The 57671-nt window shown below is 58.2% G+C and carries 47 protein-coding genes, 1 other RNA gene and 3 pseudogenes (2 of these 51 only partly in view); 26 read left to right on the top strand and 25 right to left on the bottom strand.

Annotated features, from left to right (window positions below; all coding sequences use genetic code 11):
* On the top strand, nucleotides 1-437 hold the 3' portion of the coding sequence (locus M5C71_RS14875; protein ID WP_248768128.1) for an SIR2 family protein. Its footprint begins 2029 nt before the window's first position; the window shows 437 of its 2466 coding nt (coding positions 2030-2466); its start codon lies beyond the left edge, outside the window; the stop codon is at nucleotides 435-437.
* 734 nt (nucleotides 438-1171) lie between these two features.
* Nucleotides 1172-1669 (top strand): hypothetical protein, encoded by a 498-nt coding sequence (locus tag M5C71_RS14870; protein ID WP_248768127.1) that lies wholly within the window; start codon nucleotides 1172-1174, stop codon nucleotides 1667-1669.
* A 412-nt stretch (nucleotides 1670-2081) separates the two neighbouring features.
* On the opposite strand, the gene M5C71_RS14865 is transcribed toward M5C71_RS14870, so the two are convergent.
* The 4 genes from M5C71_RS14865 to M5C71_RS14850 form a co-directional block, all read right to left on the bottom strand.
* Nucleotides 2082-4031 (bottom strand): hypothetical protein, encoded by a 1950-nt coding sequence (locus M5C71_RS14865; protein ID WP_248768126.1) that lies wholly within the window; start codon nucleotides 4029-4031, stop codon nucleotides 2082-2084.
* 41 nt (nucleotides 4032-4072) lie between these two features.
* Nucleotides 4073-4432 (bottom strand): hypothetical protein, encoded by a 360-nt coding sequence (locus M5C71_RS14860; protein ID WP_248768125.1) that lies wholly within the window; start codon nucleotides 4430-4432, stop codon nucleotides 4073-4075.
* Between the two features lie 207 nt (nucleotides 4433-4639).
* Nucleotides 4640-4736, bottom strand: an RNA gene (ffs, locus tag M5C71_RS14855) — signal recognition particle sRNA small type.
* A 336-nt stretch (nucleotides 4737-5072) separates the two neighbouring features.
* Nucleotides 5073-5387 (bottom strand): hypothetical protein, encoded by a 315-nt coding sequence (locus M5C71_RS14850; RefSeq protein ID WP_248768124.1) that lies wholly within the window; start codon nucleotides 5385-5387, stop codon nucleotides 5073-5075.
* Between the two features lie 414 nt (nucleotides 5388-5801).
* Between M5C71_RS14850 and M5C71_RS14845 the strand changes: the two genes are divergently transcribed.
* On the top strand, nucleotides 5802-5984 hold the full coding sequence (locus M5C71_RS14845; protein WP_152737293.1) for a hypothetical protein: 183 nt from the start codon (nucleotides 5802-5804) through the stop codon (nucleotides 5982-5984).
* Nucleotides 5985-6062: 78 nt separating this feature from the next.
* Here M5C71_RS14845 and M5C71_RS14840 read toward each other — a convergent pair whose 3' ends face one another.
* The 5 genes from M5C71_RS14840 to M5C71_RS14820 all read right to left on the bottom strand — a co-directional run bounded on the left by M5C71_RS14840 (nucleotide 6063) and on the right by M5C71_RS14820 (nucleotide 15234).
* Entirely contained in the window at nucleotides 6063-7232 is a 1170-nt protein-coding gene (locus M5C71_RS14840) for a putative zinc-binding metallopeptidase (protein WP_248768123.1), read from the bottom strand.
* Between the two features lie 287 nt (nucleotides 7233-7519).
* The gene (gene ligA / locus M5C71_RS14835) at nucleotides 7520-9877 is read right to left on the bottom strand and encodes an NAD-dependent DNA ligase LigA (protein WP_248768122.1); all 2358 of its coding nucleotides are present in this window, start codon (nucleotides 9875-9877) and stop codon (nucleotides 7520-7522) included.
* Between the two features lie 98 nt (nucleotides 9878-9975).
* Nucleotides 9976-10821, bottom strand: coding sequence for a cell division protein ZipA (zipA, locus tag M5C71_RS14830; protein WP_248768121.1), 846 nt, complete (start codon nucleotides 10819-10821; stop codon nucleotides 9976-9978).
* Nucleotides 10822-11083: 262 nt separating this feature from the next.
* Nucleotides 11084-14572, bottom strand: a complete 3489-nt coding sequence (smc, locus tag M5C71_RS14825; protein ID WP_177102549.1) for a chromosome segregation protein SMC — start codon at nucleotides 14570-14572, stop codon at nucleotides 11084-11086.
* Nucleotides 14573-14574: 2 nt separating this feature from the next.
* A complete protein-coding gene (locus M5C71_RS14820; protein WP_103497392.1) occupies nucleotides 14575-15234 on the bottom strand; it encodes a GntR family transcriptional regulator in 660 nt (219 codons plus the stop codon).
* A 256-nt stretch (nucleotides 15235-15490) separates the two neighbouring features.
* On the opposite strand from M5C71_RS14820, the gene xdhA reads away from it, so the two are divergent.
* From xdhA to guaD, 4 genes are read left to right on the top strand one after another with little or no spacing between them, the layout of a single operon-like run.
* Nucleotides 15491-16945 carry a xanthine dehydrogenase small subunit gene (gene xdhA / locus M5C71_RS14815; RefSeq protein WP_103497391.1) on the top strand — a complete coding sequence of 485 codons (1455 nt, stop codon included), beginning with the start codon at nucleotides 15491-15493 and terminating at the stop codon, nucleotides 16943-16945.
* Complete coding sequence (gene xdhB, locus M5C71_RS14810; RefSeq protein ID WP_248768120.1) at nucleotides 16938-19340, top strand: xanthine dehydrogenase molybdopterin binding subunit; 2403 nt, start codon at nucleotides 16938-16940, stop codon at nucleotides 19338-19340. The genes xdhA and xdhB overlap by 8 nt, the downstream gene beginning before the upstream one ends.
* Nucleotides 19337-20179 carry a xanthine dehydrogenase accessory protein XdhC gene (gene xdhC, locus M5C71_RS14805; RefSeq protein WP_248768119.1) on the top strand — a complete coding sequence of 281 codons (843 nt, stop codon included), beginning with the start codon at nucleotides 19337-19339 and terminating at the stop codon, nucleotides 20177-20179. Before xdhB ends, xdhC begins: the two co-directional genes overlap by 4 nt.
* An 8-nt stretch (nucleotides 20180-20187) precedes the next feature.
* Complete coding sequence (guaD, locus tag M5C71_RS14800) at nucleotides 20188-21492, top strand: guanine deaminase (protein ID WP_248768118.1); 1305 nt, start codon at nucleotides 20188-20190, stop codon at nucleotides 21490-21492.
* Between the two features lie 155 nt (nucleotides 21493-21647).
* Here guaD and M5C71_RS14795 read toward each other — a convergent pair whose 3' ends face one another.
* Nucleotides 21648-22412 carry a GntR family transcriptional regulator gene (locus M5C71_RS14795; RefSeq protein WP_100939121.1) on the bottom strand — a complete coding sequence of 255 codons (765 nt, stop codon included), beginning with the start codon at nucleotides 22410-22412 and terminating at the stop codon, nucleotides 21648-21650.
* 226 nt (nucleotides 22413-22638) lie between these two features.
* Here M5C71_RS14795 and M5C71_RS14790 point away from each other — a divergent pair, with 226 nt between their 5' ends.
* Nucleotides 22639-23829 (top strand): benzoate/H(+) symporter BenE family transporter, encoded by a 1191-nt coding sequence (locus tag M5C71_RS14790; RefSeq protein ID WP_103497387.1) that lies wholly within the window; start codon nucleotides 22639-22641, stop codon nucleotides 23827-23829.
* 135 nt (nucleotides 23830-23964) lie between these two features.
* Here M5C71_RS14790 and M5C71_RS14785 read toward each other — a convergent pair whose 3' ends face one another.
* The 3 genes from M5C71_RS14785 to M5C71_RS14775 all read right to left on the bottom strand — a co-directional run bounded on the left by M5C71_RS14785 (nucleotide 23965) and on the right by M5C71_RS14775 (nucleotide 28485).
* A complete protein-coding gene (locus tag M5C71_RS14785) occupies nucleotides 23965-25932 on the bottom strand; it encodes a methyl-accepting chemotaxis protein (protein WP_152737283.1) in 1968 nt (655 codons plus the stop codon).
* Nucleotides 25933-26048: 116 nt separating this feature from the next.
* Nucleotides 26049-27473 (bottom strand): PLP-dependent aminotransferase family protein, encoded by a 1425-nt coding sequence (locus tag M5C71_RS14780; protein ID WP_248768117.1) that lies wholly within the window; start codon nucleotides 27471-27473, stop codon nucleotides 26049-26051.
* A gap of 250 nt (nucleotides 27474-27723) precedes the next feature.
* A complete protein-coding gene (locus M5C71_RS14775) occupies nucleotides 27724-28485 on the bottom strand; it encodes an SDR family oxidoreductase (RefSeq protein WP_103497384.1) in 762 nt (253 codons plus the stop codon).
* Between the two features lie 235 nt (nucleotides 28486-28720).
* On the opposite strand from M5C71_RS14775, the gene M5C71_RS14770 reads away from it, so the two are divergent.
* Entirely contained in the window at nucleotides 28721-29725 is a 1005-nt protein-coding gene (locus tag M5C71_RS14770; RefSeq protein WP_103497383.1) for an NADP-dependent oxidoreductase, read from the top strand.
* A 71-nt stretch (nucleotides 29726-29796) separates the two neighbouring features.
* Here the strand turns inward: M5C71_RS14770 and pyrF are convergent, their stop codons facing one another.
* A complete protein-coding gene (gene pyrF, locus M5C71_RS14765) occupies nucleotides 29797-30495 on the bottom strand; it encodes an orotidine-5'-phosphate decarboxylase (RefSeq protein ID WP_248768116.1) in 699 nt (232 codons plus the stop codon).
* Nucleotides 30496-30757: 262 nt separating this feature from the next.
* On the opposite strand from pyrF, the gene eat reads away from it, so the two are divergent.
* Together eat and M5C71_RS14755 are read left to right on the top strand one after the other, a co-directional pair.
* On the top strand, nucleotides 30758-32122 hold the full coding sequence (gene eat, locus M5C71_RS14760; RefSeq protein ID WP_248768115.1) for an ethanolamine permease: 1365 nt from the start codon (nucleotides 30758-30760) through the stop codon (nucleotides 32120-32122).
* Nucleotides 32123-32243: 121 nt separating this feature from the next.
* Entirely contained in the window at nucleotides 32244-32411 is a 168-nt protein-coding gene (locus M5C71_RS14755; protein ID WP_103495866.1) for a DUF2897 family protein, read from the top strand.
* 17 nt (nucleotides 32412-32428) lie between these two features.
* Here M5C71_RS14755 and M5C71_RS14750 read toward each other — a convergent pair whose 3' ends face one another.
* Nucleotides 32429-33280, bottom strand: coding sequence for a DUF1989 domain-containing protein (locus tag M5C71_RS14750; protein ID WP_152737279.1), 852 nt, complete (start codon nucleotides 33278-33280; stop codon nucleotides 32429-32431).
* A 15-nt stretch (nucleotides 33281-33295) separates the two neighbouring features.
* Complete coding sequence (locus M5C71_RS14745; RefSeq protein ID WP_100939111.1) at nucleotides 33296-33949, bottom strand: GntR family transcriptional regulator; 654 nt, start codon at nucleotides 33947-33949, stop codon at nucleotides 33296-33298.
* Between the two features lie 167 nt (nucleotides 33950-34116).
* Between M5C71_RS14745 and M5C71_RS14740 the strand changes: the two genes are divergently transcribed.
* The gene (locus M5C71_RS14740; RefSeq protein ID WP_248744772.1) at nucleotides 34117-34677 is read left to right on the top strand and encodes a TetR/AcrR family transcriptional regulator; all 561 of its coding nucleotides are present in this window, start codon (nucleotides 34117-34119) and stop codon (nucleotides 34675-34677) included.
* Nucleotides 34678-34743: 66 nt separating this feature from the next.
* Here M5C71_RS14740 and M5C71_RS14735 read toward each other — a convergent pair whose 3' ends face one another.
* The 5 genes from M5C71_RS14735 to M5C71_RS14715 all read right to left on the bottom strand — a co-directional run bounded on the left by M5C71_RS14735 (nucleotide 34744) and on the right by M5C71_RS14715 (nucleotide 40075).
* Nucleotides 34744-35082: a ComEA family DNA-binding protein gene (locus M5C71_RS14735; RefSeq protein WP_248768114.1), complete on the bottom strand. Its 339-nt coding sequence runs from the start codon at nucleotides 35080-35082 to the stop codon at nucleotides 34744-34746.
* A gap of 113 nt (nucleotides 35083-35195) precedes the next feature.
* Nucleotides 35196-37190 carry a nucleoside-diphosphate sugar epimerase/dehydratase gene (locus tag M5C71_RS14730; RefSeq protein ID WP_248768113.1) on the bottom strand — a complete coding sequence of 665 codons (1995 nt, stop codon included), beginning with the start codon at nucleotides 37188-37190 and terminating at the stop codon, nucleotides 35196-35198.
* A 78-nt stretch (nucleotides 37191-37268) separates the two neighbouring features.
* Nucleotides 37269-38288 carry a glycosyltransferase family 4 protein gene (locus M5C71_RS14725; protein ID WP_248744770.1) on the bottom strand — a complete coding sequence of 340 codons (1020 nt, stop codon included), beginning with the start codon at nucleotides 38286-38288 and terminating at the stop codon, nucleotides 37269-37271.
* 214 nt (nucleotides 38289-38502) lie between these two features.
* Nucleotides 38503-39348 (bottom strand): NAD(P)-dependent oxidoreductase, encoded by an 846-nt coding sequence (locus M5C71_RS14720; protein WP_248768112.1) that lies wholly within the window; start codon nucleotides 39346-39348, stop codon nucleotides 38503-38505.
* 1 nt (nucleotide 39349) lies between these two features.
* Nucleotides 39350-40075, bottom strand: a complete 726-nt coding sequence (locus tag M5C71_RS14715) for a glycosyltransferase family 2 protein (RefSeq protein WP_248768111.1) — start codon at nucleotides 40073-40075, stop codon at nucleotides 39350-39352.
* Nucleotides 40076-40604: 529 nt separating this feature from the next.
* Between M5C71_RS14715 and M5C71_RS14710 the strand changes: the two genes are divergently transcribed.
* The 6 genes from M5C71_RS14710 (at nucleotide 40605) to cysC (ending at nucleotide 46776) form a co-directional block, all read left to right on the top strand.
* Nucleotides 40605-41423 carry an ABC transporter permease gene (locus tag M5C71_RS14710; RefSeq protein ID WP_248768110.1) on the top strand — a complete coding sequence of 273 codons (819 nt, stop codon included), beginning with the start codon at nucleotides 40605-40607 and terminating at the stop codon, nucleotides 41421-41423.
* Nucleotides 41413-41820 (top strand): ATP-binding cassette domain-containing protein, encoded by a 408-nt coding sequence (locus tag M5C71_RS14705; RefSeq protein WP_248744766.1) that lies wholly within the window; start codon nucleotides 41413-41415, stop codon nucleotides 41818-41820. The genes M5C71_RS14710 and M5C71_RS14705 overlap by 11 nt, the downstream gene beginning before the upstream one ends.
* Before the next feature lie 94 nt (nucleotides 41821-41914).
* Nucleotides 41915-44002 carry a glycosyltransferase gene (locus M5C71_RS14700; protein ID WP_248768109.1) on the top strand — a complete coding sequence of 696 codons (2088 nt, stop codon included), beginning with the start codon at nucleotides 41915-41917 and terminating at the stop codon, nucleotides 44000-44002.
* A 29-nt stretch (nucleotides 44003-44031) separates the two neighbouring features.
* Entirely contained in the window at nucleotides 44032-44979 is a 948-nt protein-coding gene (gene wecB / locus M5C71_RS14695; RefSeq protein ID WP_248768108.1) for a UDP-N-acetylglucosamine 2-epimerase (non-hydrolyzing), read from the top strand.
* Entirely contained in the window at nucleotides 44970-46112 is a 1143-nt protein-coding gene (locus M5C71_RS14690; RefSeq protein WP_248768107.1) for a glycosyl transferase, read from the top strand. The genes wecB and M5C71_RS14690 overlap by 10 nt, the downstream gene beginning before the upstream one ends.
* Nucleotides 46113-46176: 64 nt before the next feature.
* Entirely contained in the window at nucleotides 46177-46776 is a 600-nt protein-coding gene (gene cysC / locus M5C71_RS14685) for an adenylyl-sulfate kinase (RefSeq protein WP_248744762.1), read from the top strand.
* Between the two features lie 185 nt (nucleotides 46777-46961).
* Here cysC and M5C71_RS14680 read toward each other — a convergent pair whose 3' ends face one another.
* The 4 genes and pseudogenes from M5C71_RS14680 to M5C71_RS14665 all read right to left on the bottom strand — a co-directional run.
* Nucleotides 46962-47309: a hypothetical protein gene (locus tag M5C71_RS14680; protein ID WP_248768106.1), complete on the bottom strand. Its 348-nt coding sequence runs from the start codon at nucleotides 47307-47309 to the stop codon at nucleotides 46962-46964.
* A 444-nt stretch (nucleotides 47310-47753) separates the two neighbouring features.
* Nucleotides 47754-48340 (bottom strand): annotated as a pseudogene (locus tag M5C71_RS14675) (ATP-binding protein); the annotation flags it as partial.
* 19 nt (nucleotides 48341-48359) lie between these two features.
* Nucleotides 48360-49679 (bottom strand): annotated as a pseudogene (locus M5C71_RS14670) (IS21 family transposase).
* 313 nt (nucleotides 49680-49992) lie between these two features.
* Nucleotides 49993-50181 (bottom strand): annotated as a pseudogene (locus M5C71_RS14665) (transposase); the annotation flags it as partial.
* A gap of 266 nt (nucleotides 50182-50447) precedes the next feature.
* Here M5C71_RS14665 and M5C71_RS14660 point away from each other — a divergent pair.
* The 8 genes in view from M5C71_RS14660 to M5C71_RS14625 are tightly spaced (each overlapping or abutting the next) and all read left to right on the top strand, a layout consistent with a single transcriptional unit that may run on beyond the window.
* The gene (locus tag M5C71_RS14660) at nucleotides 50448-52121 is read left to right on the top strand and encodes a sugar phosphate nucleotidyltransferase (protein ID WP_248744760.1); all 1674 of its coding nucleotides are present in this window, start codon (nucleotides 50448-50450) and stop codon (nucleotides 52119-52121) included.
* Complete coding sequence (locus tag M5C71_RS14655; RefSeq protein WP_248768105.1) at nucleotides 52118-52522, top strand: GtrA family protein; 405 nt, start codon at nucleotides 52118-52120, stop codon at nucleotides 52520-52522. The genes M5C71_RS14660 and M5C71_RS14655 overlap by 4 nt, the downstream gene beginning before the upstream one ends.
* The gene (locus M5C71_RS14650; protein WP_248744758.1) at nucleotides 52519-53217 is read left to right on the top strand and encodes a glycosyltransferase family 2 protein; all 699 of its coding nucleotides are present in this window, start codon (nucleotides 52519-52521) and stop codon (nucleotides 53215-53217) included. The genes M5C71_RS14655 and M5C71_RS14650 overlap by 4 nt, the downstream gene beginning before the upstream one ends.
* Nucleotides 53214-53819 carry a phosphatidylinositol-specific phospholipase C/glycerophosphodiester phosphodiesterase family protein gene (locus M5C71_RS14645; protein WP_248744757.1) on the top strand — a complete coding sequence of 202 codons (606 nt, stop codon included), beginning with the start codon at nucleotides 53214-53216 and terminating at the stop codon, nucleotides 53817-53819. Before M5C71_RS14650 ends, M5C71_RS14645 begins: the two co-directional genes overlap by 4 nt.
* Complete coding sequence (locus M5C71_RS14640) at nucleotides 53816-55870, top strand: hypothetical protein (RefSeq protein WP_248744756.1); 2055 nt, start codon at nucleotides 53816-53818, stop codon at nucleotides 55868-55870. The genes M5C71_RS14645 and M5C71_RS14640 overlap by 4 nt, the downstream gene beginning before the upstream one ends.
* Nucleotides 55870-56628 (top strand): HAD family hydrolase, encoded by a 759-nt coding sequence (locus M5C71_RS14635; RefSeq protein ID WP_248744755.1) that lies wholly within the window; start codon nucleotides 55870-55872, stop codon nucleotides 56626-56628. Before M5C71_RS14640 ends, M5C71_RS14635 begins: the two co-directional genes overlap by 1 nt.
* A complete protein-coding gene (locus M5C71_RS14630) occupies nucleotides 56615-57631 on the top strand; it encodes a class II aldolase/adducin family protein (RefSeq protein ID WP_248768104.1) in 1017 nt (338 codons plus the stop codon). Before M5C71_RS14635 ends, M5C71_RS14630 begins: the two co-directional genes overlap by 14 nt.
* On the top strand, nucleotides 57618-57671 hold the 5' end (the start) of the coding sequence (locus tag M5C71_RS14625; protein WP_248768103.1) for a hypothetical protein. The gene runs 1656 nt beyond the window's last position; 54 of the gene's 1710 nt are visible here — the first part of the coding sequence; it begins with the start codon at nucleotides 57618-57620; its stop codon lies beyond the right edge, outside the window. Before M5C71_RS14630 ends, M5C71_RS14625 begins: the two co-directional genes overlap by 14 nt.

The following is a 57671-nucleotide window of genomic DNA, read 5'->3' as shown; positions in this document are numbered from 1 at the left end:
TTCAATATGGCCTTTCTCTTCGGGATTTTCATGATCAAGATGAATCCTTGGAGAAACTTCGGATTGCTCGTCAAGCATACCCGATGGATCACACGCTACACGCACTCGCGCAACAATTGCTTATTGTAGCGGAACACACTTCGGACAAGCAGACTGCGTTAACGTATGCAGAAGAGTCCAAGACCATACTAAAAGAGCTTGACAGCATTCTCCAAAGCGATGATACGTTCCCTTTAGTGACTCTATCCGAAGGATATACTAAAGTAATGAGACGGCATGCAGGAGAAGCGATTGCTCGTCAACATGCCAGGGAGTTTTCTGAATCATTGAAGAGTAGAAGCGAAACACTCCCCAATGATAGCCGTCTTAGGGAGGCCTATGAACGTATGTTCAGGTATACCGTGACAGGTACTTGGACAGAGGCAGAAAGTGCGTAATTATGCGCACAACTACTTGCTGCACCTGTATAGGTGCAGCATTATAAACAATGAAAAGTAAAGCTACTTGCACGCGAGAATAAATTTAGGTTTTCTATACTAGTCGGCGATTTTTTTGGCACGCGCATCATCTCCAACAAAAATTATCAACTACGTGTCGCAACTTTGGGCGTGTCCTCTGTCGATCATGACTACGTAATGCACTGGTAAACCGATGAAATTGGCTTGTCAGATCGAATGTAAACGGTGGGTAAGTCTGTGCCAATACCCATCAGGAATCTAATCAAGGAGAGATCATGATAGGCCCAGAAGCGTTTAGGTATGTCCGTATCGCTTCATACTGATGAATCAGCTTGGACAGGGCTACGCGAAGGGGTGGCATAGGAGGGGACTGACTACGCGTCCTCAGAAAGGGCTAAAGGGGCTAAATGAGACCACTTTATAGGTATGGTCAAATCAAAAAATAACTGCCATATTTTTTGCCCCCAGAGGTTTCTGGTTGCGAAATTTTAGTACAACACCTACGCACAATACGGAAGCAAACCGGAAAACTTGATCTGCGGGGCTTTTCTATGTATGGCAGAGAGATAGTAGCTCACCATTCATCACCCTCACCTCCGTTAACCCCGTGGATACGGGGATTAAAGCTTCAACAGCAGTACAATCGAGCAGTACAATAGATTATATGACTCGCATTCTACCGTGGCACCTCCAACAAAACAGGGATCTAATGAATGTGTACTTCTCAAGTTACAACGATTGTAAGCGTAGTTGGTGCTGTGGTTGGCTTGGTAGCACTGACAGTAGCATGGACACAGATGAGGATCGCTAGCGCCAAGGTTAAACTCGATCTTTACAATAGAAGATTTGATGTTTATCTAGCGGCTCTTGATTATCACAATGCAATTTGGTTTGGTGACCATGAAAAAGTCAAAGAAATTGGTGTTAGATTCATAAAGTACTTCAGAGAGTCTAGATTTCTGTTTGAAGAGAAAAGCGGAGTCTCCGCCACACTCGAAAAAATGAAAGACAGCGGCCAAACAGTACGTGGGTTTATGGAGCAAGAATTACTGAGACTTAACGGTGCGTTTGATAATGCAGACCAGCTGGGTCCGCTCCGTGAAGCGAGTACAAAGGCACGAGACGGTTTTCATGACCTATTGAAGCAACTTGAGGATCAAATGGGGGGTTACATTGGTTTCAATAATGTCAGGGGTTGGACTCTGTTCTGATGCCTTAGTATACATAACGCCCTTCAAGCTCCTGTGAGCCTCTGTGGGGCATTTTTATCATGTCGGACATGGCTAAATGCACGTTACTCATCCATCATAAGTCTCTTGTCAATGATATCACTGGCCTGTCGTACAACGTGTACGAGATTCCAGTCTTGAGGATCCTCTCCTTGTGCGAGTCCTGTAACCCTCTCGTGCTCATCGGGGGGGGGGATTCTATCTCCCCAGACAACTTGCACTAACAATCCCCGCTTTCTAATACCCCGTGTTTTGATGAATCGCTCATCATCGGCTATTTCAATCGCCAACTTTTCAAAGTGTGTTGCGAGTTGAGCTGCTTCGGCAAGCTACGAGAATGGCTCTTTACCTCGACCCAGCGAGGTATGACATTTCACTACATTCAGCAAGGCCATCAGTGGATAAACCCTTCGCGGAATTTCTGAGCATCGTGATGCACAATCCAGTCAAGCACCTTATAAGGCACATAAAGCCTCTGCTTAGCTCGGGAAATGGCGATGTAGACGGCGCAGATCCGCTGATCGAATTCATAGGCGTCCTTGAATTTCAACGTGGTGAGCAACCCTGGGGTAAGGAGTACATAATCGAACTCCATGCCTCCAGCCTCTTCGGCCCTCATCAACATGCAGCTTCTGCTAGCCTGACCTACCAGAGTGCTCATTCGGGTAACGTCTGCCACCCTGAAACCTCTTTCCAGCTCGGCTTCCACCCAGAGGAAAGAATCGTCAAACTGATTTGCGGCTCGCACTTGCTGCCAATTCGTCCACTCGTTGAAATATGGATGTGCTGTTTCCTCGCTTTGTTGGTGAAAGCGCGGATTGAACAAACCGATGGCTGTGATCATAAAACGCCAAAGGTTCTTCTGTGCGTGGCTGGAATGGAAACTGAACGGGCACTCTAGGTCGCGTAACTGCATTACCCACTTCATGGTGTCCCACAAGGAAGATGTTAGGATGACGCAGCCCTCTGGCGGTACGAAGGCCTCCGGATATTCCTCAATGCCGACATCGGCATGGCGAGCACCTTCAAACGGTTCCTTGGTTTTCCTGGAATGCCGAGAAATCAACGGGTTGACCAGGTGCTCGATGTTGCGTCCCGAGCGTACGGAAAAGCCGATAGTGCTCTGCCGAACCGTTTGCGCACGGGTGGCGACGTCGTTGTCTCCGTGCTGGTATTCGTCCCCCAAGGTCACCAGCACTTGGCGCCCGCGCTCCAGAATCTGAAGTAATGAGGCAGGAACATCCTGGCTTTCATCGACCAGCACATGCGAATAACGAGGTGATACCACACAACCCTCCAGGCTCGCGTACTTGATCATCAGCAACACCTCGAAACCCGTGTGGCGCTCCCATTCCGGATTTGCCTGAACGTAAGTCCACAACCGACTCGAATACTCCAGCAGCACCATAGAGTCCACTTTGGACAATGGTTTGTGTAGAAGAGGTATGTGCTTGGCCGACAAGGTGTAGTCCCGTGAACGGCAATAGAGTTCCAGCATTTTCAAGCAGATATCCATCGTCGCCAGCGCATCGTGCGGTCCCAGCCCGATGATGTTCAGCTTTTGGGCAAGCATTTGCTTGCTCGACCCTACTCCTGCATTTTCCGGATGAGCAACTCGCCGAAGAAGCAGTACCCGTGCGAACTTTCGAAAAGTGCTACAGGTCAGTTCACGGCTGTTGTTTTTCATCCGCTTGCGAAGGATTGCAAGTTTTTCCTCACTGTGCGCAAGTACAAGCGTCTTCTCCGGTCGCAAGCATTCGACCAACGCTCCCATCAGGTGGCTTTTACCGATTCCGGCGTAGCCTTGTACATGCAGGTGCTCATCCAGGTTGGCTCTAAACGTCCTGACCAGATGATCCTGTGCGCCGCTCAGCCAGCGCTCGTCGTGGCCCAAGGTAACCATCTGCCTACGGAAAGGATGATGATGACGGGCGTGTCGATATTTGTATTCGACATCCCACCTACCGCTGGGCAACAGGTACTTCCGGGCTGCGACTTCATCGGCCAGTAGGAAGCGTAGCTTCGATTTCTTGATAGCTTCAATGCCAAAGTAAAGCTTGCTGTGGTCGAACAAACGCTTCGCTTCTGACAACAAATTTGCTGATGTCGGGCTAGTAGCGTCAACCGCCCAGTTCAACAACTTAGCAAGAATTCGCTCGACGGCCGCCGGGGTGAGATCTTTTTCCGTGACCTGTACAAGGTTCTGGATGACCAACAGCGCGGCCAGCTCCGGATCTGTCAGGCCATCGAGGGCCTCCGGGGAGGCGTCGAGCAAGCTTGTGCAGGTTTCTTCTGCGATGGGCAGGAACAATGGAGTGGAGAGATCAAAGTGTTCCGGTTGCATATAACCTCATTACCAACGCTGAAGACACATCGAAGTCAATCCTAGTCATAGGCTTCATCGATTTCGAAGTTATCCGTATCTGTGCCTCTTAGTGATTTATGCAGAAGCGAGTCAACAACGTGCTCAACACGACTCTTGGCAGGCAGAACACTCCGAACGTCGTTAAGCCACCCCAGTTCGATCAATCTGGAGCGAATCGCCTGAGTAGGTACCCCAAGGTCGACACTTAAGACAGCGAGAATCTGATGGAGCGTTTGGATATTGTAGTGTTCATGGTCGACATAAATTACGCCATGACCACGCCATTTAACATCGTAACGCTCAAGCAGCGGCACAAGATGAGCCGCAAGCGTTTCCTTTCGCATCCAGTGCGAAATTTCTGGGCCAGTCAAATCACTCATGGCTGTAATGCTCCCGCTCGTGCGCCCCTGGAGACGGCTACCGTTTTACACGAGAGCTAGTGTACTGGATTAGGTGGAATCGCTGTTGAGATAGGCGTTAGACTGCGGCTATGAATGCACCACTTAGGTGTACCTATACGCTGTCACACTTCGAGATTTTTGACTGAGAAATCCTTGAGAATTCAAGGACTTGCGTTATGGAGGCAACCCCACCAGCCACACCCCGGCACACAATGTTCCCGCTGTGGCTGCTTCCTTCCGGATCTGACCAGGTTCACGGGTAATCGTTGCGGGGGGACCGATGGGGTCACCATAACGACGCCCGCCTGACGGCGAGCTGCGCCATTGTACCTAGATAACGAGAAGTTACAACCGCTTGGTGTCGATAAAAATTCGATGAGGGTCAAGTACTTGTCGGTGTCTGGTGTGTGGCGGTCCTGGGCGTGGATCAAGACCTGTGGCCTGCCAGCGACGGCAGTGGTGGATTCACTGCCGTCATCGCCAGCAAGCCGGCTCCTACAGGTCGGTGTTCCAACGCAAATATCGCCGAGCACGGTCTTGTGGCGAACGGGCTTGCCCGTTCGCCACAAACCTCAGCCAGACTTGAGATTGCTCTTAACCTGACTGGCCCTGCTCAAGGTCAGGCAGGGTGCCCTTGCCTATCCAGCAGGTTATCCACCCGGCTCAAGGCCAAATCGACCAGATGCACCACACCCAAGGCCAGCTTGCGATTGGACCCCTGCAGGTTGTCCGCACACTCGTAGGCAGTGGCCGAAGCCGATTGGAGGATTTCGTCGATTTGAGCCAAAGCGTCTTCGGTAGTCAGCCGTTCGTGTCGGCGACGCGGGGTGTTGTCCGGTGGTAACTCGTAGTGAGCGAAAGCTCGTTCGATGGCCAACTGGCTGGCAAGAGACGACAGGTCTTCGGTTGGGGGATTGGGGGTGATCTTGAACATAGTGATGGTCCTAAGTTGCTGAGTGGGAGCCATCACCCGTTCGCTTGCACGCGAATTAGGGTGGCAGCTGTACGCAGGTGTGCAAGACCGGGGCAACATAGGAAACCCGGCAGATCCCGAAGATCTCCCGCGCACAGCCACCATAACGCCAGATTTCAGACACAGAGAATGACTGAAGGCGAGGAGCGACAGTGCGCCTGATGTTGCGAACCGGACTTGCACGTCCACATCACCGATTTTGCGGTGACGGAATGCAGACTAGCCGCCGGTTCGAACAGGCGCAACGGGCTGGGATTTTCTAGGAAATTTCAGGCAAGTGAAAGGGATCTTTCGACAACACCACACCGAGAATTGACTGGATGCTGACAAGTAAGACTCATGCAGAAACATTGAGCCAACCTGGAGAATCTAACCATGCTCGCAAACACAGTAGTTTTTACTCACACTGACAAGCCCATCAAAGATGAAACGCTACAGTTCAAATCGCCAGAGCTGAGCACCAGCACCTTGAAGGCAATGAAAGAAGCCAGACAAGGTAGCTTGAAATCGTTCGACTCCATAGAGGACTTGATGGCGGATCTGAACGCAGAAGGATGATTTATCGAAAACCGGATGACGCGACCTTGCACTTCATCCAACTCGGCTCAAACAGCGAACTGGGCTTGTAAAAAAACCTCAGGACGCGACCTGCAACACCTCATCCGCCCGGCCACCCTCCTCCTGGATCACCAGGTGGATGAAGTGCAGCTTGGCGATGGTCGCCGGCGGTAGCACAAAGGGGTAGAAATCCGGCTGTCCCATGCTGCGGGACAGTTCGTTGAGCATGCCCGCCAGCTCGATCCAGGCGTTGACGAACGACAGGAACGCCGGCCCCTCCGGATGTTGCGGGTCGTAGAGCGCGCTCAGGGGAAACGACGGGTAGTCGAAATCCGATTCCTTGGCACTCATGCCAAAGCCCAGCGCCGTGTCCACCGCATCCATCATGTGCAGGTAATGCGCCCAGGTCTCAGCCCAGTCTTCCCAGGGATGCATGGTCGCGTAGGCGCTGACGAAGTGTTGCGACCAGTCCTGCGGGGCACCCTGCTGGTAATGACGCTCCAGGGCGTCGGCATAGCTGGCGCGCTCGTCACCGAACAGGCCGCGAAACTGTTCCAGCCAGTGGCTGTTGGCAATCAGCCGATCCCAGTAGTAATGACCTACTTCATGGCGGAAATGGCCGAGCAAGGTGCGGTACGGCTCGCGCATCTGCACGCGGACTTTTTCCCGGTGTTCGTCGTCGGCCTCCTTGATGTCGAGGGTGATCAGGCCGTTGGCGTGGCCGGTCATGGGGGCCTTGCCCTCCAGGTCGACACCGACGAAGTCAAAGGCCAGGCCGCTTTCTTCGTCCCAGGTTTTCGGGATGACTCGCAGGCCCAAGGTGATCAGCTGGGCCACCAGGCGGCGCTTGGCGGTTTCGACCTTGCGCCAACGCTCGGGGTTTTCCGTGATGGACAGGTCGGGGATGGTCCGGTTGAGGGCGCACGCGGTGCACAGGGCGCTGCCGTGGGCGTAGGGAATCACCCAGTTGCAGGCGGCCGCGGTGTCGAGGTTGGCGCAGCGGCGGAACAGGCCTGCGTCGGGGTCGCTGTCCAGTTGCCAGCTCTCTGGGTAGGGGCCGGGTTGGAGGGATGACAGTACACTGCCCTGAGGCTCGTAGCCCAGGGCCGCGGAACAGGCCAGGCATTGGCTGTTGCGGAAGAATACCGATTGATCGCAACGGCAACGCCAGACCTTGCTGTTGCGCGAGGGTTCGCTGATGAAGGGCGCGGCGATGCGGGAACTGAGTTGTTCGAAGAACCGGTACATGGCGATCTCTCCAGGGGCCTGCCTAGACTAGATCATTGGGCATGGTGGTGGGTTCCCTGATGCAGGGAAGAAACATCGGCGGTCGGAACGTGGCTCGCCGCGGAAGATTTGGTGGCCTCAAGGGCCTCTTCGCGGGCAAGCCCTGCTCCTACAGTTTCGTGTCGGATGAAAGTTGTGTGTACGACCTAGGCCTGTAGGAGCATGGCTTGCCAGCGAAGCTTTTGGCGGTCTCCAGGACGCCATCGCCAGCAAGCCGACTCCTACAGGAGATTGCGGCACTTTCGGGCTTAGACCTCGATACCACGGCCCTTCAGGAACGCCACGAACGCCTCTTCATCCAGCACCTTGAGCCCCAGTTCGTTGGCCTTCGCCAGTTTCGAGCCGGCACCTGGGCCCGCCACCACGCAATGGGTCTTGGCCGAGACCGAACCCGCTACCTTGGCTCCCAGGCTTTCCAGCTTGTCCTTCGCCACATCGCGGCTCATCAGTTCCAGCGAGCCCGTCAGCACCCAGGTCTGCCCCGTCAGCGGCAAACCTTCCACAGCCTTTTTCTCGCTCTGCCAATGCATGCCGAAATCACGCAGTTGCGCTTCAATCGCCAAGGCTCGCCGGGCATTCTCCGGCTGGGCGAAGAACTCACGCACGGCATTGGCCGGCTTTTCACTCAAGGTCTGGCGCAGATCCAGCCAGTCCGCCGCGATAACACCTTCGACCGAACCGAACTTGGCCGCCAGCTTTTCCGCCGCCGTCGGCCCCACCGAGCTGATATCCAGCTTGGCGATCAGCCCGCCCAGGGTAGTGCTGGCGGCAAACTCGGCGCCCAGCTCCCCCTGGTCCTGCAATTCCAGCCCACGCTCCAGCAGTTCCTTGATAACCGTGCGATTGTGCTCGTCTTCAAAGAAGCTGTGGATCTCATGGGCCACTTCCATGCCGACATCCGGCAGGTAGGTCAGGACCGACGGCAGCGCCTGCATGACCCGCTCCAGCGAGCCAAGGCTACGCGCCAGAACCTTGGCCGTTTCCTCGCCCACATCGGGAATACCCAGGGCATAGATAAACCGCGCCAGGCTCGGCTTCTTGCTGTCGGCAATCGCCTCCAGCAGGTTGCGTGTCGAGAGTTCGGCAAAGCCTTCCAGGTCGACGATCTGCTCATACGCCAAGGTGTAGAGATCCGCTGGCGAGGCGATCAGCTTTTCATCCACCAACTGCTCGATAGTCTTGTCCCCCAGGCCTTCGATATCCATGGCCCGACGGGAGACAAAATGGATGATCGCCTGCTTGAGCTGCGCGCCACAGGCCAATCGGCCGACGCAGCGATACACCGCGCCTTCGCTGATCGTCTCGCGGCCCTTGCTGCGCTTGACCAGTTGCGTGCGCTCGACATGGGAGCCACACACCGGGCAGCTTTCCGGGATCTGCACTGCGCGGGCATTGTCCGGGCGCCGTTCGGTCACGACCTGCACCACTTGCGGAATCACGTCGCCGGCCCGGCGAATGATCACGGTGTCGCCAATCATCAGTCCCAGACGGGCCACTTCATCCATATTGTGCAAGGTGGCGTTGGACACGGTCACGCCCGCGACCTTGACCGGCTTCAGTCGGGCCACGGGGGTGACGGCACCGGTACGACCGACCTGGAATTCCACGTCGAGCAATTCGGTAAGTTCTTCCATGGCCGGAAACTTGTGAGCAATCGCCCAACGCGGCTCACGAGCACGGAAACCCAGTTCACGCTGGGACGCCAGGCTGTTGACCTTGAACACCACACCGTCGATTTCGTAGGGCAGCGCGTTACGCCGCTCACCGATATCGCGGTAATAATCCAGGCACTCGCCGATACCTTTCGCCAGCTTCAGTTCACGACTGACCGGCATGCCCCAGGCCTTGAGTTGCTGGAGGTTGCCGATATGGGTGTCGGCAATCTCGGCGGACACCTGGCCCAGGCCGTAGCAGCAGAACTCCAGCGGACGGCTGGCGGTGATCTTCGAGTCCAGCTGGCGCAGGCTGCCGGCTGCGGCATTGCGCGGGTTGGCAAAGGTCTTGCCGCCGGCTTCCAGCTGCGAGGCGTTCAGACGCTCGAAGCCGGCCTTGGACATAAAGACTTCACCACGTACCTCCAGGGTCGCCGGCCAGCCGCTGCCGTGAAGCTTGAGGGGGATGTTGCGCACGGTGCGCACGTTGACGCTGATATCTTCGCCGGTGGTGCCGTCGCCACGGGTGGCGCCACGGACCAGGGCGCCGTCCTGGTACAGCAGGCTGACCGCCAGGCCGTCGAGCTTGGGTTCACAACTGTATTCAACTTCGGCGCCGCCACCGAACAGGTCGCCGGTCGGCAGGTCGAGGCCTTCGCTGACCCGACGATCGAACTCACGCATATCGGTTTCTTCGAAGGCGTTGCCCAAGCTGAGCATGGGGATTTCATGCCGGACCTGGGTGAAGGCCGACAGTGCCGCGCTGCCGACGCGCTGGGTCGGTGAATCGGCGCTGACCAGTTCCGGATGCTCGGCCTCCAGGGCCTTGAGTTCGTGGAACAGGCGATCGTACTCGGCGTCCGGAATGCTCGGCTCGTCGAGGACGTGGTAACGGTAGTTGTGCTGATCCAGTTCAGCGCGCAGCTCTAGAATCCGGGTGTGGGCGGCGGTCATGGAGTTCTCTCAAAAGCAAAAAGAGCAGCCGAGGCTGCTCAATATGTTAGTGCGGTAGGAGCCGGTTCGCTGGCGATGAGCGCAAAGCGCTCAGCCATTCAACGCTTCTGGGTCAAGGCGCGACGTTCGAACTCAACGATGCGCTGACGGTAGTGCTCGATGGTCTGGGCGGTCAGCACACTACGCTGGTCATCCTTCAGTTCGCCATTGAGCTCTTGTGACAATTTGCGAGCGGCGGCGACCATCACGTCGAACGCCTGCTTCGGATGACGCGGGCCCGGCAGACCGAGGAAGAAGCTCACCGCCGGAGTGGTGAAGTGGTCGATATCGTCGAGATCGAAGACACCCGGCTTCACCGCGTTGGCCATGGAGAACAGCACTTCGCCGTTACCCGCCATGCTTTCGTGGCGATGGAAAATATCCATCTCGCCGAAACGCAGGCCGCTTTCCAGAATGTTCTGCAACAGCGCCGGGCCTTTGAAACCGTTGGTGTCGCGGCTGATCACGCTGATCACCAAGACTTCTTCCGCCGTTGGCTGTTCCTTTTCCTGACGCGCCGCTGGCTTGTTGCCTTCCTCGGGGAAGTCATCGTCTCGGCTGCTGAAGCTCGGGCCTTCATCCAGGTCCAGGTTCAAATCGCCCTGGCTCGGCTCGCCACCACGCTTGCCGCGCTTGGACGGCTTCTCGCGGCCTTCACGCGCCGGCATGCTCACGGACGGCAGGTCATGCTCGTCCAGCTGAGGTTCCTTGTGGGTGTCCAGCACCCGGGCCGGGCCCAGCAATTCGGCGCTGGTGTCCTCGTCCGGCAGGTTCGACAGGCTCCGGTCCAAACGGAACTTGAGCTTGCCCTTGCCACCGCGCATCCGGCGCCAGCCATCAAAAAGAATACCGGCAATGACTATGATGCCGATGACGATCAGCCACTCGCGCAGACCGATTTCCATGTAATCCCGTGCCTCTAAATAAATGGTTCTATGAAGAAAGGGCTGAAACCCCTTTAAAGCGTGGCGCCAACTCTATGTTCTGACAGGCATTTTTTCCCACGCACAAGAAAACTTGACATTAAATTAACACGACACAAGGAAACTTTACACCGTCTGTCGTACAGGCTTGCATTTATAAGTCCCCAAGGATCAGTGCTAGTTCCCACAATGCCCAAGGAAATCCCCTTACGCCTCGAATATCTTTGCCTCAACGGCGGACGATTCAGGCGTCCACCAGGGCCATGGCCTCCTCCACATCCACCGCCACCAGCCGTGAGCAACCCGGCTCGTGCATGGTCACGCCCATCAGTTGATCGGCCATTTCCATGGCGATCTTGTTGTGGGTGATATAGATGAACTGCACCGTTTGTGACATCTCTTTGACAAGTCGGGCATACCGTCCAACGTTAGCGTCATCCAACGGCGCGTCAACTTCGTCGAGCATACAAAACGGTGCCGGATTCAATTTGAAAATGGCAAACACCAGGGCCAGGGCTGTCAGGGCCTTTTCGCCGCCGGAGAGCAAATGGATGGTGCTGTTCTTCTTGCCCGGGGGCCGCGCCATGATGGTGACCCCGGTGTCGAGCAGATCATCACCGGTGAGCTCCAGGTAAGCGCTGCCGCCGCCGAACACTTTTGGAAACAAAGCTTGTATGCCGGCGTTGATCTGATCGAAGGTGTCCTTGAAGCGATTGCGGGTTTCCTTGTCGATCTTGCGAATCACGTTTTCCAGGGTATCGAGGGCTTCAACCAGGTCGGCGTTCTGGGCATCCAGGTAACGTTTACGCTCGGATTGTTGCTGGTATTCGTCGATGGCCGCGAGGTTGATCGCGCCCAACCGCTGGATGCGCGCGGCGATGCGTTCGAGTTCTTCCTCGGCTTCCTTCTCGCTGGCCTCGGCCGTCAGGGTGGCGAGCACGCCGTGCAGGTCGTAGCCGTCTTCCAGCAACTGATCCTGCAAGGTCTTGCGTCGTACGTTGAGGGCCTGCCATTCCATACGCTGCTGTTCGAGCTGGCCGCGAATCAGCTGTGACTGCTGTTCGGCCTGGCTGCGGCGTTTTTCGGCGTCACGCAACTCGCGGTCGGCGTCTTCCAGGGCGATCTGCGCGGTCTTGAGTTCGACGTCGACGCTCAGGCGCTTGTCGAGCAGTTCTTCGAGCTTGAGGCGCAGCTCTTCCAGCGGCGCCTCGCCCTCCTCCAGGTTCAGGCTCAGCTGCTCGCGTTTTTCGCTCAGGCGCTCGGATTGCAGTTCCAGGCGTTCCAGGGCCTGGCGGGTGGAATCATGCTGAGCCTTGAGGGAGCCGAGGCGTACCGCCAGTTGATGGGCATGGTCCTTGTGCTGGCGGGCTTCCTGGCGAACCCGATCGAGACGCTCGCGCAGGCTGTCGCGCTGGGCCAGCAGCAACTCGCGCTGCTCGGTGTCGACGGCCATGGTGTCGAGGGCCTCTTGCAGTTGCAGGCGGGCCTCACCGACTTCTTCGTGTTCCTGGGCACGCTGCTCGCCCAGTTCGCCCTGCTCTTCATCGAGACGGGTACGGCGCAATTGCAGTTGCTCGGCCTTGGCCTTGCTGGCCGACAGCTTGGCCTTCAGCTCACCCTGCTGGCGGGCTTCGTCCTGCAGCAGACGGCGCAGATGCTCACGTCCGGTTTCCTGCTGGCGCTGGGTGGCGCGCAGGGTTTGCAAACGGGTTTCGAGGCTGGCCAGGGTTTCTTCACGCTCTTCACGCTCCAGGCCCAGGCGCTGGATCTCCTGACCCCGGGCAAGAACGCCGCTCTCGGCCTCGCTGGCCCGACGCACCCGCAGGAAATGCCGCCCGACCCAGAAACCGTCGCGACTGATCAGGCTTTCCCCTGCCGCCAACTGGCCGCGCAGGGACAAGGCTTGCTCAAGGCTTTCAACCGGCTTGACCTGACCCAGCCAGGGCGACAGATCGATATCCGCCTCGACCTTCTCCAGCAGGCTGCCCGGCACCCGGGTGCCGTCCGGCGCCGGGCTGAGCAGACGCAGATCGCCCTGCTGGAAACCGCCGAGGTCGAGACCGGCGAAATCATCCACCAGCACGGCCTGCAAGTCGGCGCCGAGCACGGTTTCCACCGCCAGCTCCCAACCCGCCTCTACCTTCAAGCCTTCGGCCAGGCGCGGACGCTGCGCCAACTGCTGCTCACGCAGCCACTCGGCCGTGCCGGTGCCCGGATCGAGCGCCGCCTGCTGCAAGGCTTCGAGGGACGCCAGGCGGCCATTGAGGCGCTGCAAGTCGCCCTGGGCCTGTTGCTGATCCTGCATGGCCTGCTGCAAATCCTGGCGCAGTTGTTCCAGGCGCTCGACCTGGCCTTCTTCGCTGGCCTGCAAATCTTCCAGGGTCTGCTCGCTCTCGGCCAACTGCTCGCTGAGTTCAAGGATGGCCGCGTCTTCCGGGTCCGCCGAGAGCAAGGCGCGCTCTTCGGCCAGACGCCGCTGGCGCTCGGCCAGACGTTCCATGCTGGTTTCCAGCTGCTGGATCCGCGACTGCTGGACTTCGGCCTGGCGCCGCGGCTCGGCCGAGCTCAGGTTGAAGTTGTCCCACTGTTCCTGCCAGCCGTGCATGGTGGTTTCCGACTCTTCCAACGCGGCGGCGGCTTCTTCGGCAGCGGCGCTGGTCACCTCCTGCTCGGGTTCGAGCATGGCCAGCTCTTCACCGAGGGTCGCCAGCAAGGTGCGGTCGTGACCCAGGTGCGATTCGGTTTCCAGACGGGCGCGCTCGGCTTCACGCAGATCGTCCTGCAACTGGCGCAGACGCTGCTGGCCATGCTGGATGCTCTGCTCGACCCGGGCGATATCGCCACCGACCGAATAGAAGCGTCCCTGCACCAGATTGAAGCGTTCGGACAGCTCATGGTGCCCGTCCCGCAGGCGCTCGATGCTGGCGTCGGCGTTGCGCTGCTCGGCCACCAGGGCTTCGAAGCTGATTTCCTGGTTGCCGATAATCGCTTCGCGCTGGCCGACCTGTTCGTTCAGTGCCTGCCAGCGCAGGGCCGACAGTTGGGCCTTGAGCTGACGCTCCTCGCCCTTGTATTCCTGATACTTCTCGGCCGCCTGGGCCTGCCGGTGCAGGCGTTCGAGCTGGCGCTCCAGCTCTTCGCGCAGGTCGGTCAGGCGCGCCAGGTTTTCATGGGTGCGACGAATACGGTTTTCGGTCTCGCGACGGCGCTCCTTGTACTTGGAGATGCCCGCCGCTTCCTCGATGAAATTGCGCAGGTCCTCGGGCTTGGCTTCGATCAGCTTGGAGATCATCCCCTGCTCGATGATCGAGTAGCTGCGCGGACCCAGGCCGGTGCCGAGGAAGATATCGGTGATGTCCCGGCGCCGGCATTTGGTGCCGTTGAGGAAGTAGCTGTTCTGGCTGTCGCGGGTGACCTTGCGGCGAATGGAAATTTCCGCGTAGGCGGCGTATTCACCAATCAGGGTGCCGTCGGAGTTGTCGAACACCAGTTCGATGCTCGCCTGGCTCACCGGCTTGCGGCTGGTGGAGCCGTTGAAGATGACGTCGGTCATCGACTCGCCGCGCAGGTTCTTCGCCGAGCTCTCGCCCATCACCCAGCGGACGGCGTCGATGATGTTCGACTTGCCGCAACCGTTGGGACCGACCACCGCCGCCATGTTACTGGGGAAGTTCACCGTGGTCGGGTCGACGAAGGATTTGAACCCCGCCAACTTGATGCACTTGAGCCGCACGCTTAGTCGACCGCCAGGGCAGACAGGACGATGTCGCAGCTACGCTGGGCGTAATTGGCCAGGACCGTGCGGATCAGCGGCAGGTCGCGGGCCATGACGGCGGCCAGCAGTTGCGCGAACAGGGTCAGGTATTCGCTCATTTCCGCCTTGCGCCGCTCCAGCGCCAGGTAATAGGCGCGGCTCATGGCCGGCTGCAGGTTCTCGACGGTTTCCTGCAGGTACGGGTTGTCGGCGAACGGAAAGGCCGCGCGCATCACATTGAAGCTGTCTTCGACGAAGGTGCGGATATCCGCGTTCTCGAAGCTGGCGCTCAGGCGCTGCTGCAGTTGCAGAAACGGCGCGAGGTCGGCCTGCTCCTTCCAGCGTTGGGCGACGGCATTGCCCAGCAGGATGTACAACTCACTCATCAGGGTGCACAGGCTCTGCACCTTGTGGGCGGTGAGCTCGGTGACATGGGCACCGCGCCGGGGCAGGATGGCAATCAGATGGCGGCGTTCGAGAATCAGCAGCGCTTCGCGTACGGAGCCACGGCTGACATTGAGCGCCAGCGTAACCTTCTGTTCCTGGATGCGCTCCCCGGGTTTGAGGTCGCCGCGAATAATGCGTTCGGCGAGGTGGTGAGCAATTTGCTCGGCGAGGCTGTCCGGCGCCTTGAACGTCATGGTTTTCCTTCAAAATCTTCGATCAGTGCAAGCGGCGCAGTGTAGCGCACTTGATACCGGGTGGCGCAGGGCTCCTGAGGCGGAATTTGGCACGAATCCCGCAATTATTTCAGCAGCTAGACTGGGAGAAAGCGCTCCATGCTTTCAATCGCGAGATTTTCCTGACCCAAAGGTCAGATATTTGTTGACCGAAAAGTCAGATATCACTAGATTCTGCCCATCGGTCAACAACAATAATGAGTCTGCGAGGCCTTCCGTGATCCAGTTTTTACTCAACCAGGAACTCCGCCGCGAGCACGCCCTGGACCCGAATCTGACGGTGCTCGAGTATTTGCGCGAGCACCTGGGCAAATCCGGCACCAAGGAAGGCTGCGCCAGCGGCGATTGCGGTGCCTGCACCGTGGTGGTCGGCGAGTTGCATTGCGACGCTTCGGGCCAGGAGCAGATCCGCTATCGCAGCCTCAATTCCTGCCTGACCTTTGTCTCGTCGCTACACGGCAAGCAACTGATCAGCGTTGAAGACCTCAAGCATCAGGGCCAACTGCACAGCGTGCAACAAGCCATGGTCGACTGCCATGGCTCGCAGTGCGGCTTCTGCACGCCGGGCTTCGTGATGTCGCTGTTCGCCCTGCAAAAGAACAGCGATGCCCCGGACAGCCACAAGGCCCATGAAGCCCTGGCCGGCAACCTCTGCCGCTGCACCGGCTACCGGCCGATCCTGGCCGCCGCCGAGCGCGCCTGCTGCAACAAGCCGGCCGACCAGTTCGATGCCCGCGAAGCCGAAACCATCGCCCGTCTCAAGGCCATCGCGCCGACCGAAACCGCGGAACTGAACAGCGGCGACAAGCGCTGCCTGGTGCCCTTGACGGTCGCCGACCTGGCCGCGCTCTACGACTCTTATCCGCAAGCCCGACTGCTGGCCGGCGGTACCGACCTGGCGCTGGAAGTCACCCAGTTCCACCGCACCCTGCCGGTGATGATCTATGTCGGCAACGTGGCCGAACTCAAGCGCATCGAGACCTTTGAAGATCACCTGGAAATCGGCGCCGCGACCCCACTCTCCGATTGCTACGCCGCCCTCAAGGCCGAGTACCCGGACTTCGGCGAACTGCTGCAACGCTTCGCCTCCCTGCAGATCCGCAACCAGGGCACCCTGGGCGGTAATATCGGCAATGCCTCGCCGATTGGTGATTCACCACCGCTGTTGATCGCGCTGAACGCACAACTGCGGCTGCGCAAGGGCGACAGCACGCGCACCCTCGCGCTGGAAGACTATTTCATCGATTACCGGGTCACCGCGCGCCAGGACAGCGAGTTTATCGAAAGCATCATTGTGCCCCGGGCCGATGCCGCATGGCAGTTCCGTGCCTACAAGGTTTCCAAGCGCCTGGACGACGATATTTCAGCCGTCTGTGCGGCCTTCAATCTGCGCCTCGAAAACGGCGTCGTGGCCGAGGCGCGGATCGCTTTCGGCGGCATGGCGGCGATTCCCAAACGGGCCCGTGCCTGCGAACGCGCCCTGGTCGGCCAGCCCTGGAACCAGGACAACCTGGAACGTGCCTGCGCGGCGCTGGGGGAGGATTTCACTCCACTGTCGGACTTCCGCGCCAGCAAGGAATATCGCCTGCTCAGTGCTCGCAACCTGTTGCGCAAGTACTTTATCGAGCTGCAAACACCGCACATCGAGACTCGGGTGACCGCTTATGTCTAACCCTCACGCCGTGGAAAAAAACCAGGCCGAGATGGCCGAACTGTTCGCCCGGGACCTGAGCACCGGCGTCGGTCGCAGCGTCAAGCACGACAGCGCCGACAAGCATGTGGCCGGCGAGGCGGTGTATATCGACGACCGCCTGGAATTCCCCAACCAGTTGCACGTCTATGCGCGGATGTCTGATCGCGCCCATGCGCGCATTCTCAGCATCGATACCGCGCCGTGCTATGCCTTCGAGGGTGTGCGTATTGCCATTACCCATGAAGACATTCCCGGCCTCAAGGACATCGGCCCGCTGCTGCCGGGCGACCCGCTGCTGGCCATCGATATCGTCGAATTCGTCGGCCAACCGGTGCTCGCCGTCGCCGCCCGCGACCTGGATACCGCACGCCAGGCGGCCATGGCCGCGGTGATCGAGTACGAAGACCTGGAGCCGGTGCTGGATGTGGTCGAGGCCCTGCGCAAACGCCATTTCGTGCTCGACAGCCATACCCATAAACGCGGTGATTCGGCCGCCGCCCTGGCCACTGCCGAACAACGTATCCAGGGCAACCTGCATATCGGCGGGCAGGAACACTTCTACCTGGAAACCCAGATCTCCTCGGTCATGCCCACCGAAGACGGCGGGATGATTGTCTATTGCTCGACCCAGAACCCCACCGAAGTGCAGAAGCTGGTGGCCGAGGTGCTGGACGTGTCGATGAACAAGATCGTGGTCGATATGCGGCGCATGGGTGGCGGTTTCGGCGGCAAGGAAACCCAGGCCGCCAGCCCCGCCTGCCTCTGTGCGGTGGTGGCCCGCCTGACCGGGCAACCGACCAAGATGCGCCTGCCCCGGGTCGAAGACATGCTGATGACCGGCAAGCGCCACCCCTTCTATATCGAGTACGACGTCGGCTTCGACAGCAGCGGGCGCCTGCACGGGATCAACCTGGAACTGGCAGGCAACTGCGGTTGTTCGCCAGACCTGTCGGCATCGATTGTCGACCGGGCGATGTTCCATGCCGACAATGCCTATTACCTGGGCGACGTCACCGTCAACGGCCATCGCTGCAAGACCAACATCGCTTCCAACACCGCTTATCGCGGCTTCGGCGGTCCGCAAGGCATGGTCGCCATCGAAGAGGTGATGGACAGCATCGCCCGGCACCTGGGCCTCGATCCGCTGGCGGTGCGCAAGGCAAACTATTACGGCAAGACCGAACGCAACGTCACCCATTACTACCAGACCGTCGAGCACAATATGCTCGAGGAAATGACCGCCGAACTGGAAGCCAGCAGCCAGTACGCCGAACGGCAGGAAACCATTCGCCGCTACAACGCCCACAGCCCGGTGCTGAAAAAAGGCCTGGCGCTGACGCCGGTGAAATTCGGTATCTCGTTCACCGCCAGTTTCCTCAACCAGGCCGGGGCGCTGGTGCACGTCTACACCGACGGTAGCATCCACCTGAACCACGGTGGCACGGAGATGGGCCAGGGCTTGAACACCAAGGTCGCGCAGGTGGTGGCCGAGGTGTTCCAGGTGGAAATCGATCGGGTGCAGATCACCGCCACCAACACCGACAAGGTACCCAATACCTCGCCCACCGCCGCCTCCAGCGGCGCCGATCTGAATGGCAAGGCGGCGCAGAACGCCGCCGAGATCATCAAGCAGCGATTGGTGGAGTTTGCCGCGCGGCACTACAAGGTCAGCGAGGCGGACGTGGAATTCCGCAACGGCCACGTGCGGGTACGCGACCAGATCCTGACCTTCGAGACGTTGATCCAGCAGGCGTATTTCGCCCAGGTGTCGCTGTCGAGCACCGGCTTCTACAAGACGCCGAAGATCTACTACGACCGCAGCCAAGCCCGGGGCCGGCCGTTCTATTACTTCGCCTATGGCGCGGCCTGCGCCGAGGTCATCGTCGATACCCTGACCGGCGAGTACAAGATGCTGCGCACCGACATCCTGCATGATGTCGGCGCCTCGCTGAACCCGGCCATCGATATCGGCCAGGTGGAAGGCGGCTTTGTCCAGGGCATGGGCTGGCTGACCATGGAAGAACTGGTGTGGAACGCCAAGGGCAAGTTGATGACCAATGGCCCGGCCAGCTACAAGATCCCGGCGGTGGCCGATATGCCGCTGGACCTGCGGGTCAAGCTGGTGGAGAACCGCAAGAACCCGGAAGACACGGTGTTCCATTCCAAGGCCGTGGGCGAACCGCCCTTTATGCTGGGGATTGCGGTGTGGTGTGCACTCAAGGATGCGGTGGCGAGCCTGGCGGATTATCGGGTTCAACCGAAAATCGATGCCCCGGCGACGCCGGAGCGGGTGTTATGGGGCTGCGAGCAGATGCGTCAGGTCAAGGCGGAACAGGTCGCGGTTGTCGAACAGACGACAGAGAGGTGTCTATGAACTACTGGATCAGCGCCCTCGCCGACCTGCAGAACCAGGGCGAGCCCTGCGTGCTGGTGACCATCATCGAAGAGCTCGGTTCGACGCCGCGCAATGCCGGTTCGAAAATGGTCGTCAGTGCCGCCGGCACCTTCGACACCATCGGCGGTGGTCACCTGGAATACAAGGCCATGCAGATCGCCCGGGACATGCTCGCCAGCGGCCAGCAGAACACCCATCTCGAGCGTTTCAGCCTGGGCGCCAGCCTCGGCCAGTGCTGCGGCGGCGTCACCGTGCTGCTGTTCGAGCCCATGGGCCAGGTCCAGGCAGAAATCGCGGTGTTCGGCGCCGGGCATGTCGGCCGCGCCCTGGTGCCCTTGCTCGCCAGCCTGCCCTGCCGGGTACGCTGGATCGATTCCCGCGAGCAGGAGTTTCCGGCACAGCTTCCCAGCGGCGTACGCAAGATCGTCAGCGAGGAACCGGTGGATGAGATCGACAACCTGCCCGCGGGCAGCTACTGCATCGTCATGACCCATAATCACCCGCTCGATCTGGAACTCACCGCCGCCATCCTCAAGCGCAACGACTTCGCCTATTTCGGCCTGATCGGCTCGAAGACCAAACGGGTCAAGTTCGAACACCGCCTGCGCGAGCGCGGCTTCGACGCCAGCGTGCTGCAACGCATGCGCTGTCCGCTGGGATTGGCCGAAGTCAAAGGCAAGTTGCCGGTGGAAATCGCCATCTCCATCGCCGGCGAGATCATCGCCACCTATAACGCGAATTTCGGCCAGCACAGCGCGAGCGCCGAACCTATTGCCAAACTGCTGCCGGCTTCGCGCCGCAGCCAGGCCAAACACTGAGAAAGACCATGCCTTCGACCCGTACCGCCTACCGCGCCGCCCTCCTGCACAGCCTCGCCGATCCGGCCGAGGTCGGCATCGAGGCCTCCTATGAATATTTCGAAGACGGCCTGCTGGTGGTCGAGAACGGCCGCATCATCGCCCTCGGCGCCGCCAGCGAGCTGCTGCCGAGCCTGCCCGCCGATGTTGAAGTCATCCAGCACACCGACGCGCTGATCACCCCGGGCTTTATCGACACCCATATCCACCTGCCGCAAACCGGCATGGTCGGCGCCTATGGCGAGCAACTGCTGGACTGGCTGAACACCTACACCTTCCCCTGCGAAAGCCAGTTCGCCGACCGCGCCCATGCCGAGGAAGTCGCGGATATCTTCATCAAGGAATTGCTGCGCAACGGCACCACCACCGCCCTGGTCTTCGGCAGCGTGCACCCGCAATCGGTGGATGCTTTCTTCGAGGTCGCGGAGAAACTCGACCTGCGGATGATCGCCGGCAAGGTGATGATGGACCGCAACGCGCCGGACTACCTGACCGACACCGCCGAATCCAGCTACCTGGAGAGCAAGGCGCTGATCGAGCGCTGGCATGGCAAGGGTCGCCTGCACTACGCGGTGACACCACGTTTCGCGCCGACTTCAACGCCGGAGCAATTGACCCTGGCCGGCCAACTGCTGGGGGAATACCCGGACCTGTACATGCAGACCCACATCAGTGAGAACCTGCAGGAAGTGCAGTGGGTCAAGGAGCTGTTCCCGGAGCGCAAGGGTTATCTGGACGTCTACGACCACTACCAACTGCTCGGCGAGCGCTCGGTGTTCGCCCATGGTGTGCACCTGTGTGACGATGAGTGTGCACGCCTGGCGCAGACCGGCTCGGCGGTGGCGTTCTGTCCGACCTCGAACTTCTTCCTCGGCAGCGGCTTGTTCAACCTGCCGATGGCGGAGAAACACAAGTTGAATGTTGGCGTAGGCACGGACGTGGGCGGCGGCACCAGCTTCTCGATCCTGCACACGCTGAACGAGGCCTACAAGGTGATGCAGCTGCAAGGGGCACGGTTGAGTCCGTTCAAATCGCTGTACCTGGCGACCCTCGGCGGCGCCCGGGCGCTGCGCCTGGAGGACAGGATCGGCAGCCTGCAACCGGGCAGCGACGCCGACTTCCTGGTGCTGGATTATCACGCCACGCCACTGCTCAGTTATCGCCTGAAGCAGGCCAGGAATATTGCCGAGATATTGTTCGTCCTGATGACCCTGGGGGATGACCGGACGGTGAAGCAGACCTATGCGGCGGGGAACCTGGTGCATCAGCGCTGAGCGCACCCAGTCTCATCGACAACACATAACCTGTAGGAGCAGGGCTTGCCCGCGAAGCTTTTAGCAATCTCAAGGCCGCCTTCGCGGGCAAGCCCTGCTCCTACAAGGTCCGTATCGGTACACAGTATTGTGGCAAGGCAGAACCGGGCAATTGCCTACAGCTTTGCCCCGGACCGCCCCGGCTTCTTGGCCAGCAACAAGTGCGAGAACACCGCATGCAGGTCATCCGACGCACTCTCTTCATCGAGGTTGAGCTTGCTGTCAATATGGTCCATGTGGTGCATCATCAAGTCCACTGCCAGCACCGCATCCCGGGCCTCGATGGCATCGATCAACTGGGTGTGTTCATCGTAGGAACAGTGCGAACGATTGCCGCTTTCGTATTGGGCGATAATCAATGAAGTCTGCGACACCAGGCTGCGCTGGAAGCTGATCAGCGGGGCATTCTTCGCCGCTTCCGCCAGCTTGAGGTGGAACTCGCCGGAAAGGCGGATCCCCGCCCCACGATCGCCACGGGAAAAACTGTCGCGTTCATCGTTGACCATCTGCCGCAACAGCGCCAATTCCTCAGCCGTGGCGTGCAAGACCGCAAGCTCGGTAATCGCCTTCTCCACCATGCGCCGGGCCAGGAACACCTGGCGGGCTTCCTCGACACTGGGACTCGCCACCACCGCGCCACGGTTCGGGCGCAACAACACCACGCCTTCATGGGCCAGGCGCGACAAGGCACGGCGAATGATGGTGCGACTGACCCCGAAAATTTCCCCCAGCGCTTCTTCGCTCAACTTGGTCCCGGGCGCCAGCCGTTGTTCGAGAATGGCCTCGAAGATATGCGCGTAGACGATATCGTCCTGGGTCCCGGTGCGACCGGCCTTGCCGGCACGCGGTTGTTTCTTGAGGGGTTGCAACTGTTCGTTCATGGTCACTCGGATCGGAGACGGCGGCGAATGGACCCCGACTGGCGAACGGCACAGCGGGTCACTGACAAGTAGCGCGTAAAAGCATGGCACATTGTACACAAAGCCGGGTGCCAACACGACTGTACGGCTGTTTGCCGCGCCGGCTGTATTGCAATCAGCCCGCACCTTTACGTTTAGTCTACCCGGACTGTTACCGCTTGTTTCCCTGTACAAGGAATGCCGTCCCATGACCGACCTCACCCAGGCACGCCTGCGCCCCTTGGCCGACACCTCACCTTCCGCCGTGGTCGCCGGTTTTATCGCGATGATGACCGGCTACACCAGTTCCCTGGTGCTGATGTTCCAGGCCGGGCAAGCCGCGGGACTGACCACCGGACAGATCTCCTCGTGGATCTGGGCGCTGTCGATCGGCATGGCGATTTGCAGCATCGGCCTGTCCTTGCGTTATCGCACGCCGATCACCATCGCCTGGTCGACACCCGGCGCGGCCCTGCTGATCACCAGCCTGTCCGGGGTGACCTACGGCGAGGCGATCGGTGCCTATATCACCTGCGCGCTGCTGGTGACGATCTGCGGCCTGACCGGCAGTTTCGAGAAGCTGGTCAAGCGCCTGCCTTCGTCACTGGCGGCGGCGCTGCTGGCGGGCATCCTGTTCAAGATCGGCAGCGAGATCTTCGTCGCCGCGCAGCATCGCACCGGGCTGGTGCTGGGGATGTTCTTCAGCTACCTGATCATCAAGCGCCTGTCGCCACGCTATGCCGTGCTTGCCGCGTTGCTGGTCGGCACAGCCGTCTCGGGCCTGTTGGGCTTGCTGGACTTCAGCGGCTTCAACCTGGAGGTGGCGACGCCGGTGTGGACCACGCCCTCGTTCTCCCTCGCGGCGACCATCAGCATCGGCATTCCATTGTTCGTGGTGGCCATGACCTCGCAGAACATGCCCGGCATCGCCGTGCTGCGCGCCGACGGCTACAACGTGCCGGCCTCACCGTTGATCAGCGTGACCGGGATCGCCTCGCTGCTGCTGGCGCCTTTCGGCTCCCACGGGATCAACCTGGCGGCCATCAGCGCGGCCATCTGCACCGGGCCCCATGCCCATGAGGACAAGAACAAGCGCTACACGGCCGCCGTCTGGTGCGGGATTTTCTACGGGATTGCCGGGACCTTCGGGGCGACACTCGCGGCACTGTTCGCCGCGCTGCCCAAGGAGCTGGTGCTGTCGATCGCGGCGCTGGCGCTGTTCGGTTCGATCATGAATGGGTTGAGCCTGGCCATGAACGAGCCCAAGGAGCGGGAAGCCGCGCTGATCACCTTTATGGTGACGGCGTCGGGGTTCACGCTGTTTTCGGTGGGCTCGGCCTTCTGGGGGATCGTCGCGGGGGTGCTGACACTGCTGATCCTCAATTGGCGCAAGGCCTAGATCCCGAAGCCCCACAAAACCTGTAGGAGCCCGGCTTGCCGGCGATGAGGCCAGCAAGTCTTGCGTCGATCTTGCGGACGCCATCGCCGGCAAGCCGGGCTCCTACAGGGAACGCATTCAACCGGGCCTGAAGGATCAGATCCGGAAATGCCCGACCATCCCCTTCAATTCCATCCCCAGCTGTGCCAACTCGATGCTTGACGCCGCGTTGCCCTGCATCGCCAGCGCAGACTGATCGGCACTGGCGCGGATGCTGGTCACGCTGCGGTTGATTTCTTCGGCCACCGAGCTCTGCTCCTCGGCCGCCGCTGCAATCTGCTGGTTCATCTGCTGGATCAGCGACACCGCCGCGGCGATACTGCCCAGCGCGCTCTCGGTCTGCAAGGCATCGCTGACCGCCAGCTTGACCAGCTCGCCACTGCTCTGGATCTGATGCACCGAGGCCTGCGCGGCCGTGCGCAGGGCACTGACCAGGCGTTCGATCTCTTCGGTGGACTGTTGGGTACGCTTGGCCAGGGCCCGGACTTCATCGGCCACCACGGCAAAACCACGGCCCTGCTCGCCGGCCCGGGCCGCCTCGATGGCCGCGTTGAGGGCCAGCAGGTTGGTCTGCTCGGCCACGCTCTTGATCACCCCGAGCACCGTGCCGATATTCTGGATTTCCGCGCTGAGGCTTTCGATACTCTGGCTCGCCGAACTGGCCGAATCCGCCAGTTGCTCGATCCGCTGCATGCTCTGGCGCACCACCTGCTGGCCGCTGTCGACCTTGTCGTCGGCGGTCTGCGCCGCCTGGGCGGCCTCTTCGGCATTGCGTGCGACATCGTGCACCGTGGCCGTCATCTGGTTCATCGCGGTGGCGACCTGCTCGGTTTCTTCCTTCTGGCTACTGACTTCCAGATTGGTCTGCTCGGTAACCGCCGACAATGAATGCGCCGAGGTCGCCAGTTGCTCGATCCCGGCCTGCAGGCCGCTGACGATGCCGCTCAAGCCCGCGCCCATCTGCTGCATGGCCTGCATCAGTTGACCGATTTCGTCGCGACGCCTGACCTCCACCTTACCGGTCAGGTCACCGGCGGCAATCTGCTGAGCTACCAGGATCACACTGCGCAACGGTGCAACGATCAGACGGGTAATCACCAGCGCCGCCACCAGCCCGACCAGCAAGGCCAGGGCCGACGAGCCGATGATCAGCAGCGAGTTTTTCTTCAGTTCGGCCTGCATCGACTGGTCTTCGGCGGCATAGGCCTGGTTGACCCGCTCCACCACCTGGGCCGCGCGCTCATGCAACTGTTGGTAAACCTTTTTTTCCTGCTCCAGCAGGCCGGTGTATTCGGTGAGCTTGTCACTGAAGCTGGCGATATGACCACTGACCTCGGTCAGCACCGTCTGATAGCCCGGGTCCTTGACCGAGGTCTTGAGTTCCTCCACTTGGGCCAGGGCCTGGTCGGCCTGCTCGATCTTGCCCTTGCTCTGGTTCTCTTCATTGCCTTTGCGGCTCTGGTCGAGGCGCACCCGGGCCTCGTTCATCGCCTGCAACATCAACTGCGAGACATGGCTGACCTGGCCGGCCTGCTCGACAAAATCCTTGCCGTCCTTGCCCTGGGAATCCTTGAGGGCATAGGTACCGTCATCGGACAAACCGGCCTGGAGCACATCCAGGTTGTTGGCCACGCTGGACACCGACCAACTGGCCATTTCCAGCGCCAGGTCCTTGGTCTGGGTCAGTTCGACGAATTCGTCGAACGCCTTGCGGTAGGCACCCAGGGCCTGCTCGACGTCGGTCATGACCGGCACGTTGGCCGCTGATTGCGCCTTGAGGACCTGCGCCTGCGCCAACAGGCCGTCAACGCCCTGATGCAGGGCATCGACGGTCTTGGGATCCGAACGCAGCGCATATTCCTGCTCCAGCAAACGCACCCGGAGCAATTGGCTGTTGAGCGAAGACATCTGCTTGAGCCCATCGAAGCGCAAGCTGATGGTTTGCAAGGACCAGACACCGATCGCCGCCACCAGACCGGTCAGCAGCAATACCAAGGCAAACCCGATACCCAATTTCTTGGCCATACCGAGATTGGCGAAACGTCCTTGCACGGCAGAAATCATGGCGCTTAATCCCCGATTAGAATGCTGAAGGTGCACACGCCCATTCAAGATTCATGCAGATTCGCAATCGGGACGGGTAAAGCACAAGCCTTTGGCGCCGGAATAATGGCCAAAAGCTACATCCGCGTCGCTTTCAGGATGGTCGAGGTCGATTCGGCGCCGCCCAACAGACGGAAGAACTTCTGCGCGCGCAGATCCGAAGCATAGGCCACATTTATCCTCAGCCAGTCACTGTTTTTACCTTGCGGCATAAAGGCGTCGCCCGGAGCCAGCAGCACCCCCAGCTTGCGTGCCCGGGCCAGGACTTGCGCCAAAGGGTAGCCCGGACTGCGGGCCCAGATGAACATGCCGCCAGCGGGTTCGGTGAACACTTCCCAGCCCGCCCTCTCCAAGGTGTCCAGGGTGGTGACCCGCTCCACGCTCAGGCGCTGGCGTAGCCGTTGCACCAGCTTGCGATAGGTGCCATTGGCCAGCAGCATGGCAACCACACACTCGGCAAAACGCGAGGCGCCGAGGCTGGTGATCATCTTCACTTGCGCCAGGCGCTGGATCAGTTCGCTTCGGGCACGGACGAATCCGACCCGCAATGAACTGCTCAGGGTTTTTGAAAAACCGCCCACGTAGATCACCCGCTGGGCACTGTCCAACGCCGCCAGTTGTACGCCGGGCCCGCTTTGCAGATCGCTGTAGATAGCGTCTTCGACAATCAGGAAGTCATGGGCCTGGGCCAACTGCAACAACTGCGTGGCCACCGCCAGGGTCAGGCTGGTACCCGTCGGGTTGTGATAGAGGCTGTTGATAAACAGGCAACGCGGTCGGTACTGCTGCAACAGCCTGGATAACTGCTCCATGTCCGGACCGGACTGCGTACGCTCCACCTCCAGCAACTTGACGCCTTGCAGCGCCAGCAGTTTGTACAGATTGGCGTAGCCTGGTGTTTCCACCAGGACGCAATCACCCGGCTTGAGCAAGTGACGCACCAGCAGGTCCAGCGCCTGGGTGACGCCATGGGTTGTCAGTATCTGCTCGGGTGCGCAGGCGATGCCCTTTTGCGTCAGGCGCTTCTGGATCTGTTGACGCAACGCCAGCAGCCCCTGGGGCGTGCTGTAGCTGAACATCCCGTGCATCTGCGTACGACTGACCTGGCGAATGGCATAGGCGATATCATCGCTCTCGCGCCAGCTTTCGGGCACCCAACCGCAGCCCAGCTTCAACTCGCCCAGAGGGTGCTCGCTGAAGCCCCCCCACTCTGCCTCCAAGCCTTCGTACCACTGCCGCTCGCCGTTGTCGCCGGCATCACCGTGGGCATCCGAGACAATAAAGGCCGAGCCGTTGCGCGGTGTCAGCACGCCCTGCGCCACCAGGCGCTGGCAAGCTTCGAGGACATTCGCCTGGCTGAGGGAGTTGTCCTTGGCCAACTGCCGAACCGATGGCAGGCGAGTCCCGGGGCCCGCGCGCTGGCAGCGGATCCACTCGATCACGGCGTTGACGATTTGCTGCACGACGGGGACCAGCGCCTGCCGATCAATTTCCAAATCCATTCTGTTTGACGCTCCAACCCATTGTTATTTCTCGTTAAACAGTTAAACACAAAAGCCCGGGGGTCTTGCTTGCACAAAAAGCCTCTTCCCCCCGCCCTGGAAGGCCCGCCCGCCGGGCCCTGAAGACACCGACTGACGCGCGAGGGCGAATGTACCGACCGGATTTCCAACACCGGCGGACATAAAAAAACCCGCCATTAGACGGGTTCCTTGCAAAGGGGCTACGAACCGGGGCGAAGCGTGCGACAACTCAAATCGCGGTGGCTCCGCCGTCCACGGCCAGGGCGTGACCGGTGGTAAAGGCGGCACCGTCGCTGCACAGATAAAGCACCGCGCTGGCTATCTCCTCGACCTTGCCGATGCGCCCGACCGGATGCATGGCCGCGGCGAACTCGGCTTTCTTCGGATCGGCCTCATAGGCACGACGGAACATATCGGTATCGATCACTGCCGGGCAGACGGCATTGACGCGGATTTTCTTCTTCGCGTACTCGATGGCCGCCGACTTGGTCAGGCCGATGACGGCGTGCTTGGAGGCCGCGTAGATGCTCATCTTCGGTGCCGCGCCCAGGCCCGCCACCGAGGCGGTGTTGACGATCGCGCCACCACCCTGGGCCAGCATCAGCGGCAACTGGTACTTCATGCACAACCAGACGCCTTTGACATTGACGCCCATGATCGCGTCGAACTCATCCAGGGTGCCGTCGGCCAGCTTGCCTTTCTCGATCTCGATACCGGCATTATTGAAGGCGTAGTCAACCCGCCCATAGGCGTTCACCGCTTGGGCCATGAGGTTTTGCACATCGGCTTCCTGGGTGACATTGCAACGCACGAACACGGCATCGCCGCCCGCGGCGCGGATCAGCTCGACCGTGCCCTCACCGCCGGTAACGTCGAGGTCGGCAACGACCACCTTCAGGCCTTCGGCGGCAAACGCCTGGGCGGTCGCACGGCCAATGCCGGCCGCTGCGCCGGTCACCAGGGCTACCTGGCCGGAAAACGTCATGCTCATGGTTATGTCCTCAATGCAATACGAATGGGCTGCTGTGCTCTCAGTCTAGCCAGCGCGGCAACCGTCGCGGCAGCACTATCAGAAGCCCGGTTAATGGCTTATGCATTGCGGTGATAAGGTTATGGGGCCTTTCATCATTGAAGTGGATCACGCCCTATTCGCCTTGCCTGCAAAACTTGCTGTCTGCGCGATGAGGGTCTATCAACAAGACTTCATTGATCTTCGAGTGCCTGCCATGACCACCCAGAACAATCGCCAATTCCTGCTGGCCAAGCGCCCGGTCGGCCCTGCGACCCGCGAGACCTTCACCTACCAGCAAGTGCCGGTGGGCGAGCCGGGAGCGGGCCAGATCCTGGTCAAGAACGAATACCTGTCCCTGGACCCGGCCATGCGCGGCTGGATGAACGAGGGCAAGTCCTACATCCCGCCGGTGGGTATCGGCGAGGTGATGCGCGCCCTGGGTGTCGGCAAAGTCGTGGCGTCCAACCATCCGGGCTTTGCCGTCGGCGACCATGTCAACGGCGCCCTGGGGGTGCAGGATTATTTCCTCGGTGAGCCGAAGGGCTTCTACAAGGTCGACCCGACACTGGCGCCGCTGCCGCGCTACCTGTCCGCCCTGGGCATGACCGGTATGACCGCCTATTTCGCCCTCCTGGATGTCGGCGCGCCGAAAGACGGCGAAACCGTGGTGATCTCCGGTGCGGCCGGCGCGGTCGGCAGCATTGCCGGGCAGATTGCCAAGCTCAAGGGTTGCCGGGTGGTGGGGATTGCCGGCGGCGCCGAGAAGTGCCGGTTCCTGATCGACGAACTGGGCTTCGACGGGGCCATCGACTACAAGAGCGAGGATGTGGGCGCCGGCCTGAAACGTGAATGTCCGAAAGGCGTGGACGTGTATTTCGACAACGTCGGCGGCGATATTCTCGACACAGTGCTCACTCGCCTGAACTTCAAGGCGCGCGTGGTGATCTGCGGCGCCATCAGCCAGTACAACAACAAGGAAGCGGTGAAAGGCCCGGCCAATTATCTGGCGCTGCTGGTCAATCGCGCCCGCATGGAAGGCTTCGTGGTGATGGACTACGCCAGTCGTTTCGCCGCGGCCGGACAGGAAATGGCCGGCTGGATCGCCAAGGGCCAGCTCAAGAGCAAGGAAGATATCGTCGAAGGCCTGGAGACCTTTCCGGAAACGCTGATGAAGCTGTTCAGCGGGGAGAATTTCGGCAAGCTGGTGTTGAAGGTTTAAAGCCGGGCCGTCTCAGGTAGAACGCATCGCGAGCAATCGGGCATGCGCCGGTTGCTCGCGATAAGACCTTATCAGGCCAGTTCGGCCACTACCGCCGCCAACGCCTGGGCCGGATCGGCCGCCTGGCTGATCGGGCGACCGATCACCAGATAATCGGAACCGGCATCCAGGGCCTGACGTGGGGTCAGGATACGACGCTGATCGTCCTGGGCGCTGCCCGCAGGACGAATCCCCGGAGTCACCAGTTGCAAGCCCGGATGGGCACTCTTGAGCGCCGCGGCTTCCAGGGCCGAGCACACCAGGCCATCCATCCCGGCCTTTTCCGCCAACGCCGCCAGACGCAACACCTGCACCTGCGGATCGACATCCAGGCCGATACCGGCCAGGTCCTCGCGCTCCATGCTCGTCAGCACGGTCACGCCGATCAGCAACGGCTGCGGGCCGCTGCGCTGGTCCAGCACCTCACGGCACGCCGCCATCATGCGCAGGCCGCCGGAGCAATGCACATTGACCATCCACACGCCCATCTCCGCCGCCGCCTTGACCGCCATGGCCGTGGTGTTGGGGATATCGTGGAATTTCAGGTCGAGGAACACCTCGAAGCCCTTGTCACGCAGGGTGCCGACAATTTCCGCCGCGCAACTGGTGAACAGCTCCTTGCCGACCTTGACCCGGCACAGTTTCGGGTCCAGTTGATCGGCCAGCTTCAGGGCGGCGTCACGGGAGGGGAAATCCAGGGCGACGATAATAGGCGTCTGGCAGGCGGACATGGGCGGGCTCTCTGGCAAGTCGAAATCGGCGCGCATTGTAGCGGAACCCGGGGCGGACCGGGACCCGGTGATCGGTAAATCTAGTCCCGATGCGCCATAAATGCCCGAGCTCGCACCAAAGCAAGTCGTAACCTTGGCGAACATCGGCGAAACGTCCTCGATACGACAGCTTTTCGCGGATAACGACGCGATCCTGGCGACTGGCACGCCCACTGCACTTACCCGCCCCGAGCAGTATCCAAACCGTTCAGGGAGAAAACGTATGAACACACAACTCAAGCCCACGCTGGGCACACTGCACCTGTGGGGCATCGCGGTCGGACTGGTGATCTCCGGGGAGTATTTTGGCTGGAGCTATGGTTGGGGGACCGCCGGCACCCTGGGCTTTCTCATCACCACCTTGCTGGTGGCGACCATGTACACCTGCTTCATCTTCAGCTTCACCGAACTGACCACCGCGATTCCCCATGCCGGCGGGCCTTTTGCCTACAGCCGCCGGGCCTTCGGTGAACGTGGTGGACTGATCGCCGGGATCGCCACCCTGATCGAATTCGTCTTCGCCCCGCCGGCCATTGCCATGGCCATCGGCGCCTACCTCAACGTCCAGTACCCGGACCTCGACCCACGTCTCGCCGCCGTCGGCGCTTATGTGGTGTTCATGGGCCTGAATATCCTCGGCGTCAGCATCGCCGCCACCTTCGAACTGGTGGTGACGGTGCTCGCGGTGGCCGAGTTGCTGGTGTTCATGGGCGTGGTCGCGCCGGGCTTCAGCTTCAGCAATTTCGTGCTCAACGGCTGGTCCGGCTCGAGCAGTTTCAGCATCGACTCGATCCCCGGCATCTTCGCCGCGATCCCCTTTGCGATCTGGTTCTTCCTCGCCATCGAAGGCGCGGCCATGGCCGCCGAAGAAGCCAAGGACCCCAAGCGCACCATTCCCAAAGCCTACGTCGGCGGTATCCTGACCCTGGTGTTCCTGGCCCTCGGCGTGATGGTGATGGCCGGCGGCGTCGGCGACTGGCGCCAGTTGTCGAACATCAACGACCCGTTGCCCCAGGCGATGAAAGCGGTGGTGGGCAGTAACTCCAGCTGGATGCACATGCTGGTGTGGATCGGCCTGTTCGGCCTGGTGGCGAGCTTCCACGGGATCATCCTCGGCTACTCGCGGCAGTTCTTTGCCCTGGCCCGGGCCGGTTACCTGCCCGCCTACCTGGCCAAGCTGTCACGCTTCCAGACCCCGCACCGGGCCATCATTGCCGGCGGCCTGATCGGCATCGCGGCGATCTACAGCGACGGCCTGATCAACCTGCAGGGCATGAGTCTGACGGCCGCGATGATCACCATGTCGGTATTCGGCGCCATCGTGATGTACATCATCAGCATGCTCAGTCTGTTCAAACTGCGTAAAACCGAACCCAATCTGGAACGCAGCTTCCGCGCACCGGGTTATCCGATCGTCCCGGGGATCGCACTGGTCCTGGCGGTGGTGTGCCTGATCGCGATGGCCTGGTTCAACACCCTGATCGGCCTGATTTTCCTCGGTTTCATGGCCGCGGGCTTCCTCTACTTCCTGTTGACCGGGCAATCGCGTGCCGCGGCGCCGGCCGATGCGATGCTGACCGGGCTTTAAGGGCTATTCGGACCGATCGGGCTTACAATGGAACCACCGAGAAATCTTTTGACTCGAAGTGGTAAGGGCCGACCTTGCGGATGAAATGCTCATCCGCAAACGGCCCATCTAGGAGAACCTTATGCCTTGGTATGCCTGGCTGATCATCGTCGTCGCCATCGGCTCCATCGTCGGTGGACTGATGATGTTGCGCGACACCGCAAACAAAGTGGAACTGACTGACGAACAGCGTCGGCGCGTCCAGGAACGAAACGCAGAGATGGACGCCCAGGACGCCAAGGATCGCTGATCGTCCATTCCCTCTGGTTATTTCTCCCAGTCCGCCTTGGCGATATGCAAGCCATGCAGGCCTTTATAGGCGGCTCGCTCAGGCGAACTCCAACCTTCGAGCAGTGACGGCTCCAACCGATAGACCTCCACCCCCAACGGGCGACAGACGCTGAGCGGGTCCTGGGCTTCAGGGCCCCACATCGGCAGCGAAAGATCACCGCCCGGGCAGGTGGACAGCGCACACAGCAGATCGATTTCAGCGAAAAACTCCAGGTAATCGCCCTTCTGCGCCGGGCAGGCCTTCATGAAATACATGTCGTCGTGATTGAGCCCCGTGCACTGGAAGATATTCAGTACATCGTGGACATCGAATTCGGTCAGGCCATACGGCAGGACGGCGCGGGTCAGGTTCGAGTGACAGTGATGATGGAAGTCTTCCCCTGTCAGCATCTTGTTCACATAAGGATCACAGCGCGTCCCCAGAAGATCATGCAGACGTCCGCCATGCTCGTCGATCCCGTAGCCGGCCAAGCTATCGTCGGTAATGGTAACCAGCGGACGGAGGAACGGCAGGTTCGACCAGAGCCGGTCATGGGTGCTGACATGGGCGCCTTGCAACTGACGGGTGCGGGCCGCCCAGAGACGCTCACGCGGGTCGTTGGCATTCCAGACGTTGAAGTCACCGACCTGTGGGCCAACCGGCGTGGTCACCCGGAACACGTGGCCGGCCGGTACCTTCCAGGCCCGCCCGGTACGAATTGGCACCTCGAACTGCTCGATCAGCGTACGAGCGCTCTTTTCCTCGCGAATGCGCTGGTAAAACGCGGTATCCACCTGCAAGGCCGAGCCTTTGCTGACCTGATAGGCGGCGGGATAGTCTTTGTACATGCTCAAGATCCTCGATCAGTGATGGGAAGGACGGCTTAAAAAGTCGAGCAGCATCTGCTCGGAATCGTCGAGGTACAGGCTCATCGCCTCCCCGGCGGCGTGCTTGTCACCTTCGGCAAGCAGGTCGTGGATATAACGGTCACGCGCCAGCCAGGGCGCTTGGAAACGCTGCTCATCGGGCGCCGAACAAAACACCAGGCGCAACTGCGCAACGATATTGGTAAAGAACTCGTCGAACAGCGGACTGCGCATCAAGCCGACGATATGTTGATGAAACGCCAGGCTGTGGGTGCCCAGGGCCCGCCAATCCTCGCGCTCGCGAGCCAACTCGGCGGCCTCGATGGACTCGAGCATGCGATCGGACTGGTATTCGCGCAGGGGTTTGCTCAGGGCGATGGCCTGCAGCTCCAGGGTGCGGCGCACCTGGAACAGATCGCGCACCTCCTCGACGCCGAGGCGGCGCACCATCACGCCCTTGTTCCGGACGTAACGTGCCAGGCCTTCCTGGCCGAGCCGATGGAGCGCCTCGCGAATCGTGTTGCGCGAGGCGTTGTAGGTATTGACCAGATCGTTCTCGACCAGCGGCATACCCGGTAGCAGGCGACCGCCGATGATGTCGGCGCGCAGCTCCAGGGTAATCTGGTCCGCCAGGGACAGTTGTGTACTCATGATCATCGCCTTGGATTGTTCAACAATCGTAGAGCAATGGGTAATCACTATTCATGCCAGATCCTTGGTTTCGACTTTTCCCCATTAGCGGTATGCGCCCTTGAAAAAACATGACAAATCGCCTACATGTCACGGTTATCATGGCTTAACGATTCGGAGAGCCCGCCATGCGGTATTCACAAGACCACAAAGCCCAGACCCACGAACGCATCATCCGGGAGGCCGCCGCACGCTTCCGACGTGACGGTATTGGCGCGACCGGCCTGCAACCCCTGATGAAAGCGCTGGGGCTGACCCATGGTGGCTTCTACGCGCATTTCAAATCCAAGGATGAGTTGGTGGAAAAGGCACTGCAGGAAGCCGCGGCCGAACTGGATGTGCATTGCGATACGCTGTTCAGCCAGGACAAACCGTTGCAGGCCTTTATCGACAGCTATCTGTCCGAGTGGCACCTGACCACCCCCGATCACGGCTGCCCGCTGCCGACCATGTGCCTGGAGTTGGGGCAGCGAGGGGAGCCGAGCCCGACGACGGATACAGTGATCGAGTCGCGGCTCAAGCAGGTCGAAGACGCACTGGGGTCAGGGCCGGACGCGCAGGATCAGAGCATTGTCATGCTGGCGACGCTGGTGGGAGCCCTGGTGTTATCCCGAAGTGCCGAGGACGAGACCCTGGCGCAAAAAATACTGGCGGTGACGAAAGCGCACTTGAAGGATCAGGTGGAGTAAAACGCCGCTTTACGCCCTGAGAAGAGGCCGATCACTGAAAAGGCCTCTTCTCCCGCCGGAGCGTATTCAGTTGATATCGAGCTTGTCGCGATTTTTGTCGAGCAGCGACTTGCCGATGCCTTTGACTTCGAGCAACTCATCCACCGACGAGAATGGGCCATTCGCCTCACGATAGGCGACAATGGCCTGGGCCTTGGCCTCGCCTATGCCGGAGAGTTCGTGCTGGATGGTTTGGGCATCGGCGGTGTTGAGGTTGAGCTTGCCGGACGTGGCGCTTGCCGTCGCCGGGCTTGAGGCGGGAACAGACGAATCGGTCTTGGCGGGCGCGGTCGGCGCCGCATTGACCACGCCGGTGATACCCAGCAGCAGGGTGAACGCGAGGGAAGAGAGAAAGCTTGTACGCATAAGTGACACTCCATGACATCGTAAGAGGAAAGCAGCTTTTCCGAAGCTGCTTTCCAAACCTAGATGATGGGTCTCTCCTGTCAAAAATCACGTCATTACCAAGTGTGTAACGATCAGGGATCCATACGGCGCTGCTGGTAAATCCAGTCGACAATCTCACCGTCGGGGGCGTAACCGCTTACGGTATCGCGCAACACTTGCCGTACACGAACGTAATCATCGCCCTCAACGGCGGCCATCAATTCATACAGCCTGGACTTGAGTGCATCCCATGAAAGCATATCTTCATGGGCACTCATGATCATCGGATGCTCGGTCGCAGCGACGTTGTCACCGATCAGCAACTCCTCGTAAAGCTTTTCACCAGGCCGCAACCCGGTGAACTCTATCGCGATATCACCATGAGGACTCTTGTCCGTGCGCACACTCAAGCCGGAGAGATGGATCATCTTTTCAGCCAGTTCGACAATCCTCACAGGCTCGCCCATATCCAGAACAAAGACGTCGCCGCCCTGCCCCATGGAGCCGGCCTGAATAACCAACTGGGCCGCCTCTGGAATAGTCATGAAGTAACGCGTGATCTTCGGGTGGGTAACGGTCAGCGGCCCGCCTGCTTTTATTTGCTTGTGGAACAGGGGAATGACAGAGCCCGATGAGCCGAGCACGTTGCCGAAACGGACCATGGTGAAGCGGGTCTTGTTCACTCGCGATACATTGGCCTGATCGCCAAACAACACCGGAGCGAGCTCACGACTGAGGGCCTGAAGCGTCATTTCAGCCAGGCGCTTGGTACTGCCCATCACATTGGTTGGACGCACCGCTTTGTCGGTGGAAATCAGCACGAAGTTGGCAACACCCGACTGCAAGGCGGCTTGTGCGGTGTTCAAGGTACCGATCACGTTGTTCAGTACGCCTTCGGCGATATTGTGCTCAACCATCGGAACGTGCTTGTAGGCCGCCGCATGGTAGACCGTCTCGACATGCCAGGTTTTCATGACCGACAGGAGCTTGTCCTGGTTACGCACGGAACCCAGGATCGGTAGCAAACGCACCGACAACGACTCTCGAACAACCCGCTGCTCAAGCTCGGAGAGGATGCTGTAGAGATTGAACTCGCTGTGCTCGTAAAGCAGAAGCGTGGTAGGACGAAGCGTCAGAATCTGTCGACAAAGCTCGGAACCGATTGAACCGCCAGCCCCCGTCACCAACACCGAACGCCCACTGATGCAGCGCTCGAGCAAGTCTTCCTGAGCGGGAACCGTATCGCGCCCGAGCAAATCCGCGATATCGACTTCCTGGATATCGTCGACCTTGACCCGCCCACTGGCAAGATCCATGAAACCCGGCACGCTTCGCACATGAAGCGGATAACCCTCCAACAGCGCCAGTATTTCACGACGACGGCCACGCGAAGACGATGGGATCGCCAGGAGTATTTCCTGCGCCCCCGTGGCATCAATCATCTGCTGGATATGCTTGGGCTTGTAGACCTGCAAACCGGCGATATTGCGATCGGCAATACCGCTGTCGTCGTCGATAAAAGCAACAGGCCGCATGGCACGGCCCATGCGCAACGCGGCAACCAGTTGATTGCCCGCCGAGCCGGCGCCATAAATGGCGACCTTGGGCAAGCCATCATCACGATTAGTGAACGGCATATGCTGCGCGGTACCAAACCAGTCACCCAGGAAGTACTGGCGCATCGCAAGCCGCAGCCCCCCCACCATGACCAGACTCAGCCACCAATAGTTGAAGATGATCGAACGCGGAACAACCACCTGGTGGTTACTGTAGATGTAGACGACCACCCCCAGAATCAATGACGAAAGGCTCACAGCCTTGACAATGGTGATCAACGCGTCATTGCCGAAATAACGCATCACCGCCCGATAAAGGCCGAATCGAATGAAAAGAGGAATGGCGACAAGCGGAGCGGCAATAAATAGCCAGCGGTGCTGGGCAAATGGATTGATCAGGTCACCCACCCCCAAACGCACGACAAACGCCATCCACAGCGCTGCCCAGACCATGACGATATCGGTGAGCACCTGCAGAACGCGCTTCTTTCGACGCGGAAGACCTACCAAATAGGCTCGTATCTTATCCATAACCCCTCTATAGCTTGCCTGCAAAATACCATCGTATTGGATCGACAATTACCCAACCCGGTTCCAGACCACAACAGATTAACCAACCTTCTCCAGCTCACCTGCATGAAATCTGACCGCGATAAACACCAAAGGAGCATAAGCCAACAACACACCGGTGAGACCGTCCACCACAGACAAGCCGACACACAAGCCGATGGGCAACAACCAGACGATATTGATCCCGAGTACAGCCAGGGTCACGGGTAAATGACGCCCGACCTGACGCGAGGCAAATTGATAGGCGTGACTGCGATGGGCCTCATACACCTTGTCTCCACGGAGCAGTCGACGTCCCAGCGTAAACGTCGCATCGACGATAAATACGCCCAGCAAAATCAACCATACCCACAGCAAATGAGGCGAATGCCAAGCGGCCTGGAGAGAAAGCCCTCCCAGCATGATGCCTAGAAAACCGCTGCCTGCATCGCCCATGAAAATACGTGCGGGTGGAAAGTTCCAATAAAGAAAACCGGCCACGGCCAGTGCCAGGCACAGAGGAGCCCAGACCAGGCCCTCATACCCGCCCAATTCATAGACAAGACAAGCACCGAGGCAAACAAAAATAGCCTCGACACTGGCAATCCCGTCAATGCCGTCCATGAAATTATAGAGATTAAGCATCCACACCAGGTAAAAGGCCGCGAGAATGTGCCCCAACCAGCCCAAATTGAACACTGCCCCGAACAGATTGAAGGCCGGCGCCCCCCCCAGACAAAGCAGGATCCAAAAAGAGGCGCCAAAATGAGCCAATAGGCGCCAACGAGCAGCTATATGCCCATGATCATCGAGAAATCCCACTATGGCGACAACGGCGCCGGCCGCAAAAAGTGCCAAGAATATCGCCACTGGCATCATGCCCATCCAGGCTAGAGCCGACAATGCGATCAGGAAACCGAGCACGATCGCCACACCACCACCCCGCGGCGTGGCAACAGAATGGGAACTACGCCCATTGGGAACATCCATCAAACTGCGAGCCAACGCATATCGGCGTAACGCACCGGTCAACAATAATGAGGAGACCAATACGAACGCGCACAGCAGCAAAATCATCATCTAGTTCAAAATTCCTGAAACATTGGCCACAAACAAGCCAAGGCAAAGAGCGAAGCTCGCGAATTCAATCCACCATTCTACGCAACATCGTAATCGCACGTCAGGCTCTGCCTACCGGCAAAAGACATCGGAAGCTCGCGGATGGTGTCGATTCGTCAGAACAGCCAGATGATGGGGCCAGAAAGCGATCGGTCGTGAGGGGTGGTACAGAGCCTCAAGGCAAGTCTGTATCGCTCAGCTCAAAGGGACGGGGTATGAAACCGAATTGGTATTGAGCCTCGGAATGATCAAACACCAGATCCTCGATCATTCGTGAAACCATGGCGGGGGACAGATGCCGATAACGAGGCAGACAACGCGCCATTGAAATGGCCAAGTGCAGAAAAACCACCGGGATGCTGATAATACGCACAGGCAATCGCTGCGCCTCGAATATACGGATCACCATCTCCCGATAGGAAAGCACTTCACCTCCGGAGAGGTTGTAGCCTCCTGCCACCACCGCGGGCGCGGTCAAGGCCCGCAGACAGACCTGAATCAGGTCGTCGGCATGAATGGGTTGACGCAACCCCGTACCACCGCCCGCCAACGGAAAAAAACCAAATCGCAGGATGAATCGGGCGACTTCAGAGACATTTTTATCCCGGCCCAGGCCATAGATCAGGGTGGGACGCAACACCACCCATTCGACCCCATGATCCCCGGCCCAACGTTCCAGGAGCGACTCGCTCGTCGCCAGACGATCAGCCAGCGCCCGCTCGGCAAGGTCCGACGACTCGCGCTTGGTATATCGACTGGTTGAGGAAAGCGCAACGATACGCCTGACCTTGCTTAAGGCAAGGCGCTCCAGATACTCGGGAAGGGCCCAGATCGGCGCCAGGCAGACACAGGCGCCGAACTCCAGGCGTGGCCAATCGTCAACGTGCTGCCACGCCACAGTGGAGGAAGGCAGCCGGGCGCGATCACGCGTAAAGGAGATCACCTCAAAACCGGACTGCCGCAACACCGGGACCAGCCGCTCTCCGAGAAAGCTCGCTCCACCCAGGATCGCAACACGCATCTTATGCACCTTTTTTCTGTTTAAAAAATGCGAGCAACCCCATGAGCAGATGGCGAGCAACAACCAAGCTGAAGCGTAGCCAGACGCCAATCACCACACTCACCCACAAAACCCCGGGGTATTGGCGCCGGAAGAACTTCTGGTAAAACCGCAACATTCCACGGTGCTTGTGCCACTCCACGAAATAGGGGCGACCACGACTACAGACCCCAAACTGATGACTTACTTTGGCACCCGGCACATACAAGACATCCCAACCCGCCTGACGAAAACGCATGCACCAATCCAGATCCTCGCAGTGGAGAAAATAACCCTCATCCCACAGCCCAACCGACTCAATGGCTTCACGCCGGACAAGCATGCAGGCACCGGAAATGGCTTCCACAACCATGGGCTCACGTGGCAACGGTTGTTCGTGCAACAAGAAGTCGGAGAATGAAGCCGGCAGGAACTTCGAAAACCGAGAGAGCCCGAATGCCCGCAACAAAGCCCTCTTGGGCGTCGGAAAAACGCGCCGGCCACCGGGCTGCTCCGTACCATCAGGGTTGCAGAGGAAGCCCCCTACCATCCCTGAACGCGGATAACTCACCAACGCCTGAATCATGCCATTCAACGCATCGGCAGCCAGCACACAATCCGGGTTGAGAAATAACACATAAGGGGCTGATGTATGGTGGGTACCGATATTGCAAGCGGCAGAAAACCCGAGATTGGAAGCATTGTGCACAACGTGTAACGCCCCCCCCCTGCGCCGGCATCAAGCTGTCTAGACTGCCATCCTTTGAGGCGTTGTCCACCACAATCACGCGGGAAGCGCCTGCCCGCCATGCGGACAAGACACTTTCAGAGAGAAACTCGCCTGCATTGTAGTTGACAATAATGACATCGCAACTATTATCTAACAGTGCAGGCGACATTTCTGAAGAGCCCGACTCAAATGAAGCCAGCTCACGGCGGGTCAATAGAAAGTTCAAAACAGTTCAAATCCATATTCCACAAAGTAACAATTCTGATACCCACCTGTTACCTACTGCTAAAATCGTCGGCGCGACGGTCAATGCGAATACTTCCCTGCAACCATAGTCCAATATATAGTAGCCGCAGGCTTTTAAAATAGCTAATGGTCGATAGATAAAGCGTACCAATACTAAAATGACGCCATCAAAATGGCACCACAGAAAAAATAATCATTTCAACATCGACCCATAAACACATCACTCATGAGTCGACGCTTGATCACGCGAGGCACCAGTCTGATGCAGTCGTTCAACTCATCCCCCCTCTCAATGCTGCGCAGCATTTTGAACAACAAGAGTCTGATACGAGCGCTCATTTTCCGAGAGGTCACAGGGCGCTATAAAGGTTCAATATTCGGCCTTTTCTGGCCTTTCGCCACCCCATTATTCATGTTATTGATTTATACATTTTTTTTCAGTGTGGTGTTCAAGACCCGCTGGTCAGGCGGAAGCGACTCGAAGAGCGAGTTTGCCTTGGTACTGTTTGCCGGATTGTTGATCTTCAATCTGTTCTCCGAGTGTGTAAACCGTGCACCCGGCCTGATTCTGAGCAACTCCAATTACGTCAAGAAAATTGTCTTCCCCCTGGAAATCCTCCCGATCGTATCGCTCGGCGCCGCGTTGTTTCACAGCGCTATCAGTCTTCTGGTCTGGCTGCTTTTTTATGTTGTGCTGTTTGGCGCTCCACCGGTGACCGCCCTTTCACTACCGTTGATCGTTCTCCCGCTGACTTTATTGATACTTGGGGTCAGTTGGTTTCTCGCGGCCCTGAGCGTCTACCTGCGTGACCTCAGTCAGTTGATCGGTATTCTGACCACCGCCCTGTTGTTTATGTCACCTGTTTTTTATCCTGTATCAGCACTCCCTGAAAGTTATCGTGTTTTTCTCAAGTCCAATCCTCTGACCCTTCCGATAGAAATGGCCCGCAATGCTCTATTCTGGGGATCCTGGCCACACTGGGAGGGGCTGACTATCTATTATGCCTTCACTTTCCTGGTGGCCTGGCTTGGCTTCATCTGGTTTCAAAAAACACGCAAGGGCTTCGCTGATGTCATCTGAAATGGCGATCCATATTGAGAAGCTGTCAAAGCACTATCATCACTATGAAAAGCACTTTCAGCACTTGCTTAAAATGCTTACCGATCGACGCAAGCAGTATTTCAACGCTCACCCTGTCCTGAAAGATATTAACTTTCAAATAAAAAATAGCGAAACCGTCGACATCATCGGCCGTAGCGGAAGTGGCAGGCCCACCTCGTTGCAACTCATTTGCGGCCTGCTCAATCCCAGCGGCGACAGCATCAAACCCCATGGCCGCATCGATGATTGTCTGTCAACGCACGCGCCCGAGTTGGGGCGGTTGACTGGGCAAATGGAGCACAGCCAACAACCAGATACAAGCAGTATCGCAGAAACCCAGGGAAGCAGAGAAACGGCTTCAAGCACAAAAATCTGAAGTCCAGGCACTGTCAGAGCAAGTCGCCAGCCCGCATCACCAGCTTGCGTCAAAACAAACCGAACTACTGAGTCTCTCAGACTAGGCAATCACCATGGACCGTACACCGCTGCGCCATCTACTACACAAAATTCTGTTCAACTCGGCTCGCTATGTGTACATCCACCTCCCCCTTGCCCCCAGCAAGAAGAGCAAATGGGCCCATAGGGTTCGTCTCTGGCTGAAAGGCAGTGCCGCGTCCATAACGCAAAACCAGCCGTTTTCAACGCTGATGAAGATACCCCAGAAGGGTCCCGAAGCAGCAGCGCCTTACGAAAAGCAGACGGCCGCCTTTATCTTTGGGGTCATTGACTGGCATTTTCGTATCCAGCGTCCACAGAACCTGGCCAAAGAGCTGGCACGAACCGGCCAGGTGACGTTCTACATTTCCAACCACTTCATTGATAACGACCGCCCCGGGTTTGAAGTTGAACCCCTTGAGAGCATAAGTGGTTTATTCCAGATCAGACTGAACGTACTCGGCGCACCAGCCATCTATCACGCCCCTCCCAGCAGCGCCGCGACCAAACAACTGCGCCTGAGCCTGGCGGAGTTGATGCAATGGGCAAAGATCGGAAAGGTGAACTGCATTGTCCAGCACGCCTATTGGTTTCCACTCGCCAGATGCGTTCCCAACTCCACCCTGATCTATGACTGCATGGACCATCACGAGGGGTTTGGCAATGTCGCCCGGGAACTGCTGGACCTGGAAAAAGCATTGATGCGTCGAGCAGACCTGCTGGTTGCCACCTCAACCTGGATCGAACAGCATGGCAAACGTGAAAACCAGAACGTCAGCGTGATACGCAATGCCGCGGAATACAGCGCGTTCTGCCAGGCACCACAGCAAGTCTATCGGGATACCCAAAACAGAAAAATCATCGGTTACTACGGCGCGATCGCGGAGTGGTTCGACCTTCAACTCGTCAAGCAGCTTGCCCAGGCCTTTCCCCAGCATCTGGTATTACTCATAGGCAATGATACGGTCAATGCCAAAAAAACCTTCAAGGGCTGCCCGAACGTTGTCATGCATGGCGAGGTTCCCTACGCTTCCCTGCCGCACTATCTCCATGCAATGGACGTGTGCCTGCTGCCGTTCAAGGTCATTCCCCTGACACTGGCGACCAACCCGGTGAAAGTGTATGAGTACCTGAGCGCCGGCAAACCCGTAGTATCGGTCAAGCTGCCTGAACTGGATCAATTCGGTCACCTGGTCAATACCGCTGAAAACCCAACGGAGTTTATCGCCGCCGTTCAAAACATCCTGGAACAGCTCCCCGAACCCTACTCGGCACGCCTGGATCGCCAGCAGTTCGCGCAAACCCAGACCTGGGAACATCGAGCCATTGCCCTGCGCCAGGCGATCGACAGCTTGCCGTCGCCAAGAGTCAGCGTCGTGGTGCTGACCTATAACAACCTGGAATTGACCCAGGCCTGCCTCAATAGCCTGGTCAACAAAAGCCACTACGAAAACCTTGAGATTATCGTCGTTGACAACCATTCCACTGACGATACACCGGCGTTTCTGACCGAGTGGGCCAAGGCCGACCCAGACCGCATCATCATTCTCAACCAGGACAATAAAGGCTTCGCGGCCGGCAACAACCAGGGATTGGCAGCCGCTAGCGGCGACTACCTGGTCATACTGAACAATGACACGATTGTCACGGCCGGCTGGATCAAGGGCCTGATGCGTCATCTGATAGACAATAATGACATCGGCATTATCGGTCCTGTCACCAACAATATTGGCAATGAGGCGCGTATCACCACGCGCTATACCCATCTGAGCGAAATGCACGCCGAGTCCGCGCGCATCACCCGTCAGCACATGGGGCAGTGGTTCGAGATCAATACACTGGCGTTTTTCTGCGTGATGCTGCCACGCTCATCCTATGAACAGATCGGCGGCTTATGCGAAGACTATGGATTGGGCTTTTTCGAAGACGATGACTACTGCCGTCGTATTCAACATCAGGGGATGCGCGCTGCCTGTGCCGAAGATGTGTTTGTACACCATCACTTGTCAGCATCCTTCAACAAGCTCGACACAGAAAAAAAGCAGGCGCTTTTTGAAAAAAACAAAGCCATTTATGAAAGCAAGTGGGGGGCCTGGACTCCCCATCGATACCGTGACGCATGAAACATGCAGATAACAGGATCTATAAAGGAATGACCCAGAAGGTACTCTGCATTATACGTCCCAACCAGTCCCTGGCGACCTTGACCGCACGCCTGTTGGAAGGGCTCGATGAGGTACTGCTTGCCGAAAAACCTGATGTCGTCCTGGTTCAAGGCGATACCACGACGGCCACGGCCGCAGCACTGGCTTGCTTTTACCAAGGCATTCCATTTGGACATATTGAGGCAGGACTGCGCACCGCGGACCTGTACAACCCGTTCCCGGAGGAGGCGAACCGGGTCATCGTCGGCAGGCTGGCACGCTGGCATTTTGCGCCAACCCAGGGCGCCATGGAAAACCTGTTACAGGAAGGTATTGCCACGACGGCGATCACCATGACCGGAAATACCGTCGTCGATGCACTCTTGATGGCGGCAGCCAGACCGCTTGCCCTTGATATGCAACTGGATGAGAGCAAACGCCTGGTGTTGGTGACCTCCCACCGTCGCGAGAACTTCGGCGCCCCCTTCCGCTCGATATGCCAGGCACTCAGGATGATCGCCGAAAGCAATGCCGATGTGCAGATACTCTATCCTGTACACCCCAACCCCAACGTCAAGGATGTCGCCCACGAAATACTGGGCCAGACGACCAACATCATGCTTTGCGCCCCCCTGGACTATCCACAGTTCGTCGCGGCCATGAAGCGCTCTTATTTGATCATCAGTGACTCCGGCGGTGTTCAGGAAGAAGCTCCGGCCCTTGGTAAACCCGTACTGGTGCTGAGGGAGGAAACCGAGCGCCCCGAAGCCGTCGAGCTTGGAGTGGTAAAGCTGGTCGGTGCGGATCAGGCCAGCATCATCGGACAAACTCAGCGATTGCTTGACGATCCCGCGGCCTATAAAGCCATGGCACGGGGCATCTCTCCTTATGGCGATGGCCTGGCAGCCGGGCGTATCGTCGAAGTTCTGGTACGGCATTTTCAAACATGCGAATGATCTATCTGTCCCCGGTCCCCTGGGCCAGCTTCAGCCAGCGCTCACATCATTTCGTGGCCTGGTATCACGAACAGACACAGGCGCAGGTGCTGTGGATAGATCCATACCCCACAAGACTGCCGAGACAATCCGATTTCAAGCGCAAAACCGCTGCTCCAGCTCCAGCCACCAAAGAGGAGTTGTCCCTTGAGTGGCTACAGGTGGTCAAGCCCAAGGTTTTGCCCATCGAGCCCATTCCGGGCTCGGGTCTGCTTCAAACCTTGCTCTGGCGCGAGATCATCAACAAAGCCCATGCTTTCGCCGCGGAACACCCCTGCATGATTTGCGTCGGTAAACCTTCGGAGCTTGCGCTGCAGCTAATTGAGCGCATGCCCGAAAGCTATGCGGTTTACGATGCCATGGACGATTTTCCGGCCTTCTACAAGGGGATTTCTCGTCGCTCCATGGCCACTCGCGAGCGCTTGCTCGTGGAGCGAGTATCGAAAATCCTGGTCTCCTCCACCGCCATCGGTAAAACGCTGGGCGCCATGGGAGACAAGGTGGAGTTGGCCCTGAATGCTTGCGACATCCAGAAACTGGCTCCCCTCGAATCGCTGGTGCTGGATACCAAGCAGCAGTTGCTGGGTTATGTGGGAACGATTGGTAGCTGGTTCGACTGGGAACTGGTCATTGCGCTGGCAAAGGCCAACCCCGAAAACCGGATTCAACTGATCGGCCCGATCTTTGCCCCCCCGCCCTGCCTGCTACCAGGGAATATCGAGCTATTACCCGAGCGCCCTCATGCCGAGGCCATTGCCGCCATGGCGACGTTCTCGGTTGGCCTGATCCCATTCAAGCTCAATCGTCTGACAGACTCCGTCGATCCGATCAAATACTATGAATACCGCTCGCTTGGCCTGCCGGTGATCTCCACTCGTTTTGGTGAGATGGCCTTGCGTGATGAAGAGGCCGCGGTATGGCTGATCGATGAAAACAGCGATCTACGCCTGACAAGCCGGCAGGCGCTTGACTATCGCTGCAATTTTTCAAGGGTCCAGGCGTTCCGCCAGGACAATCTGTGGGCAACACGCTTTTCAGCAACTCGCTTGCTCTCGGATGCCCGCGCAGGCGCGCCCTCTCGCCCTGGTCGCTGACGATTGCAGTCTCGCGCCGTCCGGCTGATATCAACTTTTATAACGTATTCAGGACCACCCCTCTATGACCGACGCACAACCTCCACTCGTGATGTGGCATGCCAGTCAGGTGACACCGGAAGACCGCCAGGGCTTGCTGAGTCAGAAACCGATCACCGTCTGGTTGACAGGTTTGAGCGCCTCCGGAAAGTCGACCCTGGCCTTTGCGCTGGAACGACGTCTGTTGGACAAGGGGCAACTGTCTTTCGTACTCGATGGCGATAATGTTCGCCATGGGCTCAATAGCAATCTGGGCTTCAGCACCGAGGATCGGGCGGAAAATATCCGCCGCGTGGCAGAAGTGGCGAAATTGATGAACGAGGCCGGGCTCATCGTCATCGCGGCCTTTATTTCCCCCTTCACCCAGGATCGCGCACTGGCCCGGACCATCATCGGAGCCGAGCACTTCCGCGAAGTTCATGTCAGTACCTCATTGGGGGTCTGTGAATCCCGTGATCCGAAAGGTATGTACAACAAAGCCAGATCGGGCAGCTTGCCGAATTTTACCGGAATTTCCTCCCCTTACGAAGCCCCCGAACAGCCCCACTTGAGGATCGACACGCAAAACGTGGGTCTGGACGCCGGGGTGGATCAATTACTCGCCCTGATCAACGGTCCTCATTAATCAGCTCTACCGCTACCTGAACAAGGACGTTTATGTAAACACTGTCGTTCGCGATCACTTTAGGAATCCAGAAGTGCTCGATGACTGCATTTTCGTTATTTTTGGTTGCAGGTGCAGGAGCACATACCCTACCTCTTTGATCATCTACTGGTTTCCTCGCCCAATTGAGGTGGGCTTTCATTTATTCATCGGACTAGGTATTCCGGCTGGACATGATCGACCCCACGGGTATCAGCCTCAGCGGGACAACCCTGCGAAGGGGGTTGCAACCTCAGGGCCTGGTGCTTTATAAAACCACGGCACAGAGCAATATGATGATCCTCATATTCATGACATTCATGATGTTCTGATCGCAGCCCCCCTTCCTCTACGCCGTGGGGACCGGCGCCAATAAACTTCTGCAGCTGAATGAAAATGTAAAGGAAATTCGTCTCTGAACACTCGCCGGTGAAAATAGCTTCAAACACCTCAACTACTTGGTACTCTGGAACCAACGTATCGTATTTTGTTTCTTTGGTGATTTCACCGATCATCGCCAGTATAAGGGCAAGACTAGCAAGCAGGCTTTATCCAGTATCTACTCAGCGGCAAACGTCGTATCAGCGGCCTCTCGCAAACACACAGACTGTTGGCCATGGGCGAGCACTTGTTACTGTGCCAAATCCGACACCAAAGAGTTACATGAATATGACAGCAGCGGCATGCTTTTGCGGAGGAAAATTCTGGGCTGTTACACCCGTGGCATTTTTGTAAAAAATGACAATATTTATATAGGTCCGAGCTGTTCGCGAAATATTGACTGCGGATTCCACAGCTATCCGCCCCCCCCCTTAAGGCAGGCAGCGACGCAGGATTAATTCACTACCATCGACCTCTTTTTTCGAAGCAGAGAGGCCGTCGTGGAGCGGTTATCCATGCGTAAGATTCGAGAAGTACTGCGTCTCAAATTTGAGGTCGGTCTATCTGCCCGCCAGTTTGTCCACCGGCATCTGGCTGGTTACCAGCGTCGAGCGATGCCCGTAGCGGTCGTCCAGCAGCTCCAGTATGTCGCGCCGTTGCGCGGCGGTAAACGGCGCCAGGCCCCAGTCGTCCAGGATCAGCAGGTCGGTCTTGGCGTAGCCGGCCATCATTAGTTTGGCGAAGCGTCCATCGCCATGGGCCAGGCCCAGCCCCTCCATCAAGCGCGGCAGGCGCAGGTAACGGACGCTGTAGCCGTCCCGGCACGCAAACGAGCCAGGTTTTGCCCACGCTGGTTGGGCCGCCGATGATCAGGTTCAGGCCGCCGCGCAACCATTGGCCGCTGCCCAGTTGCAGGATCAGGGATTTATCCAAGTCGCGCAGGCTGCGGTAATCGATATCTTCCAGACAAGCGTTGTGACGCAGTCGGGCGGCTTTGAGTCGAGTGGTCAGGCGGGCGTCTTCGCGCTCGGTCGACCATCAGGCCGAGTCGTTCATCAAAGCTTAGGTCGTTGATATCGGGCGTTGCGTGTTGCTCGCTCAGCGCTTTGATCATCCCGTGCAGTCGTAGGGTTTGCAGCTTGTCGAGTGTCGGATTGGGCAGCATGTTCGTGCTCCTTTTTCAGTCAGTGGTAGTAGCCGGGGCCACGCAGGTTGATGTGCTCGTCGGGCAGCAGCGGCAGGTTTTGCTGGGCCAGTGGCAGTCGTTCCAGCCCTTGGCGCAGGATCGATTCGAGGCTTTTGTAACTCACGCTGGCAAGCGGCTTCCAGCCGCTCTTCGCCGTGCTGTTTGCTCAGGCGCAGGATGCCCAGACAGGCACGGAAGCCGTGCTGCGGATGGATTCGTCGTTCAAGGATGTAGGCGATGACACCAGCTGTGTTGGGCCCCGAATGCTCGGCCCAGCGGATCAGCCGTTGCGGTGTCCATTCGGCATGTTCGCGGTGGCTCTTAGGCATGTGTCCGGTCGGTGTGGTGTGACGGCCTTTGTGTGGCGAGCGCAGGTGGCTGGCCACACGCTGGTTGGCGTGGAAGCACTCGACCGTCTTCGCGGTCAGGCGTACTTCGAGCTGGTGCTTCACCAACTGATACGGCACCGAGTAGTAATGGCCGTCGACTTCGACGTGGTAGTCGATGTGGACTCGTACTTTTTTCCATTCGGCATAGACGTACGGATGTTCCGGCAGCAGTTGCAGTGCTGGTTGATCGATGGCCTCGAAGGTCGAGCGGCGCGAGCCGGGCAACTTCTTGAAAGGCCTTTGGTTGATACGTTCGAGCAGCACGCTGATCGCTGTGTTGAGTTCGCCCAAGGAGAAAAACTGGCGGTTGCGCAGCGCCGCCAGGATCCAGCGTTCGGCCACCTGCACGCCGACTTCGACCTTGGCCTTGTCCCTGGGTTTACGCGAGCGAGCGGGCAGCACGGCAACCCCGTAGTGCTCGTGTAGCTGGAGGCGCCGAGCACGGCAACGAAAATCTGGGTCTGACGGATTTCCCCGGCCTGCCGGTCGATGACCGTTACGGTCTGGCCGGCGTAGTCGACGAACAGCTTCTCGCCGGCGCGATGTTCCTGGCGCGTGACCTCATCGACCTTGGCGTCCCAGAGCCGGTAGTGCTCGCAGAACCAACTGTACTGAAAGCCTTGTGGGTGGCTGAGTCGGTACTCCTGCCAGAGCAGGGCCAAGGTGACACCGGGGCGGCGCAGCTCGGCGTGAGCCCATGCCCAGTCAGGCATTGGGCGTTGCTCGCTGGGAACCGTCGGCGCTGGCGGGAACAGAGATCGTTCCAGTTCAACGTCCGACAATGCCGTGGGCCAAGTCAGCCCGTTGGCAGCAAAGCGATTGAGGTAATCACCGACAGTGGCTCGCTCGACTTGCAAGCTGACCGCAATCTGGCGGGCAGATAGACCGACCTCAAATTTGAGACACAGTACTTCTCGAATCTTACGCATGGATAACCGCTCCACGACGGCCTCTCTGCTTCGAAAAAAGAGGTCGATGGTAGTGAATTAATCCTGCGTCGCTGCCTGCCTTAAGGGGGACCGGATGGCTGTGGAATGGGTGACCGGATGGCCGTGGAATCCGCATCCAGAAGGCTGGCCGGTGTTTGCCGCTGGATATTCCAGCGGCGAGTTTGCTGGCGTATTCGTTTCAAAGCCTCGGTACTGTCAGCAGGCTAGAAGCTGGTGAACCGGCGTCCATTATTACCCTGTGCCTCTCGTGGCCGAAGGGTGAATCCTAGAAACGTGAACTGCGTACCCCCGGTGTCAGCGGCTTACCGATCCCGGCTTGCCCCAGTTGCTCCGATTCATACTGTTGGACCCAGCGTCGAACCGCCGAATCGACCAGATTGAGATCCCGGCAGACCTGTGAAACGGCCAACCCCTGGTCTGTGATCATTTTCACGACTTGCAGCTTGAAGCTGTCGTCGAATGTCCTGCGCTTGTCGGTCATGAAAAACTCCTCGATAGATGCATTTTCCACCTATCGGGGTGTCCGGGGAAATTAAACCACCACACCTAAACGGGGCAACATGACGGAAAGCTGGCCACCTTAATGCCCAAACCGCCCGGCTCATAAAAAATTGATTCATAAAGCCTATTAAAGAAAGATGACTCACTGGCAGTCTTCAGACTAAAATGCTTTTTTCTATTGGTCGCGCGGGTGGCATATGAATGTGCATAACCCTGACGTCAACATTGTAAGTAAACGAGTGTCTAGTGCAGATAATTATTCCAATGTCAGGTTTCGGCGAGCGCTTCCGCCGGGCGGGCTACACGGTCCCAAAACCCCTTATTGAAATTGACGGCAAACCAATCATCGCCCATGTCATCGACATGTTTCCAGGCGAAACGGATTTTATTTTTATTTGCAATCAGGATCATCTGGATGATCCTGATTACCGTATGGCGCCCATTCTGCAATGTTATTGTCCCACAGGTCAGATAATCGGTATCCCTGCGCACAAGCTCGGCCCGATCCATGCCGTTCGTCAGATTGAACACCTGATCGACGCCAATCGCCCAATTATCGTCAACTATTGCGATTTCAGCTGCTACTGGGATTGGCAGCACTTCAAGCATTTCGTCAAAGCCACCGCATGCGTAGGTGCGATCCCGGCTTACAAAGGTTTCCACCCGCATACCCTGGGCAGCACCAACTACGCCTATATTCGCGAGACACATGGCTGGGTCGACGACATTCAAGAGAAGCAGCCTTACACCGACAATCGCATGGAGGAGTTCGCCTCCAGCGGGACCTACTATTTCGACTCGGGCAAGACCATGAGCGAAGCGTTCCGCGACACCATGGACCAACAACTCAATGTAGGTGGCGAATACTACGTCAGCCTAGCCTACAAGCCGCTGCTGGCAAACAAGCAGCCTGTCGCGGTCTATTCCCTGCAGCACTTCATGCAGTGGGGCACTCCGGACGACGTGCGGGAGTACAATGGCTGGTCGGCGGCTTTCGAGACAATGAGTCGTCAGACACAAGGTGCCGAGACCAAACCCATCGGCGCCTTGGTAATCCCGATGGCAGGTATGGGACAACGATTCGTCAACGAAGGTTACACACTGACCAAACCACTGATCCCCGTGTCCGGCAAACCAATGGTTACTCAGGCCACAGAGGACTTGCCCAAGGCCGAGCACCATGCATTCGTTCTACGCAAGAACATGCCCGGCTATGCAGAGATTGCCAGGGAACTAGAGCAAGCATTCCCCCGCACCGTGATCGAAACCGTTGCGCAAGTCACTCAAGGCCAGGCCTGTACCGCACTACTCGGCCTGGAAGCTCTGGAACGTGCCATCGCCGATGTCCACGGCCCGATCACCTTCGGGGCTTGTGATAATGGTGCCCTTTATGACGAGAAGGCTTTCCAGACCCTCATCGAGACCCCAGATGTGGACATCATCATCTGGGGAGTACGAGGGCATGCGAATGCCATCCGTCATCCACAGATGTTCGGCTGGATCGATGCAACGAATGGCCGGATTCATAGGATCTCGGTGAAGACTCCGCTGGAGTCTCCAGCAACAGACCCAATCGTATTAGGCACCTTCACGTTCCGCCGCGCCGAAGATTTTCGCAAGGTAGTCTCACGATTGATTGAACGTGACGGCCGTATCAATGGCGAGTTTTATATTGACTCAACCATTAACGACGCTATCGAATTGGGCTTGCGCTGTGAACTGTTCGAAGTAGACAGTTTCTTGTCATGGGGTACTCCGAACGACCTGCGCACGTTCGAATATTGGCAGTCCTGCTTCCACAAATGGCCAGGGCACTCCTATCGCCTGCAGAACGATGGTCGGATACCCTCCGACGCCGTCGCCGAACTTGAAGCACGCTATCAAACGACCGTGCCAGCAATGCCAGGCGCCCAGGCATGATCAAGCGTGAGCTTGCCGTATTTCTGGTCGTAGGCTCATTGACCGTGCTGATCGACTTCCTGACCTATCGCGGCCTGGTCTGGAGCGCATGGATGGATGTCGACCTGGCAAAGGCCGCGGGCTTTCTGACGGGCACCCTGTTTGCGTACTTCGCAAACAGGCTGTGGACATTTGGCCAGCAGGCGCACGCCCCCGGCAGTGTCTGGCGATTCGCCTTGCTCTATGCGATAACACTGAGCGCCAACGTGCTGGTCAACGCCGGCTGTCTGTCGTTGTTCAGTTCAGTGTCCATTACAGTACAACTGGCGTTTCTGATTGCAACGGGTGTATCGGCCGTCCTCAACTTCCTGGGAATGAAGTTGTTTGTATTCAAGGCCAGCGCATCGACGGAGAAATCATGAAGTTTTCGCTCATTATCCCTTGCTACAACGAATCGGCAAACCTGCCTTTGCTGCTGGAGCGCTGCAAAGGCCTGGCCGAACGCCCTGGTGTGGAGGTCATTCTGGTCGACAATGGCTCCACTGATGACAGCCCACAGGTGCTGCAGCGTCTCCTGCCGGCCTATCCAGGCTGCAGAAGCGTGAGGGTAGAAGTCAATCAGGGCTATGGTTTCGGCATCCTTTCCGGCCTGCGTGCCGCCGAAGGCGAAATTCTCGGCTGGACTCATGCAGACCTGCAAACCGATCCCATGGACGCCTTGCGTGGTCTGGAGTTTTTTGATCACCATGGCCCGAATATCTTTGTTAAAGGTCGTCGCTTCGGCCGCCCCTTGGCCGACGTTGCGTTCACGTTCGGTATGAGCGTTTTCGAAACGGTACTGCTGGGCAAACCCATGTGGGACATCAACGCGCAGCCGACGATGTTCTCCAAGACTTTTTTTCAACGCTGGCAAGCCGCGCCATCCGATTTTGCGCTCGACCTGTATGCGTACTACCAGGCTCATGTACAGGGCCTTAAGATTTATCGATTTGCCGTGCGTTTTGGTGAGCGCGCCCATGGTGTTTCTCACTGGAACGTCAACTGGGCTGCCAAACGAAAATTCATCCGCAGAACTGTCGATTTCAGTTTGCAACTTAAGAAGAGTCTAAGGACATGAAGCTCATATCGCATCGGCGTAATACCCGCCAGGAACTCAATGCCACAGAGGGGAAATATGGCATTGAGGTCGACATTCGCAGCTACGGCAACGATCTGATCATTCACCATGACCCGTGTGTACAAGGTGAGTCGTTTGATGAGTGGATTGCCGACTATCGGCACGGGACCCTGATTCTGAACGTCAAGGAAGAAGGTCTGGAAGCACGCTTGATTACAGTGATGAAGGAAAAGGGCATCGAAGACTACTTCTTCCTCGATCAATCCTTTCCGTTCCTCATCAAATGGTCCAAAGCTGGCGAACGCCGTTGCGCCGTGCGGGTATCCGAGTTCGAGTCGATTGAAACCGCGATGACACTGGCAGGCAAGGTGGAGTGGGTGTGGGTCGACTGCTTCAACCAGTTCCCACTCACTCATGAAGATGCCAAGCGACTCCAGGAGGCAGGCTTCAAACTGTGTCTGGTCTCCCCCGAGCTTCAGGGCCGCGATGCCGAAACCGAAATCCCCCGGCTGGCGAAACTCTTGACTGATCGCAATATTGTCGCCGAAGCGGTTTGCACCAAACGACCTGACATCTGGGAAACGTTGGCTGCGTACGCATGAACATAAAGGTTTTCTACCAGCCGGCCTTTCTGGTCGGGCTGGTGCTTCGACTGGTACTTGTACTTTGGGTTGCTCCTGCCCCTGTCACTGAATGGTACCTTCCATTCCTTGATAGCAGCACCAGCACGCTGACACTTGATCCCTGGAGTACGTGGCTGAATCAGGGAGGCATCATTACCGCGTTCCCGTATGGCTACGTGATGTGGGTGGCCTTCCTGCCAGCGATCCTCCTGTGCAAAACACTCTCGCTGCCCTTGATACTCGGCTACGGCCTGACACTGTTATGCGCAGATTTCTTGCTACTGGTCGTGCTCAGAAAAATAGTGCCCAGTCGCGACCGTTTGCTGGTTTGGGTGTACTGGCTATCACCAATCGTGATCGTCGGCAGCTATGTACTCGGGTTCAACGATTTGATCCCGGTACTGCTACTAGCGTGGTCGCTGTATTTTTTCAAGCGTGTTCGCTTGATACTCACGGGCGCGGTCTTTGTCACAGCCATTTCGGCAAAGCTGAGCATGGTGCTGGCACTGCCCTTCTTTCTGATCTACCTGCAGCATAACCGGCCTCTGCGCCAACATCTGCCACGCCTTCTGATCGGACTTATCGTGGGCATGGTGGCAACTCTGGTGCCGTTTCTACTGTCCAGTGCCGGTGTCAGTATGCTGATCAACAACCCGGAAATTGACAAGATATACCGGTTGGCATTCAGTATCGGGGACAGCACTCATCTATATGTCGTACCGCTAGCCTACCTGCTAATGATCTATGCAGCCTGGCGGATAAAACGTCCAAACTTCGAGCTTTTCCATGCCATGCTCGGCATCGTGTTCTTGCTTGTCGTACTGATGACACCTGCCTCTCCGGGGTGGTTTATCTGGGCCATCCCCCCACTGGTAGCTTACCAGGCAGCCAGCAATCGTGTAGCCATTGCCATTACCGGGATTTTTTCGCTGCTCTATGTGGCGAGCGCGCTACTGATCACCCCGGATGCCAAGCTGCTTGTGGACCAGACTAACTGGTTGCCACAGGGGAGCAGTCAATGGCTCTTTGGTGGCAAGCTATCATCGTTGGTGCATACCGCCATGGTTGCTGCGGGCATCGTCCTGGCCATCCGAATCTGGCGCGAGTCGGTCAGCCGTAACGATTACTTCCGCCTGAGCCGCAAGCCATTCGTGATTGGTGTCGCGGGTGATTCGGGCGCAGGCAAGGATACTTTTTCGGACGCCATCAAAGGACTGTTTGGCGGCCACTCAGTCACGACCCTTTCCGGTGACGACTACCACCTGTGGGATCGCCAGAAACCGATGTGGCAGGTGATGACACACCTGAACCCCATGGCCAACGACCTGGAAGGCTTTGCCAGCGACCTGGTGAAACTGACTGACTCCAAACACATCCAGTCACGGCACTACGATCATCAAACTGGCCGCATGAGCCGCCCCTTCATGATCAAGAGCAACGACTTCGTAATTGCAAGTGGCCTGCATACCCTTTACATGCCGATCCTCCGTGAGTGCTACAACCTGAGCGTCTACCTGGACATCGACGAAGGTTTACGGCGCCACTTCAAGCTTCAACGCGACGTGCACCAGCGTGGCCACACCGTAGAGAAAGTGCTTGCCTCCTTCGAGCGCAGAGAACCGGACTCAGCACGGTTCATTCGCCCGCAAGCCGCACATGCGGATCTGGTGCTGTCCCTGCAACCGATACATCCTCGCATTCTGGAAGGTGTCGGCAAGCCCCCCCCCCTGCACTTCAAGATCGTTGCACGCTCGCGCAACGGCCTGAATGAACTATCACTCACACGGGTACTGGTTGGGGTTTGCGGTCTGCATGTCGACATGTGCAACCGCAATGACACCACAGAAGTTGAATTGACGATCGAAGGCGAAACATCTGCCCAGGACATCGAAATGGCCGCGCGAATGATCTGCCCGCGCATCTTCGAATTCCTCGACATCAAGCCACAGTGGCAAGACGGCGTCATGGGGTTAATGCAGCTGATTACCCTATCCCATATCAACCAAGCACTGACAAAACGGTTCATATAGTGAAGATTTTTGCACCTGAGCGGTTCAATCGCCTCCCTGACGCTATACTGTTCGACACCGATAACACGCTTTACCCTTATGACCCAGCACATGCTGCGGCGCAACAGGCCGTCCGAGATAAAGTAGTCACTACCTTCTCGATCAAACCGGAAGTGTTTGACGTAGCCTTCAAGGAAGCCCGCGAACAGGTCAAGACTCGCCTTAAACATACGGCGTCTTCACATAGCCGCCTTCTGTACCTTCAGCGCATGCTCGAAATCATGGGCCTAGGCTCGCAGGTCCTTTTGGCGCTGGACTTTGAACAGACCTATTGGCGTACCTTCCTCAGCAACGCCGTGCTGTTCGACGAGGTGAAGGACTTGTTGGACGACCTGCGCTTGCTCGGCATTCCAACCGCGATCGTGACCGACCTGACAGCTCAGATTCAATTTCGCAAGGTGGTCTACTTTGGGCTCGATCAATACTTCGACTACATCGTGACCAGCGAAGAAGCCGGGTTCGACAAACCTCATGCGGCACCTTTTGAAATCGCTCTGGAAAAAATGCGACCCAAAGGCAATAGCATCTGGATGATCGGCGACAACCCGATCAACGATATCCGCGGCGGTCGCGAGCAGATCAATGCCATAACCCTGCAAAAGATCCATACCGGTACACCGCTAGGCATTGAGGAAAACGCTCCAGATGCCGCCTTCACCGAGTTTCGTGACCTGCGTCGCCTGATTGCCAGGCTTGGAGAGAAAAATGAACTTGCATGATTCGGTTCGCCAATTTTGCTCTGAAATTGGTAAAGATCCGCTGCTGGTCCAAGGCGCCGGTGGGAACGTCTCCTGGAAGGAGAACGATGCCCTCTGGATCAAGGCATCCGGCACTTGGCTGGCAGATGCCAGTGAAAAAGACATCTTTGTACCGGTAAAACTGGGCCAACTGACTACAGCCCTTGAAAACCGGGACTTTGCCGTGGTGCCGCAAACTGTCGAGCCTCATCCGCTGAAACCTTCGATCGAAACACTGCTGCATGCCCTGATGCCTCAGCGCATCGTGGTCCACCTGCACGCCATCGAGGTGCTCACGCACCTAGTTCGCAAAGACTTCGATCTGGCCAATTACCCGGACCTGGACACGTTGCTCAACGCGCGTAGCGTTGAATACTGCAAGCCTGGTGCTGAACTCGCAGAAGCCGTCGCCAAGCAGCTCGACAGTACCAACAGTACCCGCGTGGTCTTCCTGAAGAACCATGGCGTGATTATTGGTGGCGACAACATAGCCGAGATTGGCGAAATACTCGGCTACCTGACTCGTTTTTTTGCCACGCCTGCGGTCAACCAACCGATCATCGCACCCCGTCAGTCGCTGAGCCTGATCAATGGCGTCGAATTTTCCCCCATTGCGCTTGAACAGCTTCATGAGATCGCTACCGCGCCCGCTTTGGTTGACCGGCTAAACGACAGTTGGGCGCTGTATCCAGACCATATTGTTTTTCTCGGTCCATATCCACGCCTGTTCGCAACGCCTGAAGAAGCAAAGGCCAGCCTGGAAAAAGAAGCCGAACTGCCCGATGTCATCTTCGTGCGCGGCCTGGGCACGTTTACCCGCGACAAGATGAACAAAGCGAAAGTCGCACAACTGCTTTGCTATTACGATGTAATGACGAAATTGAATGACGGAGCCAAACTGTCGACGCTGAGCGATACGCAGATTTCCGAGTTGATTGACTGGAATGCCGAGAAGTACAGAAGAGGTTTGAATGACGTTAAGTAAGCGCTTCATCAACCGGCAGTACCTGTCCATCTTGGCTTGC

The sequence above is a fragment of the Pseudomonas sp. MWU12-2345 genome, from assembly GCF_023242385.1.
GTDB classification, from domain to species: Bacteria; Pseudomonadota; Gammaproteobacteria; order Pseudomonadales; family Pseudomonadaceae; genus Aquipseudomonas; species Aquipseudomonas gingeri_D.
Note: the sequence above shows the minus strand (reverse complement) of the source record. Positions and strands in the feature narration are given on the sequence as shown.

Excerpts from the sequence above, each read along its gene's own strand:
- M5C71_RS14870 (WP_248768127.1), top strand. The coding sequence starts at position 1,172 with ATGTGTACTTCTCAAGTTACAACGATTGTAAGCGTAGTTGGTGCTGTG.
- M5C71_RS14865 (WP_248768126.1), bottom strand. The coding sequence starts at position 4,031 with ATGCAACCGGAACACTTTGATCTCTCCACTCCATTGTTCCTGCCCATC.
- M5C71_RS14860 (WP_248768125.1), bottom strand. The coding sequence starts at position 4,432 with ATGAGTGATTTGACTGGCCCAGAAATTTCGCACTGGATGCGAAAGGAA.
- M5C71_RS14850 (WP_248768124.1), bottom strand. The coding sequence starts at position 5,387 with ATGTTCAAGATCACCCCCAATCCCCCAACCGAAGACCTGTCGTCTCTT.
- M5C71_RS14845 (WP_152737293.1), top strand. The coding sequence starts at position 5,802 with ATGCTCGCAAACACAGTAGTTTTTACTCACACTGACAAGCCCATCAAA.
- M5C71_RS14840 (WP_248768123.1), bottom strand. The coding sequence starts at position 7,232 with ATGTACCGGTTCTTCGAACAACTCAGTTCCCGCATCGCCGCGCCCTTC.
- ligA (WP_248768122.1), bottom strand. The coding sequence starts at position 9,877 with ATGACCGCCGCCCACACCCGGATTCTAGAGCTGCGCGCTGAACTGGAT.
- zipA (WP_248768121.1), bottom strand. The coding sequence starts at position 10,821 with ATGGAAATCGGTCTGCGCGAGTGGCTGATCGTCATCGGCATCATAGTC.
- M5C71_RS14820 (WP_103497392.1), bottom strand. The coding sequence starts at position 15,234 with ATGACGTTCAAGGCGCCGGACAGCCTCGCCGAGCAAATTGCTCACCAC.
- xdhB (WP_248768120.1), top strand. The coding sequence starts at position 16,938 with ATGTCTAACCCTCACGCCGTGGAAAAAAACCAGGCCGAGATGGCCGAA.
- xdhC (WP_248768119.1), top strand. The coding sequence starts at position 19,337 with ATGAACTACTGGATCAGCGCCCTCGCCGACCTGCAGAACCAGGGCGAG.
- guaD (WP_248768118.1), top strand. The coding sequence starts at position 20,188 with ATGCCTTCGACCCGTACCGCCTACCGCGCCGCCCTCCTGCACAGCCTC.
- M5C71_RS14795 (WP_100939121.1), bottom strand. The coding sequence starts at position 22,412 with ATGAACGAACAGTTGCAACCCCTCAAGAAACAACCGCGTGCCGGCAAG.
- M5C71_RS14790 (WP_103497387.1), top strand. The coding sequence starts at position 22,639 with ATGACCGACCTCACCCAGGCACGCCTGCGCCCCTTGGCCGACACCTCA.
- M5C71_RS14785 (WP_152737283.1), bottom strand. The coding sequence starts at position 25,932 with ATGATTTCTGCCGTGCAAGGACGTTTCGCCAATCTCGGTATGGCCAAG.
- M5C71_RS14780 (WP_248768117.1), bottom strand. The coding sequence starts at position 27,473 with ATGGATTTGGAAATTGATCGGCAGGCGCTGGTCCCCGTCGTGCAGCAA.
- M5C71_RS14775 (WP_103497384.1), bottom strand. The coding sequence starts at position 28,485 with ATGAGCATGACGTTTTCCGGCCAGGTAGCCCTGGTGACCGGCGCAGCG.
- M5C71_RS14770 (WP_103497383.1), top strand. The coding sequence starts at position 28,721 with ATGACCACCCAGAACAATCGCCAATTCCTGCTGGCCAAGCGCCCGGTC.
- pyrF (WP_248768116.1), bottom strand. The coding sequence starts at position 30,495 with ATGTCCGCCTGCCAGACGCCTATTATCGTCGCCCTGGATTTCCCCTCC.
- eat (WP_248768115.1), top strand. The coding sequence starts at position 30,758 with ATGAACACACAACTCAAGCCCACGCTGGGCACACTGCACCTGTGGGGC.
- M5C71_RS14755 (WP_103495866.1), top strand. The coding sequence starts at position 32,244 with ATGCCTTGGTATGCCTGGCTGATCATCGTCGTCGCCATCGGCTCCATC.
- M5C71_RS14750 (WP_152737279.1), bottom strand. The coding sequence starts at position 33,280 with ATGTACAAAGACTATCCCGCCGCCTATCAGGTCAGCAAAGGCTCGGCC.
- M5C71_RS14745 (WP_100939111.1), bottom strand. The coding sequence starts at position 33,949 with ATGAGTACACAACTGTCCCTGGCGGACCAGATTACCCTGGAGCTGCGC.
- M5C71_RS14740 (WP_248744772.1), top strand. The coding sequence starts at position 34,117 with ATGCGGTATTCACAAGACCACAAAGCCCAGACCCACGAACGCATCATC.
- M5C71_RS14735 (WP_248768114.1), bottom strand. The coding sequence starts at position 35,082 with ATGCGTACAAGCTTTCTCTCTTCCCTCGCGTTCACCCTGCTGCTGGGT.
- M5C71_RS14730 (WP_248768113.1), bottom strand. The coding sequence starts at position 37,190 with ATGGATAAGATACGAGCCTATTTGGTAGGTCTTCCGCGTCGAAAGAAG.
- M5C71_RS14725 (WP_248744770.1), bottom strand. The coding sequence starts at position 38,288 with ATGATGATTTTGCTGCTGTGCGCGTTCGTATTGGTCTCCTCATTATTG.
- M5C71_RS14720 (WP_248768112.1), bottom strand. The coding sequence starts at position 39,348 with ATGCGTGTTGCGATCCTGGGTGGAGCGAGCTTTCTCGGAGAGCGGCTG.
- M5C71_RS14710 (WP_248768110.1), top strand. The coding sequence starts at position 40,605 with ATGCAGTCGTTCAACTCATCCCCCCTCTCAATGCTGCGCAGCATTTTG.
- M5C71_RS14705 (WP_248744766.1), top strand. The coding sequence starts at position 41,413 with ATGTCATCTGAAATGGCGATCCATATTGAGAAGCTGTCAAAGCACTAT.
- M5C71_RS14700 (WP_248768109.1), top strand. The coding sequence starts at position 41,915 with ATGGACCGTACACCGCTGCGCCATCTACTACACAAAATTCTGTTCAAC.
- wecB (WP_248768108.1), top strand. The coding sequence starts at position 44,032 with ATGACCCAGAAGGTACTCTGCATTATACGTCCCAACCAGTCCCTGGCG.
- M5C71_RS14690 (WP_248768107.1), top strand. The coding sequence starts at position 44,970 with ATGCGAATGATCTATCTGTCCCCGGTCCCCTGGGCCAGCTTCAGCCAG.
- cysC (WP_248744762.1), top strand. The coding sequence starts at position 46,177 with ATGACCGACGCACAACCTCCACTCGTGATGTGGCATGCCAGTCAGGTG.
- M5C71_RS14680 (WP_248768106.1), bottom strand. The coding sequence starts at position 47,309 with ATGATCGGTGAAATCACCAAAGAAACAAAATACGATACGTTGGTTCCA.
- M5C71_RS14655 (WP_248768105.1), top strand. The coding sequence starts at position 52,118 with ATGATCAAGCGTGAGCTTGCCGTATTTCTGGTCGTAGGCTCATTGACC.
- M5C71_RS14650 (WP_248744758.1), top strand. The coding sequence starts at position 52,519 with ATGAAGTTTTCGCTCATTATCCCTTGCTACAACGAATCGGCAAACCTG.
- M5C71_RS14645 (WP_248744757.1), top strand. The coding sequence starts at position 53,214 with ATGAAGCTCATATCGCATCGGCGTAATACCCGCCAGGAACTCAATGCC.
- M5C71_RS14640 (WP_248744756.1), top strand. The coding sequence starts at position 53,816 with ATGAACATAAAGGTTTTCTACCAGCCGGCCTTTCTGGTCGGGCTGGTG.
- M5C71_RS14630 (WP_248768104.1), top strand. The coding sequence starts at position 56,615 with ATGAACTTGCATGATTCGGTTCGCCAATTTTGCTCTGAAATTGGTAAA.